This window comes from Vibrio sp. Isolate24, from assembly GCF_022398215.1.
Taxonomy (GTDB): Bacteria; Pseudomonadota; Gammaproteobacteria; order Enterobacterales; family Vibrionaceae; genus Vibrio; species Vibrio coralliilyticus_A.
The window spans coordinates 519,043-576,713 of the sequence record NZ_JAKEUU010000001.1 but is presented as its reverse complement, the minus strand read 5'-3'; the positions used below and the strand labels follow the sequence as shown (position 1 = coordinate 576,713).

Annotated in this window: 55 protein-coding genes (2 of these 55 only partly in view); 29 read left to right on the top strand and 26 right to left on the bottom strand. The window is 43.5% G+C overall.

Annotated features, from left to right (window positions below; all coding sequences use genetic code 11):
- Positions 1-1,830, top strand: partial view of a DUF294 nucleotidyltransferase-like domain-containing protein gene (locus L1D23_RS02520; protein WP_239864023.1) — the 3' portion only. The gene continues 60 nt to the left of window position 1, outside the view; the window shows 1,830 of its 1,890 coding nt (coding positions 61-1,890); its start codon lies beyond the left edge, outside the window; it ends in the stop codon at positions 1,828-1,830.
- Between the two features lie 7 nt (positions 1,831-1,837).
- Complete coding sequence (locus L1D23_RS02515) at positions 1,838-2,557, top strand: 3'-5' exonuclease (protein WP_239865361.1); 720 nt, start codon at positions 1,838-1,840, stop codon at positions 2,555-2,557.
- A 451-nt stretch (positions 2,558-3,008) separates the two neighbouring features.
- Here the strand turns inward: L1D23_RS02515 and L1D23_RS02510 are convergent, their stop codons facing one another.
- The 4 genes from L1D23_RS02510 to L1D23_RS02495 all read right to left on the bottom strand — a co-directional run bounded on the left by L1D23_RS02510 (position 3,009) and on the right by L1D23_RS02495 (position 5,732).
- Positions 3,009-3,260 carry a hypothetical protein gene (locus L1D23_RS02510; protein WP_239836293.1) on the bottom strand — a complete coding sequence of 84 codons (252 nt, stop codon included), beginning with the start codon at positions 3,258-3,260 and terminating at the stop codon, positions 3,009-3,011.
- A complete protein-coding gene (locus L1D23_RS02505) occupies positions 3,244-4,971 on the bottom strand; it encodes an SgrR family transcriptional regulator (RefSeq protein ID WP_239864021.1) in 1,728 nt (575 codons plus the stop codon). The genes L1D23_RS02510 and L1D23_RS02505 overlap by 17 nt, the downstream gene beginning before the upstream one ends.
- 75 nt (positions 4,972-5,046) lie before the next feature.
- Complete coding sequence (locus L1D23_RS02500; protein ID WP_239864019.1) at positions 5,047-5,280, bottom strand: DUF3389 domain-containing protein; 234 nt, start codon at positions 5,278-5,280, stop codon at positions 5,047-5,049.
- Entirely contained in the window at positions 5,280-5,732 is a 453-nt protein-coding gene (locus tag L1D23_RS02495) for a hotdog fold thioesterase (protein ID WP_239864018.1), read from the bottom strand. Before L1D23_RS02495 ends, L1D23_RS02500 begins: the two co-directional genes overlap by 1 nt.
- Positions 5,733-5,816: 84 nt before the next feature.
- Between L1D23_RS02495 and L1D23_RS02490 the strand changes: the two genes are divergently transcribed.
- Complete coding sequence (locus L1D23_RS02490; protein ID WP_239864016.1) at positions 5,817-6,605, top strand: M48 family metallopeptidase; 789 nt, start codon at positions 5,817-5,819, stop codon at positions 6,603-6,605.
- A 28-nt stretch (positions 6,606-6,633) separates the two neighbouring features.
- Here L1D23_RS02490 and L1D23_RS02485 read toward each other — a convergent pair whose 3' ends face one another.
- Positions 6,634-7,716 (bottom strand): site-2 protease family protein, encoded by a 1,083-nt coding sequence (locus L1D23_RS02485; RefSeq protein ID WP_239864015.1) that lies wholly within the window; start codon positions 7,714-7,716, stop codon positions 6,634-6,636.
- Positions 7,717-7,950: 234 nt separating this feature from the next.
- Here L1D23_RS02485 and L1D23_RS02480 point away from each other — a divergent pair, with 234 nt between their 5' ends.
- A complete protein-coding gene (locus L1D23_RS02480) occupies positions 7,951-8,508 on the top strand; it encodes a PhnA domain-containing protein (RefSeq protein WP_239836287.1) in 558 nt (185 codons plus the stop codon).
- Positions 8,509-8,600: 92 nt separating this feature from the next.
- On the opposite strand, the gene L1D23_RS02475 is transcribed toward L1D23_RS02480, so the two are convergent.
- The 5 genes from L1D23_RS02475 to L1D23_RS02455 all read right to left on the bottom strand — a co-directional run bounded on the left by L1D23_RS02475 (position 8,601) and on the right by L1D23_RS02455 (position 13,931).
- On the bottom strand, positions 8,601-9,386 hold the full coding sequence (locus tag L1D23_RS02475) for a transporter substrate-binding domain-containing protein (protein ID WP_239864014.1): 786 nt from the start codon (positions 9,384-9,386) through the stop codon (positions 8,601-8,603).
- 90 nt (positions 9,387-9,476) lie between these two features.
- Complete coding sequence (locus L1D23_RS02470; RefSeq protein WP_239864013.1) at positions 9,477-10,175, bottom strand: DUF1223 domain-containing protein; 699 nt, start codon at positions 10,173-10,175, stop codon at positions 9,477-9,479.
- 123 nt (positions 10,176-10,298) lie between these two features.
- Positions 10,299-10,487: a hypothetical protein gene (locus tag L1D23_RS02465; RefSeq protein ID WP_239836284.1), complete on the bottom strand. Its 189-nt coding sequence runs from the start codon at positions 10,485-10,487 to the stop codon at positions 10,299-10,301.
- 286 nt (positions 10,488-10,773) lie between these two features.
- The gene (locus tag L1D23_RS02460; protein ID WP_239864012.1) at positions 10,774-11,733 is read right to left on the bottom strand and encodes a TerC/Alx family metal homeostasis membrane protein; all 960 of its coding nucleotides are present in this window, start codon (positions 11,731-11,733) and stop codon (positions 10,774-10,776) included.
- Between the two features lie 452 nt (positions 11,734-12,185).
- Positions 12,186-13,931, bottom strand: coding sequence for a bifunctional UDP-sugar hydrolase/5'-nucleotidase (locus tag L1D23_RS02455; RefSeq protein WP_239864011.1), 1,746 nt, complete (start codon positions 13,929-13,931; stop codon positions 12,186-12,188).
- Between the two features lie 233 nt (positions 13,932-14,164).
- Here L1D23_RS02455 and L1D23_RS02450 point away from each other — a divergent pair, with 233 nt between their 5' ends.
- Positions 14,165-15,796 carry an ATP-dependent endonuclease gene (locus L1D23_RS02450; protein ID WP_239836281.1) on the top strand — a complete coding sequence of 544 codons (1,632 nt, stop codon included), beginning with the start codon at positions 14,165-14,167 and terminating at the stop codon, positions 15,794-15,796.
- Between the two features lie 78 nt (positions 15,797-15,874).
- On the opposite strand, the gene L1D23_RS02445 is transcribed toward L1D23_RS02450, so the two are convergent.
- Together L1D23_RS02445 and L1D23_RS02440 are read right to left on the bottom strand one after the other, a co-directional pair.
- Positions 15,875-16,360, bottom strand: a complete 486-nt coding sequence (locus tag L1D23_RS02445; RefSeq protein ID WP_239864010.1) for a DUF1097 domain-containing protein — start codon at positions 16,358-16,360, stop codon at positions 15,875-15,877.
- A 163-nt stretch (positions 16,361-16,523) separates the two neighbouring features.
- Positions 16,524-17,429: a LysR substrate-binding domain-containing protein gene (locus L1D23_RS02440; RefSeq protein WP_239836279.1), complete on the bottom strand. Its 906-nt coding sequence runs from the start codon at positions 17,427-17,429 to the stop codon at positions 16,524-16,526.
- Positions 17,430-17,652: 223 nt separating this feature from the next.
- Here L1D23_RS02440 and focA point away from each other — a divergent pair, with 223 nt between their 5' ends.
- A complete protein-coding gene (gene focA, locus L1D23_RS02435) occupies positions 17,653-19,104 on the top strand; it encodes a formate transporter FocA (protein WP_239864008.1) in 1,452 nt (483 codons plus the stop codon).
- Positions 19,105-19,182: 78 nt separating this feature from the next.
- On the opposite strand, the gene L1D23_RS02430 is transcribed toward focA, so the two are convergent.
- From L1D23_RS02430 to L1D23_RS02420, 3 genes are all read right to left on the bottom strand, one after another.
- Positions 19,183-19,752, bottom strand: coding sequence for a YceI family protein (locus L1D23_RS02430; protein ID WP_239864007.1), 570 nt, complete (start codon positions 19,750-19,752; stop codon positions 19,183-19,185).
- The gene (locus tag L1D23_RS02425) at positions 19,749-20,288 is read right to left on the bottom strand and encodes a cytochrome b (protein ID WP_239864006.1); all 540 of its coding nucleotides are present in this window, start codon (positions 20,286-20,288) and stop codon (positions 19,749-19,751) included. Before L1D23_RS02425 ends, L1D23_RS02430 begins: the two co-directional genes overlap by 4 nt.
- A gap of 160 nt (positions 20,289-20,448) precedes the next feature.
- Positions 20,449-20,697, bottom strand: coding sequence for a DUF2164 domain-containing protein (locus L1D23_RS02420; protein WP_239836275.1), 249 nt, complete (start codon positions 20,695-20,697; stop codon positions 20,449-20,451).
- 102 nt (positions 20,698-20,799) lie between these two features.
- Between L1D23_RS02420 and L1D23_RS02415 the strand changes: the two genes are divergently transcribed.
- The 3 genes from L1D23_RS02415 (at position 20,800) to dcuC (ending at position 24,068) form a co-directional block, all read left to right on the top strand.
- Entirely contained in the window at positions 20,800-21,435 is a 636-nt protein-coding gene (locus L1D23_RS02415) for a hypothetical protein (RefSeq protein ID WP_239836274.1), read from the top strand.
- A gap of 82 nt (positions 21,436-21,517) precedes the next feature.
- On the top strand, positions 21,518-22,306 hold the full coding sequence (locus tag L1D23_RS02410) for a lipase (RefSeq protein WP_239836273.1): 789 nt from the start codon (positions 21,518-21,520) through the stop codon (positions 22,304-22,306).
- A 394-nt stretch (positions 22,307-22,700) separates the two neighbouring features.
- The gene (gene dcuC / locus L1D23_RS02405) at positions 22,701-24,068 is read left to right on the top strand and encodes an anaerobic C4-dicarboxylate transporter DcuC (RefSeq protein ID WP_239864005.1); all 1,368 of its coding nucleotides are present in this window, start codon (positions 22,701-22,703) and stop codon (positions 24,066-24,068) included.
- A gap of 58 nt (positions 24,069-24,126) precedes the next feature.
- Here dcuC and L1D23_RS02400 read toward each other — a convergent pair whose 3' ends face one another.
- Both L1D23_RS02400 and narQ read right to left on the bottom strand, forming a co-directional pair.
- Positions 24,127-24,759: a response regulator gene (locus L1D23_RS02400; RefSeq protein ID WP_239836271.1), complete on the bottom strand. Its 633-nt coding sequence runs from the start codon at positions 24,757-24,759 to the stop codon at positions 24,127-24,129.
- The gene (gene narQ, locus L1D23_RS02395) at positions 24,746-26,479 is read right to left on the bottom strand and encodes a nitrate/nitrite two-component system sensor histidine kinase NarQ (RefSeq protein ID WP_239864004.1); all 1,734 of its coding nucleotides are present in this window, start codon (positions 26,477-26,479) and stop codon (positions 24,746-24,748) included. The genes L1D23_RS02400 and narQ overlap by 14 nt, the downstream gene beginning before the upstream one ends.
- A 247-nt stretch (positions 26,480-26,726) precedes the next feature.
- On the opposite strand from narQ, the gene napF reads away from it, so the two are divergent.
- From napF to L1D23_RS02365, 6 genes are all read left to right on the top strand, one after another.
- Positions 26,727-27,206: a ferredoxin-type protein NapF gene (gene napF / locus L1D23_RS02390; protein ID WP_239864003.1), complete on the top strand. Its 480-nt coding sequence runs from the start codon at positions 26,727-26,729 to the stop codon at positions 27,204-27,206.
- A gap of 18 nt (positions 27,207-27,224) precedes the next feature.
- Positions 27,225-27,539 carry a chaperone NapD gene (locus tag L1D23_RS02385; RefSeq protein WP_239836268.1) on the top strand — a complete coding sequence of 105 codons (315 nt, stop codon included), beginning with the start codon at positions 27,225-27,227 and terminating at the stop codon, positions 27,537-27,539.
- Positions 27,536-30,025 carry a periplasmic nitrate reductase subunit alpha gene (napA, locus tag L1D23_RS02380; RefSeq protein WP_239864002.1) on the top strand — a complete coding sequence of 830 codons (2,490 nt, stop codon included), beginning with the start codon at positions 27,536-27,538 and terminating at the stop codon, positions 30,023-30,025. Before L1D23_RS02385 ends, napA begins: the two co-directional genes overlap by 4 nt.
- Before the next feature lie 69 nt (positions 30,026-30,094).
- Entirely contained in the window at positions 30,095-30,550 is a 456-nt protein-coding gene (locus L1D23_RS02375; RefSeq protein WP_239836266.1) for a nitrate reductase cytochrome c-type subunit, read from the top strand.
- Between the two features lie 29 nt (positions 30,551-30,579).
- Positions 30,580-31,158, top strand: a complete 579-nt coding sequence (locus L1D23_RS02370; RefSeq protein WP_239836265.1) for a NapC/NirT family cytochrome c — start codon at positions 30,580-30,582, stop codon at positions 31,156-31,158.
- Positions 31,159-31,170: 12 nt separating this feature from the next.
- Positions 31,171-31,308, top strand: coding sequence for a TIGR02808 family protein (locus L1D23_RS02365; RefSeq protein ID WP_005473113.1), 138 nt, complete (start codon positions 31,171-31,173; stop codon positions 31,306-31,308).
- A 90-nt stretch (positions 31,309-31,398) separates the two neighbouring features.
- On the opposite strand, the gene galE is transcribed toward L1D23_RS02365, so the two are convergent.
- Positions 31,399-32,415: a UDP-glucose 4-epimerase GalE gene (gene galE, locus L1D23_RS02360; RefSeq protein ID WP_239864001.1), complete on the bottom strand. Its 1,017-nt coding sequence runs from the start codon at positions 32,413-32,415 to the stop codon at positions 31,399-31,401.
- A 242-nt stretch (positions 32,416-32,657) separates the two neighbouring features.
- Between galE and L1D23_RS02355 the strand changes: the two genes are divergently transcribed.
- Genes L1D23_RS02355 through L1D23_RS02345 form a run of 3 tightly spaced genes read left to right on the top strand, consistent with a single transcriptional unit; the run spans position 32,658 to position 35,046 of the window.
- Complete coding sequence (locus L1D23_RS02355) at positions 32,658-33,392, top strand: 5-oxoprolinase subunit PxpA (RefSeq protein WP_239865359.1); 735 nt, start codon at positions 32,658-32,660, stop codon at positions 33,390-33,392.
- Between the two features lie 17 nt (positions 33,393-33,409).
- The gene (locus tag L1D23_RS02350) at positions 33,410-34,117 is read left to right on the top strand and encodes a carboxyltransferase domain-containing protein (protein ID WP_239863999.1); all 708 of its coding nucleotides are present in this window, start codon (positions 33,410-33,412) and stop codon (positions 34,115-34,117) included.
- Positions 34,114-35,046: a biotin-dependent carboxyltransferase family protein gene (locus tag L1D23_RS02345; RefSeq protein ID WP_239836262.1), complete on the top strand. Its 933-nt coding sequence runs from the start codon at positions 34,114-34,116 to the stop codon at positions 35,044-35,046. Before L1D23_RS02350 ends, L1D23_RS02345 begins: the two co-directional genes overlap by 4 nt.
- A gap of 48 nt (positions 35,047-35,094) precedes the next feature.
- Here the strand turns inward: L1D23_RS02345 and L1D23_RS02340 are convergent, their stop codons facing one another.
- The 3 genes from L1D23_RS02340 to L1D23_RS02330 all read right to left on the bottom strand — a co-directional run bounded on the left by L1D23_RS02340 (position 35,095) and on the right by L1D23_RS02330 (position 39,939).
- A complete protein-coding gene (locus L1D23_RS02340; RefSeq protein WP_239863997.1) occupies positions 35,095-36,534 on the bottom strand; it encodes an FAD-dependent oxidoreductase in 1,440 nt (479 codons plus the stop codon).
- Between the two features lie 289 nt (positions 36,535-36,823).
- On the bottom strand, positions 36,824-39,265 hold the full coding sequence (locus L1D23_RS02335) for an ABC transporter permease (protein ID WP_239863996.1): 2,442 nt from the start codon (positions 39,263-39,265) through the stop codon (positions 36,824-36,826).
- Positions 39,265-39,939, bottom strand: coding sequence for an ABC transporter ATP-binding protein (locus tag L1D23_RS02330; RefSeq protein ID WP_239863995.1), 675 nt, complete (start codon positions 39,937-39,939; stop codon positions 39,265-39,267). The genes L1D23_RS02335 and L1D23_RS02330 overlap by 1 nt, the downstream gene beginning before the upstream one ends.
- Here L1D23_RS02330 and tesA point away from each other — a divergent pair.
- The 4 genes from tesA to L1D23_RS02310 all read left to right on the top strand — a co-directional run bounded on the left by tesA (position 39,938) and on the right by L1D23_RS02310 (position 45,671).
- Positions 39,938-40,537, top strand: coding sequence for a multifunctional acyl-CoA thioesterase I/protease I/lysophospholipase L1 (gene tesA / locus L1D23_RS02325; RefSeq protein WP_239836258.1), 600 nt, complete (start codon positions 39,938-39,940; stop codon positions 40,535-40,537). The genes L1D23_RS02330 and tesA overlap by 2 nt on opposite strands.
- Positions 40,538-40,609: 72 nt before the next feature.
- Positions 40,610-41,800 carry an enoyl-ACP reductase FabV gene (gene fabV / locus L1D23_RS02320; protein WP_239863994.1) on the top strand — a complete coding sequence of 397 codons (1,191 nt, stop codon included), beginning with the start codon at positions 40,610-40,612 and terminating at the stop codon, positions 41,798-41,800.
- Positions 41,801-42,029: 229 nt separating this feature from the next.
- Complete coding sequence (locus L1D23_RS02315; RefSeq protein WP_239863993.1) at positions 42,030-43,943, top strand: EAL domain-containing protein; 1,914 nt, start codon at positions 42,030-42,032, stop codon at positions 43,941-43,943.
- A gap of 72 nt (positions 43,944-44,015) precedes the next feature.
- The gene (locus tag L1D23_RS02310) at positions 44,016-45,671 is read left to right on the top strand and encodes an ABC-ATPase domain-containing protein (protein ID WP_239863992.1); all 1,656 of its coding nucleotides are present in this window, start codon (positions 44,016-44,018) and stop codon (positions 45,669-45,671) included.
- 55 nt (positions 45,672-45,726) lie between these two features.
- Here the strand turns inward: L1D23_RS02310 and L1D23_RS02305 are convergent, their stop codons facing one another.
- Positions 45,727-46,341 (bottom strand): DNA-J related domain-containing protein, encoded by a 615-nt coding sequence (locus tag L1D23_RS02305; protein WP_239836254.1) that lies wholly within the window; start codon positions 46,339-46,341, stop codon positions 45,727-45,729.
- A gap of 131 nt (positions 46,342-46,472) precedes the next feature.
- A complete protein-coding gene (locus L1D23_RS02300) occupies positions 46,473-47,312 on the bottom strand; it encodes a 2OG-Fe(II) oxygenase family protein (protein ID WP_239836253.1) in 840 nt (279 codons plus the stop codon).
- A 231-nt stretch (positions 47,313-47,543) separates the two neighbouring features.
- On the opposite strand from L1D23_RS02300, the gene L1D23_RS02295 reads away from it, so the two are divergent.
- Positions 47,544-48,161: a DUF2238 domain-containing protein gene (locus L1D23_RS02295; RefSeq protein WP_239863990.1), complete on the top strand. Its 618-nt coding sequence runs from the start codon at positions 47,544-47,546 to the stop codon at positions 48,159-48,161.
- On the opposite strand, the gene cutA is transcribed toward L1D23_RS02295, so the two are convergent.
- Together cutA and helD are read right to left on the bottom strand one after the other, a co-directional pair.
- Positions 48,125-48,445, bottom strand: a complete 321-nt coding sequence (cutA, locus tag L1D23_RS02290) for a divalent-cation tolerance protein CutA (RefSeq protein WP_239863989.1) — start codon at positions 48,443-48,445, stop codon at positions 48,125-48,127. The two genes, L1D23_RS02295 and cutA, sit on opposite strands and share 37 nt — an antisense overlap.
- Before the next feature lie 13 nt (positions 48,446-48,458).
- Positions 48,459-50,525, bottom strand: coding sequence for a DNA helicase IV (gene helD, locus L1D23_RS02285; RefSeq protein ID WP_239863988.1), 2,067 nt, complete (start codon positions 50,523-50,525; stop codon positions 48,459-48,461).
- Positions 50,526-50,724: 199 nt separating this feature from the next.
- Here helD and yccS point away from each other — a divergent pair, with 199 nt between their 5' ends.
- The 6 genes from yccS (at position 50,725) to L1D23_RS02255 (ending at position 57,437) form a co-directional block, all read left to right on the top strand.
- Positions 50,725-52,905, top strand: coding sequence for a YccS family putative transporter (yccS, locus tag L1D23_RS02280; RefSeq protein ID WP_239863987.1), 2,181 nt, complete (start codon positions 50,725-50,727; stop codon positions 52,903-52,905).
- Between the two features lie 183 nt (positions 52,906-53,088).
- Complete coding sequence (locus L1D23_RS02275) at positions 53,089-53,250, top strand: hypothetical protein (protein WP_239863986.1); 162 nt, start codon at positions 53,089-53,091, stop codon at positions 53,248-53,250.
- Positions 53,251-53,305: 55 nt separating this feature from the next.
- Positions 53,306-53,584, top strand: a complete 279-nt coding sequence (locus L1D23_RS02270) for a hypothetical protein (RefSeq protein ID WP_239836247.1) — start codon at positions 53,306-53,308, stop codon at positions 53,582-53,584.
- 78 nt (positions 53,585-53,662) lie between these two features.
- Positions 53,663-54,922, top strand: a complete 1,260-nt coding sequence (locus tag L1D23_RS02265; RefSeq protein ID WP_239863985.1) for a hydroxymethylglutaryl-CoA reductase — start codon at positions 53,663-53,665, stop codon at positions 54,920-54,922.
- A 210-nt stretch (positions 54,923-55,132) separates the two neighbouring features.
- Complete coding sequence (gene glpD / locus L1D23_RS02260) at positions 55,133-56,665, top strand: glycerol-3-phosphate dehydrogenase (protein WP_239863984.1); 1,533 nt, start codon at positions 55,133-55,135, stop codon at positions 56,663-56,665.
- A gap of 106 nt (positions 56,666-56,771) precedes the next feature.
- Positions 56,772-57,437, top strand: a complete 666-nt coding sequence (locus L1D23_RS02255) for a PilZ domain-containing protein (RefSeq protein WP_239836244.1) — start codon at positions 56,772-56,774, stop codon at positions 57,435-57,437.
- Here the strand turns inward: L1D23_RS02255 and luxQ are convergent.
- Positions 57,423-57,671, bottom strand: the 3' portion of a protein-coding gene (luxQ, locus tag L1D23_RS02250; RefSeq protein ID WP_239863983.1) for a quorum-sensing autoinducer 2 sensor kinase/phosphatase LuxQ. The gene runs 2,322 nt beyond the window's last position; only the last 249 of its 2,571 coding nucleotides appear in the window; its start codon lies off the right edge, out of view; the stop codon is at positions 57,423-57,425. The genes L1D23_RS02255 and luxQ overlap by 15 nt on opposite strands.

The following is a 57,671-nucleotide window of genomic DNA, read 5'->3' as shown; positions in this document are numbered from 1 at the left end:
CTAGAAGAGGAAGTCCTTAACTTCATCACCAAACATGTCGAAATTTCTTATTTTCGCGAGGATACGCCCGTCATCCATTTTGGTGATGAAATCCACGATTTATACATGGTTCGGAGTGGCGTCGTTGAAGTCTATCGACGTAAAGGTGAGCTCTATAATCGCCTCGATGAAGGAGCCCTATTTGGTCAAATGGGCCTGTTGACCAACAATAAAGTTCGATTTCCGGTCAAAGCTATAAAAGACACCTTGGTATACTGCATCCCAGAGCCCGTATTTCAGGAGCTCTACGACAACCACGAAGCTTTCGCTGACTTTGTAGAGGTCGAAGATACCGCCCGCTTACGCCAAGCCGTTTCAAGCACCAATGAACAAAACGATCTAACGACGTCCAAAGTGCGCACTTTGCTGACAGGCGAAGCCCCCTTCCTAGAGAAAACAGAAACTATTCAGAATGCCGCGATAAAAATGGCTGAAGAAAACGTTTCATCGCTGTTAATCATTGATCCAGATATCCTCGAGGATAACGAAGAAGATAACTCACCGCTTGTCGGAATCATTACAGACCGAGACCTATGTACCCGAGTACTCGCCGAGGGACTCGATGCCAGTGATGAAGTATCCAGTGTGATGACCACTGAGGTTATTTCGTTAGACCACAATGCCTACGTCTATGAAGCTATGCTCACGATGCTACGCTACAACGTACACCATCTTCCAGTTTTGAAAGACAAAAAGCCCATTGGTATTATTGAAGCCACTGACATTGTTCGTTATGAATCCCAAAACTCTCTACTGCTAGTGAGTAGCATCTTCCAACAGCAATCCATTGAAGAACTCGCTTCCCTATCCGAGCAAGTCAAGGATAGTTTCGTGCGTTTGGTGAACGAAGATGCCAATTCGCACATGGTCGGCAGTGCGATGTCAGTGATAGGCAAAAGCTTTAAACAACGTATTATTGAACTGGCAGAAGAAGAGCTGGGCGAGCCTCCTATTCCCTATTGTTTTCTCGCTTTAGGTTCAATGGGGCGAGATGAACAGATCCTAGTAACCGACCAAGATAACGCCATTATTCTTGATAATTCATACGTTGAAGAAGAGCACAATGAATACTTCGATGCGCTGGCGAAGAAAATCTGTGATGGATTAAACGAATGCGGCTACACCTACTGCACTGGCGATATTATGGCAACCAACCCTGACTGGCGCATGACACGGACAGAGTGGGAAGAATGTTTTGCTGACTGGATTGATGATCCAAATCCAAAAGCACTTTTAAATGCCTCTATCTTCTTTGACTTGGTCGGTGTTTACGGTCGTCTGAAGTGGGCTGAGCAGCTCAATGGTTTCATCGTCAGGCGCGCACGTAGAAACAACCGTTTCTTAGCCTGTTTAGCTCGAAACGCGATGAATCGCACCCCACCACTCGGATTCTTTAAAGATTTTGTCATGGAGAAAGACGGCCAGCATAAGAATTCCATCAACCTCAAACGTCGTGGCACTGCCCCTCTTGCAGATCTGATCCGTGTACATGCTTTGGCGGTTGGCTCGCGTTCAACCAACTCATTTGAGCGTCTTGATGACATTCACGAAGCCGGCATTCTCCCCAAAGGGAAAGCACGAGATTTACGAGATGCCTTAGAGTTCATCTCCATGGTGCGTATTCGCCACCAAGCTTTTGATGTCGAAAATCAAATCGAGCCAGATAACAATATTGAACCAGAGAACTTGTCCGACTTTGAGCGTCGCAACTTAAAAGATGCGTTTCAAATTCTCAGTAATGCACAAAATTTTCTTAAGTTCCGCTACCAAGCCAGCAATAACTTTAAGTAGGTAAATGATGATCAGAAAAATGATGCACACACCTGCCATTGACTGGGAAAACAAGTTTGCAGCAAAGCAACAAACAAGTCGAGATGCTTCACTCAAGGACTATTACAATACTGGTATCCCTAGTGCTGAAACCAACCTCGAAGATGTAACCTTTTTGGCGATGGATTTTGAAACAACAGGTTTGGATTCCGACAAAGACGACATTATCACGATTGGTACGGTGCCGTTTAATCTCAATAGAATCTTCATTAACCAAGCCCATCACTGGACAGTACGACCGCGCCAGCAATTGGCTGAGGAATCTGTCATTATTCACGGCATCACACACAGTGATATTCTTGACGCCCCTGATTTATCAAATATTTACGATCAGGTGTTGCAGCAGATGTCAGGTAGAATCATGGTGGTGCATTATCAAAGAATAGAGCGAGAGTTTCTTGATCGAGCACTGAAAGACCGCATCAATGAAGGTATCGAGTTTCCTGTTGTCGATACGATGCACCTTGAAACACTCCATCAACAGCGCCTACGTGGTGGGATTCTCAATAAAGTTCTGGGCAAGAAACCTGCCTCGGTCAGATTAGGCGCAAGCCGTGAACGTTACGGCCTTCCACCTTACACACCACACCACGCTTTAACTGATGCAGTCGCTACTGCCGAATTACTGCAGGCACAAATCGCTCATCATTACGAACGGACGACAAAACTCAATCAAGTGTGGATTTAAAAATAATATAGAGCCGGTGCAGAAACCACCTTATAAGAAGGTGGTTCTACCAACAAACTTTACAAACGATGAATGGGTTTAAAAAACAAAAAAGCCCCCGAATCTGGGAGCTTCCATCGTTCATTCAAAAAGGAAAACAAAAATGTTATGAATGAAACAGCAATTATTTTGAGCTTGTCATCTCTTTCTTAACCATTACAGCTGACGTGACGATGAAAGCGATGATGAGACCTAGCTCCATTGATAACCCCTATTGTTTGCAAAGTTGATAGACTGGACTGATTTTTAAACAGCGCCATTCTAACACTTTTAAAGATCAATGATAGTTATTAACGAGATTTTTACGATTTTTGTCGACTCAGATCAAGATCGGTGCGCCTAGCCTCATTTTCAACAAATTTGTTCATCAAAATTACTGTTATTTTTGTTAAAAGATTATGCTAAATACATCCTACTTCATGGTAACTTTTCCGCCAATAATTTTATAAGCTGGCGTTCCTCTTATTAAAGTTTCTCTCGCAAACTCTCTATCGCACTCAGGGCAATAGCATGTCTTTTTTGTATAGTCCTCAACGATCCGTTCTTTAAAGCACTTCACTAAAGCCCCTTTACCACCTTTGCGATACTTGAACAGTTTGGATTGACACTTAGAGCAATAAATATCGACCGTTTTGTTCGGTTGCTTCTTATTCGGTTTGGCCATTTAACATCTCTGAACTTTGAATAAGCTTCTCTGGTTTTAACCAGACCTGACTGAAATCAAACCAACCCAACGCGTTACATTTAGCATTCTGTAATGAGCCACATTGGTCTTTGCTAATACCCAACCAACAATGAAACATAGGGATAATCTGCATTCGTTCAACTAGAGATTTACCTAAGTCTTTTGCTGGGAATGCACTATTTTCTTCTGCCTGCCACACCTCAACCAAGCCAGACCAATATTTGAAATCTTCGGGTTTGCTTAATTGTTCAATATCGCTGTAGTTAAGCAACCATCCCGCAAGTCCATCTTCTCGGTTGTTGGCGATCCCCATAGGCTTAACCCAGATATCAACATCATCAGCATCCGGTAAAGAAATGTCATACTTAATTAGCTCAACTTCAAGGTTGTCTTGCTTCAACAATGATTCGATGCATTTCACTAAGGTTGGAAACATAGGGTGCTGACCATGGTAAGCAATGGTCACCTTTCGATAAGAAGGTGGTGACGTGTAATGCCCTTGCCTAGTGTGGTGATACCAGCCTGGCTTTAGGCCATGTGCAGGCAATACACCAAGCTCCACAATCTTTTCTTGAGGAAGCTCCTGATAGAGATTTAGCGAACCAAGCCTATGACTAAAGTAATTGGCCCAATCGTCAGATTTCGCAAGGCCACTTCGCCTATTCAACAGCAAATAGGTGCACCCCGGGTCCAATTCAACCTCATCACTGTAGGTCCCTGTTTCTGGCTTAATCGGATTAGTCATACTTGGGAACACCATTGACGAGTGAATATCATCAATAACCCAAACTTCTACACGATCCATTAAAGGTCTGAAGCCAAAATAACCATCAAAAGCCTGTAAAACAAGGCGTTTATCATCATTTTGAATTACCTTATAAGGGCCTGTCCCAATTGGGTTTAAATCATAATCTTCAGCCCTAGACTTTTTAGGTAACAAGACTTTTGCATCCGACTCGGACAATAATAGCGGTAAATGATAGTTATCTTTACTTAATAACACGTCAATCACAAAACGGCCTGGGCTTACCACGTCATGGATATGTGAATACAGATTTTTCTCTTTAAGCTCCAACAATGAGTCCACAACAATATTGGTGGTAAGCAAATCGCCATTGTGAAAACGGACATTCGGCCTCAGATAAAAGCGCCAATGCCTTGGTGACAGCATTTCCCATGTGTGGGCAAGGTCTGGACAAAGTTTTTCGCTTTCATCTAAGCGTGTCAGGCCACTAAATATCTGACGTGCAATGTGCTGTTCTGAACGACGGACAGGTTTGGTAGGATTGAGCATTGACAGTGGACGATAATACGGTAAACGCAGAACTTGCTGCCCTTCAAGTTGCTGGACACCTAAATAGCTCTCAACTACCTGCGCAAGTTTAGCTGAGTCTTGGTCAAGCACTTTCAGCGCCTGACCGATCTTACCTTCCTCTAAATATCGACGAGCAAGATTTTCACTGACATCGGTTCGGCTTCGCTTGAAGTTGAGCTGAGAAAGCTTTCCGCGGCCTGGTGAGGGGTGCCATTCTATCCAGCCCTCTTCTTCCATTTTATTTAGCACGATACGTGCATTACGGCGGGTACAAAAAAGGATGTCGGTAATATCTTCAAGTTGAACACCACAATCTTTGCCATTGTAATGCTCAAACAAGGTCTCGAACTGAACACGCAGTCTAGGGCTACTCATAAAGAGGAAATCTCATAGATTTATAACTAGATTAAGTTTCCTTATTTAATTTAAAGAAGCAAGTGAGTTTTAGTGTTATTGAATGTCGATCCCGATTTCACTCGCGATTTCGGACAGTTGTTGTGCGTTATCCAATTTAATCGACCACTTTGTCTCCGAGCCATTTGCAGCAATAACATTGGCACCTCGGCCTATGAGTTGAATCGCGTCGATTTGGGCAGAAAGAGTGATCATATGTTCCGAAGCAACTTTCACAACAATTTCATGCACCGTCACGATGATTTTTCCGCTTTTAAACTCAATGACCATTACTGGTTTACCTTAAGAGATTGCTTAACGTTGCGTTTTTTCTTAACCGCAATAGTCAATCGGCTAGTACATACAAGCCTTTGGCGTTCATCAGTAATGTTAATTTGCCAAACTTGCGTCGATATACCGAGGTGAATCGGCTCTGCCCGGCCAATCACATAGCCTTCACGCATCGATCGAATATGGTTGGCATTAATATCCAAACCAACACAATACGCATCCTCATCAACACAGAAATTGGCAGCAACAGAACCCAGAGTTTCCGCCAAAACCACTGAAGCCCCACCGTGAAGCATACCTAAAGGCTGGTGAGTGAAGTGACAGACAGGCATTGTCGCTTCAATGAAATCTTTTCCAACGTTGCTATAAATAATCTTGAGGTGATCTATCAAAGTGTTTTCAGACGTCGCATTGAGACGCTCAAGATCAATGGGTCGTTTCCAGATAGTCATATAGATTCTCGTAATGATTCGTTACAACGCATTGTAACCTAATGGTATGATTAGCAAAATAATAAGAGTGAAACGGAGTAATCCATGCAAACATGGTTGAAACACACAACCCTAGCCGCCATCATAGGATTGGCCGCTTGTACCTCTTCACCCACAGGGCGCAATCAGTTACTGCTCTTCTCTGATAATGACATGAGTACGTTGGGCACCCAGTCTTTCGAGCAAATGAAGCAGCAACAGAAGATAAGTCAAGACTCAAAAATAAATGCCTACGTGCAATGTGTGGCTAAAGCCGTCACGAAGCAAGTACCGCAACAACCTGAGTTTAAGGAGTGGGAAGTGGTCGTATTTGACAGTGACCAAGTCAATGCTTTCGCTCTTCCTGGTGGCAAAATTGGCGTCTACACTGGCTTACTCAAAGTGGCAAAAAATGAAGACCAACTTGCCACTGTGATTGGTCACGAAATCGCTCATGTTCTCGCGGATCATAGTAATGAGCGTTTGTCCCAATCTCAGTTAGCAAATGCAGGATTACAAATCACCAGTATAGCTTTGGGCTCATCCGAATATGCCCAATACCAAAGTGCAACAATGGCAGCGTTAGGGCTCGGTCTGCAATACGGTGTGTTACTCCCTTACGGTCGAACGCAAGAATCAGAAGCAGACTTGGTAGGGTTGGAAATCATGGCTAAAGCAGGTTTTGACCCTAACCAAAGCATCAGTTTGTGGCAGAACATGGCGAAAGCTTCCGGTGGCAGTCAGCCACCTGAGTTATTGTCTACTCACCCTTCACATGGAACTCGGATCCACGACTTGTCAGAAAAAATAAAAACACTACCAAACTACAACGTGAAAAAACCGAATTGCTCTTAAAGTAATGGGGAGCTCGTACTCCCCATTCTTATGTTCCAAGAATCATCAGTGGTAAACGCAGTAATTGGTCACCAGTACTCGCGAAATACCAAATAATCCCAATTAATCCAGTCACTAACGCCAAGTACCATACCGCAGCGACGACTTGACCGTAACGATCGAGCGGCAGCAAGTGACTGTGATGCCGACTACGCCACTCAATCACGATTTCAAAAGTCCCTAAGGCAAGCAATAAGCCGAACAATGTCAGCCCTAGTGAATAACTCAGTGCAACCCCACCCAGTGCTGCAGCGGTACAGAGGAGAATCCCCATTAAGCTATTCATAGAAAAGCTAATGCTTTTTAAAATATGCCCACCATCAAGAGGTAATATTGGCAATAGGTTAAACAGGTTTAGAAATGCGTTAAATACAGCTAAACCGGCAAAGAACATCTCTCCCGTCACCCAATATAGTACTACCAGGATCAACGAGAGAACAAAGCCAAACATAGGCCCCATTATTGAAATGACTACATCTTGCCAACGTGTGTTTATCTTCTCATCACTGAGCGCCAAACCTCCTAGAAAAGGAACTAAATAGATACCTTTAGTCCTCATTCCAAAGTATTTCATCGCTTTAACGTGCCCATATTCATGGAAAATCAAGCAAGCAATTAACGCCAGTGCAAACTGGAAAGAAAACAGCCATGAGTATGCCGCGAGACTGGCTGATGCAAGCGCTACCTTAATGAGTTTTGCGCTCTTAAAAGCTTTTACACCAAGTGACAATAGACCCAACAGGCTCCATTTTTTCTCTGGTTGTAGCGGAGTGAATGGTGTCTGCTTTTCAATATCCTTCGTATCTCGGCTTCCTTGAACGACAAGCTGGTCATTCAATATCGCTTTATATTCGATCAGGAACGGTTGCCATTCCAAAGAGGTTTCAAGTCGACAAATCAGTTCTTCTTCACCATTAAGCAATTTAAACTCGTGTGCAGACTTTTTACCACGCTCTGAATCTGCGTCCAGTTGAGAGACCAATTGATTGTCCCAAAAAAGTTGTTGCCAGCCAGCGAGGGAACCTTCTAAGCGCAAAGGCTTTCCCAAAAAATCAATAGAAAGCAGTTCCAATGTTTGTCCTAGTAATTTGTTATATAAGCGGCGCCAATTATGCCAATTGTTAGACAAATGGCAAAGAAAACTCGCAGATAATAGTGACACCGTCACACCTGACATTCAGTTAAGATTAAAAAGTAACTCAATGACACCTTCTCTATACTCCTCTGTTCAATATCCCTTTATTTTCGATGGATAAAGTGGATAATAGCGACCTTAATTAAGTCCCTATTAATATGTGAGTTCAATATGTCTTCTGAAGCGACCATGCTAGAGCGTTGTCAATCCAAATGTGAATTGTGCAGCGGTGATTCTCCACTGACAGCCTACGCTGTACCACCACATAGCCATGTTACTGTGGATCACGCCATTATGGTTTGCGAGAAATGTCTTGGCGAAATCGATGACCCGAAAGACATCAACCACTGGCGCTGTTTGAATGACAGTATGTGGAGTCAAGTTCCAGGTGTACAAGTCACTGCATGGCGTCAGTTGACGCGCTTGAACAGTGAAAGCTGGGCACAAGATGCGCTAGATATGATGTACATGGAAGAAGAGCAAATGAACTGGGCCATGATTGGTATGTCTGCCGATGACAAGCCTCTTGACTGTAACGGCGTTGAGCTTAAAAAAGGTGACGACGTAACGGTTATCAAAGACCTACCTGTTAAAGGCACTAATCAAGTCATCAAGCAAGGCACCGTTATTCGAGGTATCAGCATCGGCGACGATCCTAAGCTAGTTTCTGGTAAGGCAAACGGCGGCCAATCCATGTACGTTATCGCTGAATACTGCCGTAAAAAGTAATTGTTACTTCATGATTACTCGGGGCGCTATTCAGCGCCCTTTTTAGTCCATCTCAGTTTGAGATGCTCTCTCTGCATCACTAAGGACACCACTTAGTTTGGTATCGCATAGTTTAACTTGCCTTCACGCTTTAGCATCTCGTGATACTTTCCGGAATCTATCATTTGCTGGAACCCTGATTCACATTGGGCAAGGATTTCTTTGGCATTAGGAAAAGAGCGGGAAACCATCAAATGGAGTGAAGTTCCAGGGAAAGGTTCCGGTAAGACATCGAAGAGGTGCTGCGAATCAGGGAAAAGTTTCGCGATCCACTTCCATCCAGATTCAGGATCAGCAGGCAAATAGTCTATGCGACCTTTTTGAAGCAATCTAAACGCCCTCTCTTCTGTTTGAGCTAAAACGTATTTCTGCCCCTGTTCATCAAACTGTTCTTTTATGTAATAACCAAGATAAGTACCTATGCGGTAGGTCATTAACTTCTCAAGGCTAATAGGTTTAGTCTGAGGTACAGAAGGCCGGTAATAAAATATTCGTGGTGGGTTCGCAGATTGAGTTAAAGCAATCGAAAAATCTGCAAATTGTTTTCTCGCTTGAGTGACTGCATAAGGGAATGCCGCAAAGGCTGATCCATGTTTGACCATGGTCTCTGCCCTTAGCCAAGGGACATAAGTAATGTTTATTTTCGTTCCTTCACTTTCACACATCTCGATCACTAGATCGACAAAAAACCCTTTTCCCTGATTCTTTGATGCGTCAAGTACATAAGGGGGCCAAATATCAGTAACAAATGTAACTGTTTTTGCGTAAACTTCTTGGAGAGAAGAGACCAGCAGTAACAATAAAAATGGCAGTTTTGCTAAACGGCTAAAATCGCCCATATTAATGTCCTACTAATAAGCTCAACCTTTATACTTCTAGTACAAAAGTAGCAATACCTCAATCATGACACTGTAACATATAAATACGCGCTACTTTATTTCTCCCCCAACAGTCTGGATTCTCTCGAAGCTGCCTGGTTTTGTGACCCATGCAACAACAGCATCAATATCACGTAATTCATTAGTCAACTCAAAGCGCCATATTCCTGTATTTGAACGACTCTGCTGACGCTCTTTAGCGATGAAGTCATGCTCGAGTGATTTACCCTTATTCTCACCGGCTTTCACAAGCGTTGTTCTGTTATTCGCTAAAAAGATGATGGTCGCATCAAGGTAACCGGACTTATCGAAGCTTAGAGTAAACTGACTGCCCTTTCGGCTAAGTGTTAGCCTTTCAGCATTTCTTGGCTCTAGTGCTGGTAATTCTCGATTCAACCAGTTGAAAAAACCACGCCATTCTTTACCATCAACGATGAAGCCTGGCGTGTAAACACTGCCAACCACATCGTACGCTCGATACAACCTTTGCAATTGCGAATATTCAGGCTTAGCAAAATCATCTTGCCAACCTAAGTAATCCCAATAATCAACGTGATAAGCAACGGGAATAATGTCTTTCCACAGACGGTCGTCTTCTTCAAATTCCGACAAATATTTGTCCGCAGGTGGGCAGCTGGAGCAGCCCTCAGATGTAAATAACTCTATTACCTGCGCAGGTTGACCTTCGTGTGACCAGATTTGTCCACTAGATAGACTCGATACAAAAGATATTGCTAGTAATGGGTTCATAGACAGATCCTTTATTGTTCTACTGACTATGACCGATGTTTCGCACACTCTATTTCATGAGGGAAAACAAAAAAAAGCGCTAGCATTTCTGCTAGCGCTTAATCTCTTTTACGACTTGGTCAATTAACGAGTTAGACCAATATCCTTTTGCATGTGGCCAGACATATCGCTCGCGTAGTAAGCGCGTGGCGTATCGTCTGTGAAAAGAATATCTAATAGGTGTGCAATCAATCCTTTGAAAGTAACCGAGTAGGTTTTTTTGTCCATAGAGATTGGAGCTTCGATAGTTCCGATGTGCATTGCCTGTGCCATGATTGCCTCTCTATAAATCGTGTAATTCGTTTCGATGGGGGAATATTAAGCAATTATTTATTGTTCAAAAAATGACAAATTTTATTATTTGAGATTAGTTTTTCTAATAAAACAACCTCTTAACATGAAAATTCAAATAAAATGCAAAACAATATCCAAATAGTGCATTTTTATCCAAAAAAATCTGCATTTTTTATTTTTAAAGCAATCATAAACATGCTTTAAGTCACAAATAATTTACAAGAAATACGTATAAAAAGGAGCAATTCGTCTCCGTTGAATTAGTTTATTTATCAATACTTATTTCGAGGGAAGGAGCCGTTTTTCTTTGTTTATGTACAGAAGCAACTATCGCCACCAGCATGGTGATCAATAATACAGCTAAGGATAATGGTGTCGGAATTTCCCACGGAGAACCCACCAACATCATCTTGATCCCGATGAAGATCATGATGAATGACAGAGCAGGTTTTAAGTAGATAAACTTATCCATCATCCCTTGCAGTACAAAATACAGCGAACGCAACCCCAACAAAGCAAACACATTGGCCGCTAGCACTAAGAAAGGCTCCTGAGTAACTGCAAAAATGGCTGGTATCGAATCAAGTGCAAACATCACATCCATAAACGCAATCACGCCGATAACAATCGCCATTGGCGTCAATACACGTTTACCCTGCTCCACAACACTCAATGCATTATCACGAAAATCCGGCGTCACACTTGCCCACTTTCTAATTAGCTTTTCAGGCAGGGGATTAATGCCCTCTTCAGCTTTATCCCTAGCAAGCTGAATACCAGTCCAAATCAGAAATAACGCAAATATGTACAAGACCCAATGGTACTGTGCGAGCAATTGTGCACCAACTGCAATCATAATGGCACGTAATACAAGCGCCCCGATCACCCCCCATAGCAGTGCTCTTGGACGTAAATGTTCCGGAACCATGTACTGATGAAAAATAATGGCAAAAACGAACAGGTTATCAACACTCAAAGACTTCTCTAATAAATAACCAGTGATAAATGATATGGTGGCTTTCTCTGCGCTATATTGGCTTCCCGGGGCGTATATATCCCAGAAGAAATAAATACTAACGGCAAAGGCAAACGCAAGCAGAAACCAAAATACGCTCCATACTGCCGCTTTTTTAATACTGATATTACCGCCACGAGTCTGCCAAATATCCAATGCCACCATCGACAGTGTCAGCAAACCAAAACCAAGATAAATTGATAGGGTCATTATACCTCCAGAGCGGAGGGTTCAGAATTGTGCATGACTCTCCCACCGCAAACAAAACCAATCCAATGTATGGCTACATTGGATACTTGATTGCGTTGGTCTCGTCGAAAAGCGCACTAAATGAATAGAGCGGCATTTATACTTACCGGATAGAACGACGTCTAACGAGATGACGATAAGTAAACCAGAGGCGACTACTCCCCAAACAGTGCGGATTGTATTCTGACGTTTAGGCTCCGTCTATAGCTAGAAACGAAAAAGGAGCCGATTTGACTCCTTTTTTACATTACGCAATAACTCTTACTAAGTTATACTCCCCCAATAGGGAGAAAGTATACCAATGCAGACCAAACGCCTATCCAGCTAACCACGACAGCTACGTCGATCCAGTCTCTACTCCACATAGATTCCTCCGAGTAACATTTACTTACTCAATTAACTCAAAGGATTAATTAGCAACCTTTATGCCACCATATTTGCACTTTCTCTTGCGGTCTATTCAGTGTTTCAGGAAAGTCCGTTAACAACTCAATAAAACAGTCCGCCATCGATCTTGTCGTCACCACACCGTCATCAAGCATATTTAACAAAGCTTCATAACCTTCTTTACCTTTCATCGTATAGGCTGAAGAGGTTCCGGTGTAGTACCGCTCTTCTTCAATCTTTTGCCAGCCTAGCTGATCACTATAGATTTCTAGACCAACGATCCGGTTTCCTTTTTCCGCTTCCGGAAGGTATTGAAAGTTCAGGTTGTAGGTATATGGATAGGATCCGTCGCCAGTACCTTCTACACCATTATTTGTGGCGTTATTGATTGCCCCTTCAAGTGCTGCGGCAATGTCCTTCCCTTTAAGTCGATAGACACCAATTGGTACGGCAAACGGTAGTAACTTGCCAGCAATATCGGCGACTGACACATTGCCAACATTCAACGAATTACGAACACCACCTGCATTGTGAATAGCAAATTCTGCATTATGTCCAATTTTGTTCATAGAGTGAACAAAAGACTCAGCGACCAAAGGTGCCAGCTCGCTCGCACCTACTTCATCAGGAATTCTGATATGACGTAGTGGTTTATCTGCATGAGCAATAACATTGCGCTGTAGCGCTCTAACCCGAGTCACATACTTTTCATTCAACAACCCCTGCAATTGTTGATCTTTTTTGCACACCAATACATTGGGGTGCTCATCAATAAATCGTCGAGCAAGGTTATAAGGCAATTCTTCGGTGCTCTCATTCATACTGGCATCAAGGAATAATCGACGCCCTAGTAACAGCTCATTTTGCCCTTTAAACCTGATGATCTCGCCGTGTTCATTAAAATCAATATCACAGTGCCCCATGCTGAGGGCGTGGTAGCCAGCTTGAACAACATGAGTACCGTTAATTTTAATGCCGTATTCATCATCTTTTTGCAGGCCGAGTGAACTGAAATCACCTTGTAAGCGATGGCTATGCCCCCCCACAATAATGCTAATTCCTTCCACCTGCTCTGCCATATCTTGATCAGCTTCATAACCCATATGGCTTAAGAGGATGATCTTATTAATGCCATGATTTCGAATGTCCTCAACAGTGCGCTTTGCGGTTTCAATCGAGCTCACAAATGGGGTATCTGGATCAGGGTTAGAAATGTCTGCCATTTTTTCGAGAGCTAGGGAGAAAATAGCAATAGGCTCTCCATTTACCTCTTTCACAATCCATTGAGCTGATTGGCTTTCCGGTAAGAACGAATATACCCATGCTTTGTCTCTCAGCGTCGACTCTTTATGTGAGTGTTCATTCGACAGATCCCAATTGCCAGCAAGTAGGGGAAACTCAATTTGCTCAGCAAATTTGGCAACCGGTAAATTACCCATATCCAGCTCATGATTACCTAACGCCATTGCATCAATATTTAGAGCATTGAGCATAGTCGCATTCGCTTCCCCTTTAAATAGCGAGAAATATAATGTCCCTTGAAAGCAGTCTCCAGCGTGTAGGAATAGCATTTCACGCTGATCTGACAAAGACTCTTCAAGTTGCTTCTTACGTGTTGCAATACGAGCAAAGCCCCCTGCGCTAACGTAAGGTGTCAGGGTTTCCCCTTCAACATTGATCGTTAACTGCAACGACGTTGGTTCAAAGTACGAGTGGGTATCATTGATGTGCGCAAGCCTTATCTTGGTTGCTTTATTGTTTTTATATTTCATATTTTCTTCTCTCATAATCCACTACATCGTATCCCATCCTCTATGACAAATTCATTAACTTTCACATTTTTCTTGTATGCCTGATTCTCTATACATAAATAAAAGTGAGTTTAATCGCCTAACTCTATTCATCTTTTACACCAAGAAAGCACAAACTTTGTGAGTTAAGCTTCTGCTTATACGAGGTTTTTCTATTATGCTTTAAGTAACAGTAGCTCAAACGGAGTCAGTACATGCTGCTAGAGCGGATTGAAATTTCTGGCTTTCGTGGGATCAAACGACTATCTATTGCGTTTGATGAACTCACGACCCTTATTGGCGAAAATACTTGGGGTAAGTCTTCATTACTTGATGCCCTGTCTGTCGCGTTGCCACCTGAAGGCGTGCCATACCAATTCGAAATGACGGATTTTCACGTCGACTATTCGATTGCTCACCCACAAACTCAACATCTACAAATTGTTATTAGCCTAATATCCAACGATAAAAATGAAATCAACTCAGGCCGTTATCGAAAAATCAAGCCCGTTTGGATTCAAGATGCACAAGGCGCGAATAAAATCATCTATCGGTTAAGCGCTAGCCGTGATGGGTATGATGTTACTACTCGCTATGCCTTTCTTGATCGTGAGGGGAACCCTCTCCCACTTCACCACTCTGAAAAGCTAGCGCAGGAGTTAATGACACTACATCCCGTAATTCGTTTAAAAGACTCCCGACGCTTTGAACGCCCAATAGGCAACTTGGGTGATACCAATGATCGAATAGAAAAACGCATTAACAACACATGCCGCCGTCTTATGGCAATACCCGGGCATGTAAATAAAGGAGAAATGAAAAGCAGCCTAAGCTCAATGAGCCTTCTCGTTGATCATTACTTTTCCTTTAAATCCAGTACACGTAAGAACCTACGTAAGCAAAGAGACGGTATTTTCTTTAGTGGTTCATCCAACAATAAAAGTATTTCACAAGTTGTTGAAGAAACAAAAAGTAAACAGACCAGACTTCTATTTATGGGCTTACTCAATGCCTACCTACAAGCCAAAGGGCCGAACAAGCTTCGGCGCTGTGCAAGGCCATTGTTAATTCTTGAAGATCCAGAAGGTCGGTTGCACCCTACCCACTTAGCCAGAGCCTGGAGTCTGTTACAACTTCTTCCCATGCAAAAAATTCTCACTACCAACAGTGGGGATCTGTTAGGGCAAGTTCCACTTTACAGTATCCGGCGTTTGGTTCGACAGTCAGACCGCACTATTACCACCTATCTACCATCTCAAGGCTTTAGCAAAGATGAGCTCAGACGCATCGGCTTCCATATTCGTTTTCATCGCTCAGGCGCATTGTTTGCGAGGTGTTGGCTTTTGGTTGAAGGGGAAACTGAAGTCTGGTTGTTCAATGAATTAGCCAACCAATGCGGTTATAATTTGGCGGCTGAAGGTGTGCAAATCATAGAATTCGCTCAATCAGGGCTAAAATCCTTAGTCAAGATCGCCAAAGCTTTCGGTATTGATTGGCATGTTGTCACCGACGGCGATGCAGCTGGTAAAAAGTATGCTGCCGCAGTGCGGGCTCAATTAGGCAACGATCAAGAACGTCATCGTCTGACAGAGTTACCAGATAGAGATATTGAGCACTATCTCTATAACAATGGCTTCGAACCCTTCTTTAAAGGTATGGTCCGAATTCCCCTTGATCATCCAATTCCGGCCAAGAAAGTAGTCACTAGAGTACTCAAGAAATTTGCGAAGCCTGACCTTGCTCTTGCGATTGTTTCTCACTGTGAGAGTCAAGGCATGGAATGCATCCCACTGCTGCTTAGGTGGACGTTAAAACGCGTTGTTACCATGGCAAACGGCAACACATAAAAAAGCGGCCCTGATTGCTTTCAGCAACCAAGGCCGCGTATCAAATATCAGCGATACGAATCAATCGGGGGTTCACAATCATGAGCGAGTTGGCAACTCGCTGGCAGATTGTGTTTGAGAAGACTTCTGATGCAGCCATAAGCCACTTGCTTTCATTAAGTAACCAAACACTCCACCTAAGATCAACGAAGGAATAACAAGCTGCCAGTTACCATCTGCTGCGAAAGTTGCGCAAGAACCGATAAAAGTACCTGGTATATACCCAAGCCAATTTTGCTTTGCTTGAATACACATCATGAATGCCACGATAGCAGTGATCACATAACCAAGAATTTCTAGCGAAGCATACTGGGAAGCATGGATAATCACCATTGCCCAAAATACACCTGTCATGTTGGTCACCAAGCTCTCAGCCAGGCCCTTAAGCCCACTGGTTGGAGAAGCAAAGTAACTGGTACAACCTAAGAAACCAGCCCATGACAATAGGCCAAGTGAGATAGCAATCCACCCCCAAAGCCCAGAAAGAATACCTGTAGTTAATGAAATCGCGACAAGTGTGCTCATACCGCCTCGCTAAGTGTGCTTTCCACACATCAAAAGTACAAGACGGCATGTTAAGGGTTAAACAAGCGAAACAAAACGATCTGAATCACAATAAAAAGGCAATGAAATGAAATATTAAAAATATTTTGTGACGCAAACGCTATCTCAACAGATAGTGAAAATATCAAAGGACTGACGGTTTACCTTTCATCATCCGTAAGCCTTCTCGCTTAATACACTCGACAAGTGGGTTTTCCAACATATCTGCACGCCATATAAAAGACAATGTCCTCTCCATATTCAGTTCCGGCACATTCAACGCCACCAGTTGACCATTTTCAATAAAGCGCTCAACATCCAAATAAGGTAAGCAAGTGAGGTATTGTCCATTTTCAACCATGCTACGTAGGACAGGTACATGCTCATACTCACGCCAAACGTCTAAATCTTCAATTAAATGATGAATGGAGCTATCAAATATTTTGCGAGTACCACTACCATGCTCCCTCAATACCCACCTAGCTTGCTCTAACTGCGCCAAGCTAACCGTGTTATGTTTCGCAAATGGGTGATGAGCAGCTGCGACCACGGTCAAATGATCACGACACCATACCTCTTGGTGGAGACGGTTATCATCACAACGCCCTTCAATGATACCCAGATCGTACTTATAGTCTAAAACGCCCTGCATGACGCTATCCGTACTTTTTACTTTCAGTGAGATTCGCATCTCTGGGAATGAGTTATCAATAATACTGATAAGGTCCGGAACCAAGTGTTCCGCAGGTGTTTGACTCGCACCTAATTTGATGTGACCACTGAGCAAATGTTGCTCGTAAAAGCCCATTTCAATCTGCTGCGCATCTTGTAATAAGCGCTTCGCTTTCGGTCTGAGCCACATCCCCCAATGGGTCAGTGCCATTTGTTTACCTTGTCGTTCAAACAATGGTCGGCCAAGCATTTTTTCGAGTTGAGCGAGCGACATGCTGGTTGCAGACTGAGTTAACGCTAGCTTATCAGCCGCCATGCTGACACTCCCCATATCTGCGACTGCGTCAAATACGGCGAGTTGTTTAAGAGAGTATCTCATTAAGCTTTGATCCTTTGCTTAGAGAGTGTGAGTACACAACTGCTTATAAATAAGCAAGTTGTTTCATTCTATCCTTCTCACTTCCTATATCAACATTTTTGATGAGGTTTTTAAATATTATCAATTTTACGTGTATTGCCGAACACCATAACCTGAATTGGCAGTGAGATGCTTTTACTGTATTAACAGGAGGTAATCATGACTAATCAATTCGGGAGCCGATATGACACAAGCTCAAGCGAATAATCTCTACTTTTCTCCTAGTGAGATGATGGCTGAGGCGGAAAAGTTTGCCCTTAGTAAGGCCAAAAAAACCAGCAGTATGACGTTAGGGCTCGCTGTAATGGCAGGAGCTTTTATTGGGCTCGCTTTTCTGTTCTACATAACCGTCACTACTGGCAACACAGAATCAGGTTGGGGGATCAGCCGACTCGCTGGAGGTCTAGCGTTCAGCATGGGGCTGATTCTGATTGTTATTTGCGGCGGAGAGCTATTTACCAGCTCCGTTTTATCCAGTATTTCGTGGGCCAATAAACAAATTAGCCTTGGAAAAATGTTGTCTATATGGGGAAAAGTTTATGTGGGTAACTTTTTAGGAGCCATGTTGCTGCTAATTATTGTTACTGCTGCAGGCCTCTATCAAATGGATAACGGTCAATGGGGCCTCAATGCACTCAATATTGCACAGCATAAACTCCATCACTCTACAATAGAAGCCTTCGCATTAGGGGTACTGTGTAACCTATTGGTATGTCTCGCTATTTGGCTAACATTTAGCAGTGCAAATGCCATGACAAAAGCAGCAATGACCATCATGCCTGTAGCCATGTTTGTTTCAAGTGGGTTCGAGCACTGCGTTGCCAATATGTTTATGGTGCCGCTTGGTATCGTGATCCAAAGTTTTGCACCAGAAACCTTTTGGACCCAAGTGAGCGCAAGCCCTGCTCAATACAGCGACCTTAATATTTATCAATTTATTACCGCTAACCTCATCCCTGTCACTTTAGGGAATATTCTTGGCGGAGCGGTGTTAGTGGGTCTTGCCAATTGGAGTATATATCGCAGACCTCAACTTAAAGCCGCATCTATTTCAAGTATTACAACAACCACTAACATTACGTCAGTCAAGGAAAACACCATGAACAACACACTCATCGTAAAAGACTTTATGAACCCAAATCCCATTACTCTGAGCCCTGAGATGCCTACTGCTAGCGCAATAGATACGTTACTAAAGCACCATTTGGTCAGCTCTCCTGTTGTTGACTCTCAAGGTCGATTAATTGGTTTCTACTCTGTGCATGATGTGATGGTGGATTTATGGTGTCAGGATTACATCCCAGTTGAAGGACAAAAAGTGGTGGATTTGATGTCTAGGGATATCATTGCCATCAGCTCTCAAGATACGTTAGTTGATGTCGCTGAGTTTCTCTGCATCGATAAAGAACAGCTTTATCCAACAACCAGTATGGGGATAGCAACACAGCTTAGTTCTCTGTCTCTTGAAGAACGAGCGAAGAGTATCAAGGTACATAAACCACACGTATTGCCTGTTCTGGAAAAAGGTGAGTTTGTGGGCGTGGTAACCAGAGAAGATGTACTGCGGGCTATGCGTTCAATTTATAGTGATACCGTCACATTAGTCACAGAAGCAAATCAACGAGAGACTGCATAACCAATTTTGGTCAGGAAATAAGTCGCTTGATCAAAAAAGTCCCCAACATTAGTTGGGGACGCTTTACTTTGACTGTATTTACTTCTTGATACCTTCGACATGCAACTCCATGTCGACGTAGCTTGAAGCTCCCATCACAGGAATGTCGAAATCCTCCAGTTCGAGACGTGTAGTGCCATAAAAGCCCGCACGTTCACCACCCCACGGATCTTTACCCGCACCAACAAATTCAGCATCGATGGTAATCTCTTTGGTGACGCCATGAAGGTTAAGGTTGCCCGTCACTTCAAGTTTGCCGTTACCTTTGTCCTTTACACTCGTACTTTCAAACGTTGCGGTGGAGTACTTAGAGGCATCAATGAAGTCTGAGCTGCGAATGTGCTTGTCACGTTCTGCATGGTTCGAGTCTAAACTTGTTGTATCAACGATGACCGATACTTTTGAGGCATCAATATTTGCAGGGTCGTAAGAAAAGTCACCTTCAAATGTGTTAAAACGCCCCTTGATAAAGCTGTAACCTAAGTGGCTAACTTTAAAGTTAACCGATGCGTGAGCACCTTTATTGTCAATTACGTAGTCCGCTGCGCTTGCACCAAATGGCAATGCCATGGTCATAGCCAATCCGGTTGCAAATAACATCTTTTTCATTTCGAAGCTCCTATCATCTTGCGTAGCGTGTTGTCTTTGTTAATCACGTGGTGTTTTATAGCAGCGAGTGCGTGAGCCGCTGCCATTAGAATGAGTGCCCAGGCTGCATAGAAATGTATTTCGCCTGAAAGATCGGCTTGATTTTCAAACAGTGCCCCTAACCCAGGGACTGTAAACCAGTTGAAAACGTCAATACCTCTGCCATCTTCTGTTGAAATAAGGTATCCGGAAGCAAAAAGCATAAGCAGCACAAGGTACATTGCAGCATGAATCAATTTAGCGCCCAATCTTTCATAGGCTTTGCCTTCCACTTCAGGAGAAGGTGTTACGTGTTTCCAAACAAAACGGAATAGTGTTAGACCGGCAAGCAAAATACCTATCGATTTATGCCAGTGAGGTGCCGTTTTATACCATTCGCTGTAATACGTTAGGTCAACCATCCATAGGCCTACAGCAAACATACCAATGATGACTATCGCTGATACCCAGTGAATACCCCGAGCGATAGGGTTATAGTTTTTAACTTGTGACTTCATTGCACTCAATCCAAATATTGAATAGTTCTCTTTTTCATTGAGACTATCGCCTCTTTTGTTTCTATAACAGAGTATTTACTATTATTTACATTCGGGAAACGGAGTGAATTTGATTAAGTCATTCAAAAAATTTGAAGGAACTTTTTACTTCATAGGTTAATCAAAAATCGCTAACCTGCTCTATCTCATAAAGTTCATCAGCAATGTCTAGCATTTTCTTCTGCATGACCGCCTGTGCATCGGCTAAACCTTTATTATAAAAAGCGGGCCCAAACGTCTCTGTTATAAAGTCGATAAAAAAGTCAGCATCGAACTGACCAATCTCTATATCTAGCTCATCTTCCAGATATCGCAATAAAGCAGATGACATTGCTTGTTTTTGTTGTGACGTGAATTCAATCTTAGACATAAACCCTTAACTCTGCTCAATATTTTTCTTGGTAAGTGTAACTAAATAAAACCATCACATGCTAATCTTGTTTGGGTAAATATCGACTCATGGAGAGAAGTCTTGTTACTTGATGTGCTAATTCAAAGTGTCAATGAATTTCAGGCAGATTGTATGAAGCTGTGTGAAAAACATTATCCGACGATCCATAATAAGGGAATGAGTGAGCACCACTTGAGCTTGGCCTTTTCTCGCCGTTTATCAAGGACATTAATTGAGTTCGGCCATCACTGTGAATATGTCGCTTTAGAATCGTATGCAAATAATGAACAACCTCATCACTATCGAGTCACTTCGGATGTGGGGACTGTTTGGATTCTCTCATCGCATTTATTCAGCGCAGGAAGCAACTGTCGGCAAAAGTTGTTTAAAGCGATTACTCAATGGCAAGAAGAATACGCCTTTGCGATTCAACCCAACGATTTATTACTTCTACTCAGCGATCACTGGATTTCTCGAAATAAACAAAGCAGGGAGTTACTCCATTGGTGGACAGGTCAACTGCCAGATGAAATCGACCAATACAAGCTACAAGGTATTAGTCTGTTTGAAAGTGACTCTCAATTAGCCAATTCGCTGGAGCAACACTTCGGCCTGAGCCCCTACTTTGTTAAATGCACTCATCCACTCAGGCGCTCGACGGATAAGCAATTAGTTCGCAAATACATTCAGCTTTACTCCGTTGTTCAACTTAGTTAGTGAGACACTCACTTTATCCTTGTCATCGCACTTTCACGTTATTCAGCCATACTCACAAAGTTAACCCTTTGATGAGTTCAGCGTGAAAAAACTAAAACGTTACCAATATGAGCGTTATGCTGTCCTATGTAACTTAGCGTATTCCAGAGTCCTCAAACAAACTCGATATGGATTCGCGCCTAATGGCCAAAGAGTGATAGCGAATCGGTTTGGAAAACCCATGATTCGTGTGCTCTGGGCCAATGACAATGAAGAAGTGATTGTCGTTATCAAGGGATCCCATAACCCTTGGGACTGGCTACTCAATCTGGCTCTGTGGAAACGACATTGTAAAGCGCTTGGCCTTAACTACGCTATTCACGCGGGCTACTACTACCTGATTTTTCAAGAAAGCCTCCCTTTGCATAAAAATGACAGACTCGGCGCCTCTGTCTATGAACAGCTAACTTCAATCATCGTCCCCTTAATAGAACAAGGAAAAAAGATCACTTTCACAGGACACTCTTCAGGAGGTGCTATTGGCTGTGTACTCGCGGATGCACTCGAAAAGCAATTTCCTAAATCAATCAAACGTGTTGTCACATTTGGGCAACCTTCGATCGGAGGGTATGGGTTTAAGAATCGTTATACACTCGGACATAAAACCTATCGTATTTGCTGCGATCTCGACATAGTGACTTTCCTTCCCCCTTTACCACTTTTTTACTGGCATGTGGGTAAAATGCTGTGGTTGTATAATGGGAGAATATACGAAAATACCCCAACTTTAATGCGCTTAGGTCGCTCCATAGGATCTTGGCTAATTCGGCCTTTTTCCTATCATCTAATGACCAAATATATTCGTAACAAAGACTTCTTTGATGAACGTTAGACCGAGTAGATCTTGAAATCACACCGATAAACTTTCAAGACAGAACTTAAGTTTCTAAATAACTGCCAAACTTCATGGTAAACATGTTTAAAGTCACCGCTGATAAAGGCTCAAACCTGAGATGTTCATTAAACCGATGTGCCGGCTCTGTCAAACGCCATATGTAACATTTTTATCATTTACAAACATCTTTATCTGTCTTACAAACTATTAATAACATCTACAACACTCTGACATTACAACATCATTTGCCACTTTTAATAAGTTAATCAATTTATTGTTCTAGATCATCAGATACTTAACTAGCACTCGTGCTACAACCTCATTTTATGTACATTCTCTGTCATAGTTTGAAACAGTTTTTATATAATTTTCATATCTTAAGGTGATATCTATGCTGGAACTCTTAATAGGGTTAGTCGTCACTGTTGCTGTCGGCTACTTCATTATTAAAGGATATAAGCCTGCAGGCGTTCTTTTAACTGCAGGTATTTTGTTACTCATTCTAACTGGCCTCATTGGCCACACGGTACTACCATCAAAAATTGCCTCTACGGGTAATATGTTTACCGACTCTCTTGAGTACGTAAAATACATGCTCCAATACCGTGGTGGTGGCTTAGGCATGCAAATCATGCTGCTTTGTGGCTTTGCTTCCTACATGACCCATATCGGTGCAAACAATGTCGTCGTTAAGCAGTTTTCCAAACCCCTTTCCGTTATAAAGTCACCTTATGTTTTACTAGTGGCTGCCTACATCGTGGCATGTTTGATGTCACTTGCCGTTAGCTCTGCAACTGGTTTAGGCGTACTACTAATGGCAACGCTTTTCCCTATGATGACTGCAATGGGGATCTCCAGACCCGCAGCGGTAGCCGTGTGTGCCTCACCAGCAGCAATCATTCTCTCTCCAACATCAGGTGACGTTGTTATCGCGGCTGAAAAATCTGGGCTAGATTTGGATGTTTTCGCCGTCCAAACAGTTTTACCTGTCTCTATTTGCGCCATTATTGTTATGGCTGCGGCTGCGTTTTTCTGGAACAAGTATTTAGATAAGAAAGATAACTCACCAATGGAACGCGTCGACGTATCTGAAATAGAGGTGAAAGCTCCAGCATATTATGCAGTGCTTCCGTTTCTACCTATCATTGGTGTGTTTCTTTTCAATGGACGAACGCTTCCGGGTTTAAAACTGGATATCTACACCATTGTAGTTCTATCAATTTTCATTGGTGCTCTTATCGACTTTGTGACTAAAAGGTTCAAAGGTAAAGAAACACTGGAAGACTTAGAATCCTGTTATGAGGGAATGGCCGATGCGTTTAAAGGCGTAGTAATGCTATTGGTCGCGGCCGGTGTTTTTGCTCAAGGTCTGATGTCAATTGGCGCGATTGATAATCTACTGCATCTTGCAGAAACAGCAGGTGCAGGTGGTATCGCATTGATGTTGATTCTTACTGGTCTTACGGTTGCAGCCGCAATTGCAACGGGTTCAGGAAATGCTCCTTTCTATGCTTTTGTTGAATTAGCGCCTGCATTAGCGGCAAAAATGGGATTAAACCCAGCATTCTTAATCATCCCGATGTTACAAGCATCTAACTTAGGTCGCACGGTTTCACCTGTATCCGGTGTAGTTGTCGCAACGTCTGGTATGGGTAAAATAAGCCCGTTTGAAGTAGTGAAGCGTACATCCGTACCCGTTCTGTGTGGGCTTATTACGGTGATCCTCGGTACCCTTGTATTGGTTCCGATGAACGCATAATATAAACCCAAAAGTAAGGGCGCTCGATGAGCGCCCTTTTTATTTGAATTCGAACTAACTATTTAATCTCGCCATAACGTTCTAGATACAATACTGTTGCCGCTGTACGGGACGGTACTTTTAACTTTTTGAGTAAACTCTTCATATGTACCTTTACAGTCGACTCAGAGATAAATAGGTTGTCAGCGATTTGTTTATTCCTATATCCCTTGGCTACTTCTCTTAAGATTTGCATTTCTCGGTCGGTCAATTCATCAAAAACATTCGTCATGTTTTCTCTATCAACAAGGTACTTCGCTACTTCTTTGCTGTAGGCCTTGTTACCCTGTAATGAATATTTAAGTAACTCCACCAATTCATCCGGCTCTGTATCTTTCAATAAATAGCCATCAGCCCCTGCCTTTACAATCGCTTCAATATCTGCAGGACTATCCGAGACCGTAAGAATCACGACTGTGGCATCACAGTCATCCGCACGCAGAGCATTAAGAGTATCAAGTCCAGACATACCTTTCATGTTGAGATCCAATAGGATCAGGTCCGGCTTGTGCTCATGGTTTTGCGCAACTGCGTCAGTACCGTTACTTGCTTCAGCAACAACAGTGAACTCATCTTCAAAGCTTAATAGCTGATGAATACCTCGTCTCATTAGTGGGTGGTCATCCACCAGCAATACTCTACACTCTGTCAATGTTTTGTTCCTTAGTCTTTGGATATTCTAATAAAATTTCACAGCCAGCGTTATTTTCTGTAATAATTTCAAGCTGGCCATTCAAGCGTGAAGCACGCTCTTGCATAATGCTCAAACCATAATGGTTGACCTTCTCTACCGATTTATCAAACCCAACGCCATCATCTTTGATCGACACAATCACCGTAGTCGCACTTTCACAGCATCGGATTACAATTTCGGAAGCTTTAGCATGTTTAATAGCATTAATTGTTGCTTCACGTATCAACTGTAATAAATGCACTTGTTGGTTGGCATCCATCTCAATCGAAGACAGCTCGTTACTCAACACAATAGCCGATTCTGTCTGTTCACCAAGTTGCTCGGTCATTTCTTGCAAAGCTACACCAAAGCTACCTTCTTTAATCGTCAGCCTGAAAGTTGTTAAGAGTTCTCTCAACTGAGTATAAGCCGAAGAAAGCCCTGTATCGAGTTCCAGTAAAATTGGCTGTGTTTTTTCCAGCTGTGGTGACTCTGGCAATTTACCCATACTTCGCTTGAGCAATGAGACCTGAATCTTCAGATACGAAAGCGCTTGAGCCAGTGAATCATGAAGCTCACGTGCGATTGTTGCCCGTTCTTCCATTAATAGAAGTTGCTCGGCCTGACGCTGAGCTTGGTTATAGTAAATCGCTCGGGAAATGATCTGGACAAAGTTATCAATCAAAGCTGGGTCTGGGCAAGGTAGTGCCACTTTCCAATACAGAGTCCCTAGTTCTTGCCCATCAAGAGACAGAGTCTTTTGCTGGCATTCCGAGTCACAGCCAGAGCACTCTTCACCTTCATTCAAAATCAACGCTTTCTCACCCGCTTCTCGGATTTCTAAGCGCACAGCTCGAATACCTTCAAGGCTTGTTAGGTGCTTCAATATAGCTTCAAAGTTCTCTTGAGTAATTCGTGAAGCTGTCAGCTCCTGTGATGAGCTATAAAGTACTTCAAGTGAGTCATTAGCATGCTGAAGCTTTTGAGTCTTTTCATTAACAGCATGCTCCAAACCCCGATATAACTTACCTAGATCGGCCGCCATGTTATTAAAGGTTCGGGTGAGGATACCCATTTCATTATCACTCGAAACATTCAGAGAGACATCAAATGAACGGGACTGAATTTGTTCACTAGCAGTCACTAAAGCGTTAAGTGGCTTCACGATCTGCTTACGAATGTAATGGACAACAAAAATACTGACGATCAGGATCCCGCCTAAGCCCATTCCCCCAGCCCAAGCCAGTTTAATCAACTTTTGCTCAGAGAAGTTCTGCAACTTAAAAACAAACTCATCAATTTGATTTACGAATCCAGCAACCAAAATGAGATAACGTTCTCTATCGTGGCTACTCAGTACTTCTTTTAACTCATGCCAGCGTATGATTAACCTGTAGTAATCGTGAGTAATATCTTCCGGCACTGTCCAGCTTTGGAGTGCTTTCATAGAGGGGGAATAAATCGAGCGCTCAAACATGTCGATGTGCGCCGCATAATCCACTGACATGATCTGAATGTCGTGTGCCAGACGATAACTCTGCATGCGCATCGAACCCGCAACATTCACGGCCTCTGCATCATTTAGGCTCGATGCTAGAGTGATGATAGCGAAGCTTGTTGTTGCTATCGACAACGACAGAATGAGCACCATCGCTTTTGCAATCGTACTCGTTACTGATTTCTTCACACTTGTAAACACTCACTCTCCTACACTCAAAGTCAACAGTGCGACATCACTATTTATAGATTTGTATGTTGACGCAGACAATATCTGATCAAATGTGGTGGAATTTATTGATCTAAAACAAGAACCCCCTCCATTTACCACCTAAGGGTTATTTATACAAATATGTCAAAAACTACAATCTGTGTGAGGATAAATGACAATTTATTAAAAGAAATGTGAACTATGATTAGTTTAGATTTCATCAACTTTAGGTAGCGTAGTGGTCGACCTTTCAAAACGACGTTTCTTCTCAAGGAAGAAGCTAGAAAATAATGAGTTGCACCTACCATGGTTATCACAGCCAGGCTTTTTCACCGACCAGTGCACACGATGTGGCAAATGCAGTGACGCTTGTGAAACCCAAATTATTGTCAAAGGGGATGGCGGTTTTCCTCAAGTTGATTTTTCCGTGGATGAATGCACCTTCTGTTATCAATGTGCAGAAGTCTGCCCTGAACCTTTATTCAGCTCAAAAAATGAGCAACCATGGAACGTAAAAGCTACTATTAATGAAAGCTGTTTAGCGAAACAAAATGTTGATTGCCGTAGCTGCAGCGATATGTGTGAACCTATGGCAATCACATTCAAATTAGAAGTTGGCAAAGTAGCACAACCCAATATAAATCTTGATGAATGTAACGGCTGTGGCGCCTGTGTTTCTGTGTGTCCTACTTCATCCATCAATGTGAGCAATTTGTAATAAAAACGGAAGATATCTATGTCACTTAACGAAGTGCATATTTCTAGCTTAGTGGTTCATGTTTCTCCTGAACACCTGACCGAGATTAAGTCTCAGATCGAAGCATACGACAATGCAGAGATCTATGGTGACAGTCCAGAAGGCAAAATTGTTGTTGTTTTGGAAACCGAAAATCAGGGATTCATTACTGACACTATCGAAGCTATTAACAACTTACCGAACGTTTTAAGCACAGTACTGGTCTACCACCAAATTGAAACTGAGCTAGAAGAAGACGAATCAAAAAATAAAAACACTGGAACTCAATATTCCCAAACCGAGGGTGAAGTATGAAGATGACAAGACGTGCGTTTGTGAAAGCAAACGCAGCAGCATCAGCAGCAGCGGTCGCAGGTATTACTCTACCAGCGTCAGCGACTAACCTGATTGCTAGCTCAGACCAAACAAAAATCACATGGGACAAAGCGCCTTGTCGTTTCTGTGGTACTGGTTGTTCTGTCCTTGTAGGTACACAAAATGGCAAAGTCGTAGCTACGCAAGGTGACCCAGAAGCACCTGTAAACAAAGGCCTGAACTGTATCAAGGGCTACTTCCTCTCTAAGATCATGTATGGACAAGACCGTCTAACGCAGCCACTACTGCGTATGAAAGATGGTAAGTATCATAAAGATGGTGACTTCACTCCTGTTTCTTGGGACGTCGCATTTGACACTATGGCAGAGAAATGGAAACAAGCCCTTAAAGACAAAGGTCCTACTAGCGTAGGTATGTTCGGTTCTGGCCAGTGGACTGTCATGGAAGGATATGCGGCAGCCAAAATGATGAAAGCCGGCTTCCGTTCAAACAACATTGATCCAAATGCACGTCACTGTATGGCTTCTGCTGTTGGCGCTTTCATGCGTACTTTCGGTATTGATGAGCCTATGGGCTGTTACGATGACTTCGAAAACGCTGACTCTTTCGTGCTTTGGGGCTCAAACATGGCCGAAATGCACCCTGTTTTGTGGACTCGTATTACTGACCGCCGTCTAAGCCACCCACACGTTAAGGTGAATGTACTGTCTACGTACTACCACCGTTCTTTTGAGCTTGCAGACAAAGGTTATATTTTCGAACCTCAGTCAGACTTAGCTATCGCTAACTTCATTGCCAACTACATCATTGAAAATGATGCAGTGAATTGGGATTTCGTTAACAAGCACACTAACTTCAAGCAAGCAACTACAGATATCGGTTACGGTCTTCGCGACGACGATCCAATCCAAATGGCAGCGGCGAATCCTAACTCTGGCGCTATGTCTTCTATCTCTTTTGAGGAATACAAAAAATCGGTTGCGCCATACACGCTAGAGAAAACAGCCGAACTTTCTGGTGTTTCTGGAGAGAAACTCGTTGAGCTAGCCAAGCAATACGCAGATCCAGATACGAAGGTAATGTCTCTTTGGACTATGGGTATGAACCAACATACTCGTGGTGTGTGGATGAATAGCTTGATTTACAACATCCACCTTCTTACAGGTAAGATTGCAACTCCGGGTAACAGCCCATTCTCACTCACTGGTCAGCCATCTGCATGTGGTACAGCACGTGAAGTTGGGACCTTTGCACACCGCCTACCAGCGGACATGGTCGTTGCTAACCCTAAACACCGTAAGATTGCAGAAGGCATCTGGAATATTCCTGATGGCGTCATTCCTCCAAAACCTGGCTTCCACGCTGTGCTTCAAGATCGCATGCTTCGCGACGGTAAGCTGAATGCATATTGGGTAATGTGTAACAACAATATGCAAGCCGGTCCAAACATTAACGGCGAGCGTTTGCCAGGTTATCGTAACCCAGAAAACTTCATCGTATGTTCTGATCCTTACCCAACTGCAACAGCCCAAGCTGCTGACTTAGTCCTTCCAACTGCAATGTGGATTGAAAAAGAAGGCGCCTATGGTAACGCTGAACGTCGTACTCAGGCTTGGTACCAGCAGGTAGATACCGTTGGCGAAGCAAAATCTGACTTATGGCAAGTGATGGAGTTCTCTAAACGCTTCAAGATGGAAGAAGTGTGGACAGAAGAACAACTGGCTAAAGCACCTCAGTACCGTGGTAAAACCATGTACGACATGCTATTTGCAAATGGTGTCGTAAACAAATTCCCTATCGAAGAAGCACGTGAACTTAATGATGATGCTCATCACTTTGGTTACTACGTACAAAAAGGCTTATTCGAAGAGTATGCAGCCTTTGGTCGTGGGCATGGTCATGATTTGGCACCTTACGATGTTTACCACCAAGTTCGCGGTCTACGCTGGCCTGTTGTGGATGGTAAAGAAACCCTATGGCGTTACAAAGAAGGTTCTGATCCTTATGCAAAAGCAGGCAGTGGTTGGGACTTTTATGGCAAACCAGATGGCAAGGCACTGATTATCTCTGCGCCATATGAAGCGCCACCGGAAGTGCCTGATTCAGAGTTTGATCTCTGGCTATGTACAGGTCGAGTATTAGAGCACTGGCATACTGGCACAATGACGCGCCGTGTACCTGAACTTTACAAAGCAGTACCTGATGCCGTGTGTTACATGCATCCAGAAGATGCTAAAGCTCGTGGTGTTCGCCGTGGAGAAGAAGTACTAATTGCCAACAAACGTGGTGAAGTGCGTGTTCGTGTTGAAACACGTGGCCGTAACCGCCCACCTAAAGGCTTGGTATTCGTACCATTCTTTGATGCACGCATCCTGATCAACAAACTGATCCTTGACGCGACTGACCCTCTGTCCAAGCAGACAGACTTTAAGAAGTGTCCAGTCAAGATCACTAAAGTTGCATAAACCAGAATGTGTTGGTCGCCCATAGGGCGACCACAGATAAGAATTAAGCCATAAGGCGGAGAATGTAAGATGAAAAAATTACTTATTGCACTGTTATCTGTTGGTGCTTTAATCAGTGGCGCTGCCGTTGCCGAGTTAGAAAACCCGGGTGGTATTGGCGGCTTGGAATCACTACGTGGTGCCAGTGAGCTAGAAACCACTCGCCCTGCTGACGATTTCAAAAAATACCCTCGTGAACAGGCACTAGATAGCAGCTATGTTTATCAGCCACCGCTGATCCCACATAACATCCGTGGTTACGAAGTCTCTTTGAATGCAAACAAATGTCTTTCTTGCCACAGTTGGAAAAATGCAAAAGAGATGGGCGCAACTAAGATCAGTGTCACGCACTACATAAACCGCGAAGATGCTGTGTTAGCAGATATGTCTCCTCGCCGTTATTTCTGTCTTCAGTGTCACGTTCCGCAAGCAAACGCTCAGCCGCTTGTTGAAAATGAGTTCAAGAGTGTTGATTCACTTAAATAAGTGATACGCGAGTAAGTAAGAGGCTATCTATGAAATTATTGAAAGCGTTTTGGAAGAGATTAGCATCCCCTAGTAAAACTGCCGTCGGTGTAGTTTTATTCATGGGCTTTGCTGGTGGTCTTCTATTTTGGGGCGCATTTAACACAGGCATGGAAGCAACCAATACAGAAGAATTCTGTTCCGGTTGTCACGCGCCTATCGTCGCTGAAATTCAAGAGACTATTCACTACTCCAACCGTTCTGGAGTAAGGGCTATCTGTTCAGACTGTCACGTGCCACACGAATGGACGGATAAAATCGTACGAAAAGTTCAAGCTTCAAAAGAGCTATTCGCTCACTTTGTGACAAAGACTATCGATACACCTGAAAAGTTCCAAGAACGGCGCGCTCACCTAGCCGAACGTGAGTGGGCTAGATTTAAGAAAAATGACTCCTTGGAGTGTCGAAACTGTCACGAATTTGAGTTCATGGATTTTTCAGAGCAAGGCGAACGTAGTGCGAAGCAACACTCAACCGCGCTAGCATCAGGAGAGAAAACATGTGTCGATTGCCACAAAGGTATCGCACATAAACTTCCTGACATGCACGGCGTTGAAGGCTGGCAATAGGAGCACTGAGATATGAGTACTTTAGAATCCGTTATCTGGCATATTCTTGGCTATGGCGCTATGCCATTCATTATTTTGTCTGGATTTGCTGTCGTCGCTGCCATCTCGATTTGGCTACTATCGCTTGGTAAAGACAAAGAGGTCGATTAACCTCACTCGCATTTTCAATTTTGCCTATTTTGTATAATGCGTAAAAAAGCCACCGGAAACGGTGGCTTTGTTTTTTAGCGAGCGATAAAACTAAACGTCTGGGTAGCCCTGTGGGTTATTGGACTGCCAACGCCAAGTATCCGTTGTCATTTCTTCCAATGTTCTCTCTGCTTTCCAATCCAACTCTTTTATTGCTTTTGCAGGATCAGCCCAGCACTCTGCAATATCCCCGGGACGGCGTGCAACGATTTGGTAAGGCACTTGCTTACCTGATGCGATTTCGAACGCTTTGACCATTTCTAGCACGCTGTAACCATTACCCGTTCCTAGGTTATAGATATGCAAACCATCCTTTTGACCAACTTTCCTAAGCGCAGCAACATGACCATCAGCGAGATCCATGACATGAATATAATCACGAACGCCAGTACCATCTTTAGTCGGATAGTCACCACCGAAAACAGACAAACATTCACGTCTTCCAACCGCGACCTGTGAAACAAATGGCATCAGATTGTTGGGAATACCTTGCGGATCCTCGCCTAAGTTTCCAGAGGGATGTGAGCCTACCGGATTAAAATAGCGAAGTAATGTAATACTCCAATCTGGATTCGCTTTTTGAAAATCAGTCAGGCACTCTTCAACCATTAGTTTGCTGCGGCCGTAAGGATTGGTCGCACTGGTAGGAAAATCTTCAGTAATAGGCACACTAGCAGGATCACCATAGACAGTAGCAGAAGAAGAGAAGACGATTGATTTCACGCCGGCTTCGCGCATAGCATCAACCAGTACTAATGTACCGTTTACATTGTTATCGTAATATTCGAGCGGTTTTTCTACGGATTCCCCCACCGCCTTCAAACCTGCAAAGTGGATGACGGCTCTAATTTGGTGTTCTTTTAAAACCGACACCAACTTTTTTTTATCCCGAATGTCACCTTCGATAAAAGACGGTACTGTCCCTGTTACCTGCTTGATTCTGTCTAAAACAGATCTTTTACTGTTGTACAGATTATCAAAAAGAACAGGTGTCATTCCTGCTTCAATCATTTGAATACATGTGTGGCTGCCTATGTACCCCATGCCACCTGTAACCAAGACATTCATATTACTAACCTTCTGATTAATTTGGCCAAATATTAACGAATATGAGAATTAAAATATAGCTTATTAATGAGAATCAAGCTTGTCTAACTGTCTTCCCTCCCACTAAGCGATACATGAGCATCAAATGATCTGTATTAAAACACGATAAACTGTTTTTTGTTCCTGAAATAATGAAATGGATCATTGATTGTTTGTTATTTTTATAAGATGTTGAAAGGATAAGAAATAGCGGAATGGAAGCAATGACAAAGCGCTCGATGACTCTTAATTGCGATATGGGTGAAAGCTTTGGCTCATGGAAAATGGGGAACGACAAAGCTGTGATGCCCTGGATCGACATGGTAAATATCGCCTGCGGCTTTCATGCCTCTGACCCACAGATCATGTCACAAACCATTAAGTTGGCTATTGAGCATGATGTCCAGATCGGTGCCCACCCAAGTTACCCTGATTTGCAAGGCTTTGGTCGACGTTCAATACCGATGGCAACGGACGAAATCACCAACATGCTAATCTATCAAGTGGGAGCGCTGAAATCCTTAGCGGAAAGCCAAAATGTCCAACTGAACTACGTCAAACCTCATGGTGCGCTCTACAATGACATGATGCGCGATATGTCGATTTTTGATGCTATCGCTGACGCAGTCTCTTGCTTTGACGTACCTTTAATGATGCTTGCGTTCAATGATAACGAAAGGCATTTGGAGATCGCTGATAAGTATGAACTTCCTATCCTGTTTGAAGCTTTTTCGGATAGAGCTTACTTATCAAATGGTTCACTTTCTCCACGCTCGATGACCGGTTCAGTGTTACATAGAGAGGAAGACATACTCGATCAGGTCCGCCAAATCGTCCACTACGGAAAAGTACGCACAATTGACGGCTTTCTCATCCCCATTGAAGCCGACACGATTTGTGTCCATGGCGATAATCAACAAGCCATCACTATGATTCAAAAAATACGAAACATCCTTTAACGCAAGGAGACTGTCGAGTGAATATAGAGACATCTGTCGATCCTGTTGCTGAGTGCTCAATACTCATCCACTTTGAAGCAGAACCTAGCCATAAACTGTCACTCCTCATTGGTGAAATAAGTCACTATCTCACCAATCAATTGGGAGCGATGATTATGAATGTCACCCCTTCCTTTGATTCAATCTTAATTGATTACTTACCGCATAGGGTCTCAATTTTCGAATTTGTCCCTTACCTAGAAAAACTGGTGACTGAGGCAATCAAAGCCCTTCCTGATGATGTTGAGTCACAGCATATTGAGCTCCCGATCTACTACCATGATGATGTGGGTCCTGACTTACAGAGTTACTATGCAAAAGGCTTAAGTTTAGAAGAAATCATAGATCTGCACACGACCCATGAATATACAGTAGGTGCGATTGGTTTTGCCCCCGGCTTCGCCTTTTTAACTTCCGTCGCAGACTCCCTTCGTTTACCGAGGAAGCCTTCTCCAAGGGTGAAGTTACCAAAAGGCAGCGTAGGGATTGCCAATTCCAATACCGCTGTTTATCCTGCTGAATCTCCGGGGGGATGGAACATCATAGGTAATTGTCCACTTGACCTTTATACTCCCCAAAACTCACCCATTTTGCCCTTTTCAATAGGCACTAAAGTACGTTTTAGACCGATTTCGGAAAAAGAGTTTCTCCGCCTAGGTGGAGAGATCACTAAGGGGTGGCAATGATGATCAACCACGCAATCACCGTCGTAAAGCCAGGGCAACAAACACTCATTCAGGATTTCGGTAGATTTGGTCTGGCGCATTTGGGGATTACTCAAGGTGGCCCAGTAGACGACTACGCATATAGTTGGGCTAATCATCTGCTTGGTAACACCACTAATTGCGCTTCTCTTGAAATCACACTAGGTCAGGCGGAGTTTCTTATTCACTCTAAATGCGAAATGTCCATAGCAGGCGGAGACCTTAATGCTCGACTTGATGGTAAGCCTCTCGAAAATTGGTCAACATTCGTTGCTCGCCAAGGGCAAACTCTGACCTTTTCCTTACCAAAAAACGGGCTAAGGGCTTACCTCGCAATCAAAGGAGGCTTTACTGTCACACCTCAACTTGGAAGCTGCGCTACCGTCACTCGAGATCAGCTAGGTGGCAGTCAGTCAGGGAACCCCGTACAAGCAGGAGAAGTCATTGGCTTTAAGCCCCATGATGTTAGAGCGAAGCCTCTACAAATGACGTTTCGGTACAAACCTGACTATAACCTTCCCCTTGAACTAAGAGTCATAGAAGGATATCAAATCAATGACTTTTCCAAGGATGCCGTTAGCTCACTGTACAATCAAGAATTCACAGTCAGCCAATTGGTAGATCGCATGGGGTATCGACTATGCGATAGCAAAGTCATTCCACCAGACAAAGAATATCTTAGTGAAGGCATTGCTTTAGGAGCAATCCAAATCCCGCCGAATGGTGAGCCCATCGTGCTGCTCAATGACAGACAGACTATCGGCGGATACCCGAAAATTGGCTGTGTCGCTCGGATTGATCTACCTCGCCTTGCACAAGCGAAGCCTGGGCAGAAGGTTAGATTCGTCAGGGGTGACCTATTAGGCTTACAGGACGTATGGTGCCAATGGGCAAAGTTCTTTGGCTACTAGTCGATCTTCAAGACAACGTCAAAGCTCCCAATCTCGGGAGCTTTCTGATTATTGACCGTACACGTTAGCCAATTCCTTTGGGTAATTCCGCAGGGTCGCTAACTGTTCCGCTTTTGATTCGATATCCTCAGGTTTGAGCGCCATGCTGACAGGGTGCAACGCTTCGATCGCCATTCCTTGATAGTCAAACAACTTCCACTCTTCAACCAGTTTATTAGCCGCTTCAAGTGCAGAAGAACCTTTAACAACTTCGATCCTCGCGTAGTTCCGCCCTTCAAAAGTCACGTCAGCAGCGCGCAGTGTTTCATCAGAACCTGGGATTTGTTGGGCCCCAAAAAGAGGCGTACCAAACTCATGAGCCTTCTCGTAACTAGGCACAAATTTCGCCATGTGTTCAATGGCTCGGCGTGTTCTTGATAGAACCACCTCTTCATCCCAGCCCTGTTGAATCTTACGCCGGAGCCTGAGTGGTAATGTAGGCTGCGACGACTCTTCTCCTGAGGCCACCAAGCCATCATCAAACAAGGTAATATCTTTCGTCATTCCGTGGAGTTGGAAAATGCCGTTAGGGTAAGGAGTCAGTTGAGCCATTCCATTTGGAGTTCCCCTTGGGCCGTGGAAAATCACCTCAGGCCACAGCTCACAGCAATCATCCCAGCGCGTTACATAAGCAGCTTTGAATTCAACGAGTCGATTGCGCGGAGTTTGAGCAAGATCATCGATGCTTCCCGTCTCATAACCGCATGCGTTGACTAAATAGTCGACTTCCAAAACGCTGGTTACACCATTAGCGCTGATGTATTCCAGTTTCCAGCCACGGTTTGTGTTTTCAAGGCCTATAACTTGTGATTCTGTCAGCAACTGGCAGTTGGGGATCGACTCCAGTGCTAATGTTGCAGATGCAGCGATTCGAAATACACTCCAACCATGTTCCTGCACTGCAACGACTGGAAACTTGAGCGAGTCTAAATCAGCAGATTTAGCAAACGGTATCATCCAATCATCCACATTGCTTGGCTGGCTCGGTTGCTTAAGTGTTGCTAACGCTTCTAGTTCTTCTCGACCATAAAACTTGTAATAGTCTGATGGGGCACCGAGCACTTCATTCGCCGGATCTAAATCGACCAACTCCTGATAGCATCGCTGTATCGTGATTAACCGCTCATACAATTCTTCTGGGCTACCACCATCACTGTATGGCACAGCAATGACGGTTGGGCGACGATTGATAGTATGTGGATAAAGACGTACGGATTCGATGGACTGTTCCAACAGCTCAATGCATTGTGAGGTGGAAATTTCTCTGTACAAATTTCCACCAGCATGCAAATGACAAATAGGTGGCCCACTGATTAAAGTTTTGCCTTTTTCCAGCAACACAACATTTATACCGATTTCTGCCAGATGCAAGGCAGCGGTCGAACCCGCTATGCCCCCACCGATCACAGCGACAGAAGGCGTATCCACTTTCGTTTTTTCAGACTGCATTTATGTTGCTAATTTATTCATTCTCAGCACATTTTACTGAGTTTGCGCGCCCAATAAAATCACATTTTTTGAAGGGGATAAATATGACAATTTCAAGTAAAAAAAATGAAAAAAAACGCTTGACTCATATCTTGTGGAAAGAAGAAAAATTGTCACTGTGAATAACAAGAATCCTCTAAACATTATGCTTATTGGCTTTGGAGGAAATGGGGAGTTATCTACAGGCTAAGTTATCCCAAACTTTATCCACTGTTTTTGTGGATAACTGGATAACTTAGCCACTGATGAGTTAGCTAAACTCTTTATTTATAGGGACTAGCAGCCGTTTTATTAGGCTGTTCACAACCAATGCAAGTGTGCAAAAAGTCACCAAAGGAAGTGCAAACCAGAGTGAGAAATGCAAGTTGGGAGAAAGATCAAAACCAAATGACATAATACCCCCTACCACTGCCTCCGCACCGATTGTTGCGATCAAACCTGCCACAAGAGCCATTAATCCATATTCAGCCCAAATGGTTCGAGTAACCCGCTTTTTACTTGCTCCTAACGTTCGATACAACTGTATTTCCGATTGTCTCTGACCCAAACTGAGACGTAGCAAAGTGAAGATTAACAGCACACCAGCAATAACACCTAACGCGGCTAACACAGTAATTGACCAAACGATTTGTGTAAGTAGCTCCTGAATTTTCGCACCCATACTGCGAATATCCATTAGACTCACTGTTGGGTGACTTCTTGATAGCTCATTAAGGACACCATTGTGCTGTTCCTCCACTCTGAAACTCACCAAATACGTTGCAGGAATATTCTTTAAAACGTCTGGAGTGAATATAAAATAGAAGTTAGGCTTCATATCTCTCCATTCAACATGACGAATACTGTTGACGTTCGCCTTCACAACTTGACTATTGATCACAAACGTAAGTTGATCCCCAATTTGAAGTCCAAAGTCTTCTGCGACATCCAATTCGACTGAAACGCCATTGCGGTCAGTCCATTCACCTTGCAAGATGATGTTATGCTCAGGGTTTTCTTTGCCGAAGGTAAAATTAATTTCTCGTCGTAGTACATCACTGCCTTCTTCGCCTTGCGCCTTATCTTTAGCATCTTCACCATTTATTTCCGTTAAACGGCCTCTTATGATCGGATAAGCTTTTGAACGCTCAATTTGATGATCGTCTAACGCGCTTATGTAGGCTTCTTTCTCATATGGAGCAATATTTAACGCAAAAGCATTCGGCGCATTCTCAGGAATCGTTTTTTGCCAATCTGACAACAAGTCCGTACGAACCAACCACATCACCGCCAATAACATCAGAGAAAGAGCTAACGCACCGAACTGAATGCCCGTAGCTAATGAAGATCGATTAATACGGCTAAGCGCTAATTTGAAAGATGTTGATAACGGAAGTCGTCCAAGCATTCTGGTCACTACCAAGCTCACCACTGCTAGTGTCACAAACAAAGCGAGCATCCCTCCCAGTACAATCCATACCAAAGTATTCTCTCTGTAAACGAATAACATTGGCACAATGGGAGCCAAGATCAGCCAACCCGTTTTGCGGCTTCTTTGTGCCGTTGCTTGTGATTGCATGACATCCATTGCACTAACATTCAGCAAACTGAGTAAAGGAATACCGAGTGCTGGTACTGCGATCAGAATACTGGTGATGATGGAAAGAAACGCTGGTTGAAGACCATAACTCGGCAAGGGGTTTGGTAATAAATCCACAAGTGGAATACGCAGTAAGTACTCAAGTGCAATACCAATTATCACTCCAATCACAGAAGCGCTGCTAAGTAAGATAGTGACCTGAATACCTAACCAACGCCCTATCCAACGTTTACTTGCCCCGAGACTTTTAAGCATCGATATTGTTTTACGGCGAGTGGCAACATAATGCTGGCAGGTCAACACTAGCGTTGTCGCAGCCATGATAACAACAATCACCACCGTGAGTGACAGGTACTGCTCAGTACGCTGGAATACTTCATTGGTTCGGCTAGCACTATTTTGGTCGCGCCAACGATCACTTGGAGTTAAGTCGATAGCTTGCTTTACCTGCTCTATGTCAGACTCGTCCCCATTGATATACAAGCTGTATCGGACACGGCTACCTAGCTGAACAGCCCCAGTTTTTTCTAAATCTGTATTGTGAATGAATGCCGACGGCATCTGCTGAAATGGATTAAAGCTAAGTCCCGGCTCTTCAACAATACGCCCCGTAACCGTGAAATCAGCATCACCAACAGTGACACTGTCACCAATATTAACCTCAAGTTGAGAAAACAGTCGCTCATCTAACCACAATTCACCGGGGCTAACCGCCTTGTACTTTTGATTGTCATCCGATAGCACCATTTCCCCTCTAAGAGGATATGCGCTGTCTACCGATTTCACGGTAATCAACTTCATGCTTTGATCACTAAATGCCATAGTGGCAAAGCGAGTTTGAGTGGAAGTGGTCAACCCTGCCTCATTGGTTGCTTGATAGAGCACATCCGGGATTGGATTTGCGGTTGCGAACACAGTATCTGCTGTCAACGCCTCTTTACCTTGTTTCACCACAACCTGCTCCATTCGTTCAGCAAGCGCTGTCAAAGCAAAAATACAGGCGATAATTAGTGTTAAAGCAATCGAAACTGGCCATAGCTGCCCATGACGTATCTCACTCAAACTCCATGAAAACAGCCTACGATTTAAGGTTGGAGAATAACTCGAGCTCATTATGATTCCTCCACATGCCCTGCTTGAATATGGATGCGGCGATCACACTGCTCAGCTAACTTCATATCGTGGGTAACCAAAACTAGAGTCGTACCGTGCTGTTTATTCAGCTCAAACAGTAGCTCAATGACTTTAGTAGCCGTTTGCTGGTCCAAGTTCCCTGTTGGCTCGTCTGCAAACAACACTTTTGGCTGCACCATAAATGCTCGAGCCAACGCCACACGCTGTTGCTCACCGCCAGATAGCTGAGACGGAGAATGATGGATACGGTGCTCCAAGCCCACAGAGGTCAACAAAGCTTTGGCTCTGTCTACATCTTCATTCTCTCCCTTCAGCAAACAAGGCAGAGTAACATTCTCCAAGGCACTCAAGCTCGGAATAAGCAAAAAGCTTTGGAAAACAAAACCGACCGACTTACTGCGAATCGCAGCTCTCTCCTCATCATTGAGAGTATTGAGGGTTCGTCCTAGTAAATGCACATCACCTGACGTTGGTGTATCTAGACCAGCCAACAGAGTCATCAACGTAGACTTACCTGCGCCGGATGTGCCAACAATAGCGACGCTTTCAGCTTCCTTAATGTCAATATTTACATTTTCTAGGATTGTTAATTGCTCTTGATTAGTAGAGACTACTTTGGACAGTGATTCAGCTTTAATTACGGATGCATGCATGTTTCGACTACTTTCCTTTGTATTTGTGCTTTTCTTCGTTAACCCAGCAAGTGCGACTAAACTCTTGATTTTAGGTGACAGTCTTAGTGCAGGCTATCAGATGCCAATCGAAAAAGCATGGCCTACATTGTTACCCGACATCATGTCTAAAAAAGGGAAAAATCTGACCGTTATTAATGGCAGTATTTCCGGTGACACTACAGGTAACGGCTTAGCTCGACTGCCCAAACTACTCAAAGAACACCAGCCAGACTCTGTTTTGATAGAGCTTGGTGCTAACGATGGTTTGCGAGGCTTCCCACCAAGCCTGATTCAAAATAATTTAACTCAGCTCATCAATATGGTACGTGATGCAGGTTCTGAACCTCTATTGATGCAAATTCACGTACTCCCTAATTATGGTAAGCGCTATACGCAGGCGTTCTCAGCGCTTTACCCTGCAACGGCTGAGCGACTTGACGTTCCCTTACTTCCTTTCTTTTTGGAAGGAGTAATTACAAAACCGGAATGGATGATGGACGATGGCCTACACCCTAAGGACATCGCTCAACCATGGATTGCGGAATTTGTCGCCAATGAATTACTAAATCACCTCTAATTGGTCTAGCTCAATAAACTTTACCTAGCTTTACGTTAATGTGACGAAACTCCGTTTAAAAAGGAAGTTTCCATGATCATAGAACCCATGATTGAAGGCGTTGTTGCTCGTACCGCTCATCCAACCGGATGCGAGCATTCAGTAATAAAACAAATCGAATATTCACAACAAGCCACTCCAATAAAATGCGGGCCAAAACGCGTTCTTATCATTGGTGGTTCTTCTGGCCTTGGTTTAGCAGCGCGCATAGCACTCACCTTCGGTGGCGCAAACGCAGACACCATTTCCGTTTCATACGAACGAGGGCCCTCCAGTAGATCAGTAGGCTCTGCTGGTTATTTCAATGACATATTCTTCCAAAAACACGCACAAAAGTCTGGCCGTGTTGCGATCAATATCCAAGGTGACGCTTTTTTACCTCAAACTAAAGCTGAAGTGATTGAAGCCATTGAGACCTATTTTGAAGGTGAAGTGGATTTAATTATTTATAGTTTGGCAAGTGGTGTTCGCCCAAAGCCCAATAGTGACGATATGTGGCGTTCGACCATAAAACCGATTGGGCAGGATGTTTCAGGGTCGTCTGTATCTTTGGAGACCGATCAATGGGTAGAAACATCACTTCACTCAGCCAGTGAAGAAGAAACAGAAGCCACACTAAAAGTGATGGGGGGAGAAGATTGGGAAAACTGGATTGATGCCTTGATCAATGCGGAGTCCATCGCTGAAGGCTGTAAAACTATTGCATTTTCTTACATTGGCCCAGAGTCGACACATGCAATCTATCTCGATGGAACGCTCGGGCGAGCAAAAATCGATTTGCACCAAACCAGTCACGCTTTGAATCTTAAAATGGCAAACTTCAGTGGCGGTGCCTATGCCACTGTGTGTAAAGCACTGGTAACCAAAGCAAGTGTGTTTATTCCCGGCCTCACCCCGTATATTCTCGCCCTTTATCGGGTAATGAAACAGGAAGGGACTCATGAAGGCTGTATTGAACAAATGCAGCGCCTTTTCAGAGAGAAACTCTACTCAGGCTCCCCTATTCCTTTGGATAGTGAGCGATTGATCAGAATGGATGACTGGGAGCTGAGCCCAGCTATTCAGAGCCAAGTGAGTGTGTTGCTTGAAAAAATGAACAGTCAGAACTTCAAAGAGCTTGGTGACTATGCTGGCTTTAAGCAAGAGTTTTTGAACATTAACGGATTCGGATTCAGCGAAATAGACTATACCAAACCCGTTGACTTAAGTGATTTTACGCGCTGATTATTCGCCTACCAAGTATGTCTTATTTTTGAAACACACATACAACAAGCGCCCTGCCTTACTGACAGGGCGTTTTTTTAAACGTAGCATCTGCCTTTCTTAATAATAAGAACGAAGGTTGTCTCCCAAGCACGCCTCTTCTCCTGCTTCCTACTAAATAGCGACTATTATTAACATAAGGGCTAGGATTGCCCGGTTAGAAGGCTAAGCTGCCAGGGATAAAAAATGTATGTCAAAAATCAATACTACAAACTTGGTCATTCCTGACGAAATGACCAGTGGTTGGCAAAATATTGTCGACTTGCTCGCAGAGATTGTGTCAGTACCCACCGCATTGATCATGCGTATTTACCCACAACATATTGAAGTTTTTTCGTCGAATAACAACGGAAACCACCCCTATCGTGTGGGTGATTCAGAAACGCTGGGGCAAGGCCTGTACTGTGAAACCGTTGTCAATGAACAAAGTCAGCTTATTGTACCAAACGCTGAGATAGACCCTGCATGGCAAGACAATCCAGACATCAAGTTTGGCCTGCTGGCTTACTGTGGTGTTCCTATTAAGTGGCCGAATGGCGATACTTTTGGCACCATCTGTGTACTCGACAATAAAGAAAACCACTTTTCTGAGACCTATCAGCAATTGATAGAAAGTTTTCGTGACTCTATCGAATCACAACTAAAAACACTCTATCAGCATGAAAAGCTAAAACACCTCAACTTAGAGCTCAAATCAAGAGTACATACTCGCACTCAGGATCTTGTAGATCTCAACTACTCTCTGAATCAAGAGATAGATAAACGGCGCGCCGCTGAACAAAAAATTCGCTACCAGCAAAGACATGACTTGGGTACTGGCTTTTTAAACCGTTCCGCACTTGAGCATGAAGCGGAACACTTTATTAAAGATGTGGGAATCAGCCCTTCGTTACAGGCGGCAGCTATCCATATTGGTTTTACCAATGGTCGCAGAATCCAGTCAAAATATGGCTACAGTTCATGGGAAGATGTATTAATTCAATACCGAGAAAGGCTGGGTGATTTAAGCCAGTATCAGATTCTAACCGCTCGCCCCACTTCCACCAATTTAGTATTACTGATTGAATCATCTCAGCTCGACGTTGACTTAAACATTCTCAGCCATCTACTAGTCGAAGTTAGTCAATCTGAATTTGATATTGATGGCGATATTCTTCACCTTAATGCGTATATTGGAATCAGCACAACCAACGACACACTTTGCCCAAAGAACTTACTAAAGTACGCTTCTGAAGCTATGCAATCGTGTAAAGATTCAGGGCATAAATTCAGTTACTACTCACAAGCGATCGCTGATATTCAGAAGCACATAAATCAGATGGAAAGCTATTTATTGCAAGCAGTACGTAATGATGATTTGTTGCTCTACTTCCAACCGAAAGTGTCACCGACGACACATAAATGGACAGGCGCTGAAGCTCTACTGAGGTGGCGTCACCCTATTCTGGGTGATATTTCCAATGAAACTCTTATCCATATGGCCGAGCAAAACGGGCTGATCTTCGAAGTTGGCAGTTTCGTACTTCGAGCCGCTATTCAAAAAGCCGCTGATTGGATGGAACATGTGGACGATTTTAAAATCGCCGTTAATATTTCAGCGATACAGCTTAAAAACCCGCATTTTATCGAGCAAGTTGAAGATCTGCTCAACGCTTACCAGCTTCCAGCTAAGTTTCTAGAACTTGAGATCACTGAGAGTGGCTTAATTGATGATGAAGTCACTGCGCGAAATACTTTACTTGCTCTGAATAATCTAGGTGTAACGCTGTCGCTCGATGATTTTGGAACTGGTTATTCTTCCTTTAATTATTTGAAAAAGTTTCCATTTGACGCGATTAAAGTTGATAGAAGCTTTGTTCAGCAATTGGACGACAGTGAGGAAGATAAAGAAATTGTCAGGTCAATCATTCATGTTGCCAAAAAGCTCAACTTAACCGTCACCGTTGAAGGTATAGAGAGCGAAAGTCAAGAGAGCTTTATCATTAAAGAAGGCTGTGAATATGGGCAAGGTTACTTCTATGGCAAACCTATGCCATGCGATGAGTTTGAAACCAGCTTGCTCAGCCAAAATTACCCCAGTCATACCAACATGACTTATCAGTAGCTTAACCCTTTACTCTGTGGCGAGCGATTCTTATAATCCTCGCCTTCATTTTATCTCGCTTGAGAACGTCTTATGGACCAGCTAACTGCTACGCTAAAAAAAATCGAAAAACAGAATTATCGCGCTTACCAGCAAATCAAAGGTCAGTACGACTTTAGCGATTACACATTCTATATCGACTATGTTCAGGCTGACCCTTATGCATCAGCTTCTCGCGTACGTGCTATCCGCCCTTGGTCAGTTACTGGATTACAGTGGTTACGTGATAAGTCTCAAACGTATCAAATGGCTGCTCGCGACTTTATTGCACGAAGCTTTGCCGAGTTTGCTAAGCATGAAAACAGCATCAGTATCGCTTTAACCGGACAAACCGTTTTGGATAGCACCGCTGTGTTGTTTACTGAAGCTGGCATCGAGCTCAGATTCCGCGTTAATCTTCCGGCAGAAGGCCGTTCAGTGCTGGGCAAAAAAGCCAACAATATTCTGACATTCCATCTTCCAAAGTTTATTCGACGTGCAACCCTAGAACGTGAGTTAGATAAAGAAGCCCTAATCCATCATTGCGAAATCGTTGAAGATCAGGAATTTATTCGTAGCAAGCTTGATGAGCTTAACCTACTTGCTTTTGTGGGTAACGGCTCTGTATTACCTCGTGTCGCTGGCAACTGTGATTTGCCGATGAAAGACGCCGTTACCCTTAAAGCTCCTGAATCTTTGCAAGTTAGCTTTACAACTCCAAACCAAGGCATTGTCCAAGGCTTGGGTATTAAAAAAGGCATTACCTTGATCGTCGGTGGCGGATTCCATGGTAAATCCACTCTTCTTAACGCCATTGAGCGCTCAATTTACAACCACATCCCTGGTGATGGACGTGAACTTGTAGTGACAAACCTGAACGCAATGAAGATACGTGCGGAAGACGGTCGCTGCGTGCACAATCTCAATCTTTCCAACTATATTAATCACCTTCCGATGGGCCGTGATACCAAAGACTTCTCCACTCAGGATGCATCAGGTTCAACCTCTCAAGCGGCCTGGCTGCAAGAGTCTATTGAAGCAGGTGTGCAAGGCATTCTAATTGATGAAGATACGTCTGCAACCAACTTTATGATTCGCGATGAACGTATGCAGGCTCTGGTTAGCAAAGGGGATGAACCAATCACCCCTTTAGTTGATCGTATTGGGCAGCTTCGCGATGAGCTAGATATATCGACTGTTATCGTCATGGGGGGATCTGGTGATTACTTGGATGTCGCTGATACCGTGATTCAAATGCACGATTACCAAGCCGTAGATGTCACCGAGAAAGCCCAACAAGTGGTAGAGCAACATCCAACAGAGCGACATAATGAGTCAGAAAATGCTCTAAGGACATTCCGACCAAGAGCGCTCAACAGAGCAGCATTGCAAAAAATACTGGCTGATGGGAAATTCCGTGTGTCAGCAAAGGGCATAGATTCTCTGCGTTTTGGTAAAGAATTTACTGACCTCAGTGCGTTGGAGCAGATTGAGTCCAGCTCGGAGATCAACGCCATCGGTTGGCTGTGGTTCCAATTAGCACAATTGCCTGGTTGGTCTGAAAACCCTGCAAAAGAAGTCCAACAGATTTTACAGGGCGACTGGTGTCAAAACATGCCGAATCAAGGCGACCTTGCTAAGCCAAGAACTCTTGATGTGATGGCCGCGCTAAACCGGATGAGAAAGTCGCATTTTAAAGCGACATCGTAATGAGATAGTCTAGAAAGACTCCACGTAAAAAGCGCCTTGATTGGCGCTTTTTTTGTTAGTGTCTGAGTACATGCCATGCTTCACAAAGCACTCGAAAACGCTCACTATTGCCGTTTTCTCTGTCTGGGTGCCACTTAAGCGCGAGTTTACGCCATGTTTTACGTATTTCCGTTTGGCTAGCGTCGCGCGGTAACTTGAATAAGGACAGTGCTTTAGCACGGTCCATATCATCATTTGTACTGCCTACAAACTCTCGGTATCGAGTCCAGAATTCATTCAGTAGGCGTTTAACCTCACCCTCTTCTGCTTCATAGTTGTGCCAATCTAGATAATAATCCCGCAGCGGATCCTCATGATCCACTTCATGACCAAACACTCGTGACTGAGGCATTAAGACAATGTCCATCGCCTGCACCTGTAACCAATTATCTGGATATAAGGTTTCCTGAAGCTGATACAGAGCATTCATGATTAAGAAATTGCGCTTGAAGAGATCTTTTTCCGGTGAACCATCAAGTACAGGTAACAGTTCGAGCTCACTGAGGTGGGAAGATAATGTATGAACTTTCCATCCTGAAGGCTGCTTTCTGAGGATTTCCATGATAGGCCACAGCAGAGGATTCTCCATATACTGCTGGAACTGGGCCGCGACTTCCTGATGCTCGTTCATATCCACTCACTAGGGGTTTATTTTTAATAAAAATCCAAAATGGCCCGTTTGTCGAGCGAATATCTTAGATTTAAGGATCGTGACCCAAAAAAAGAGCCAGCGGTTGCTGGCTCTTTCTAATAAACTGGCTGTTAGATAACACCTAACTCACGTAGTCGTTCCATCAAGTAACTGTCGGCTGTATGACGTTCAGACAATACCACTTCTGGTTTAGGATGCAAAAACAAAGGCAATGAAATGCGCGACGTTTCCTGACGTTCACCAGTAGGGTTAATCACTCTATGCGTCGTCGATGGAAAGTAACCACCAGAAGCTTCTTGGAGCATGTCGCCAATATTGATGATTAAATTACCAAAATCACACGGCACATCAATCCAAGCGCCATCTTTACCTTTCACTTGCAGGCCTGGTTCATTTGCCGCTGGAAGAACGGTTAACAGGTTAATATCTTCATGAGCTGCAGCGCGGATTGCCCCAGGCTCTTCATCACCTGTCATTGGTGGGTAATGAAGGACACGAAGCAGCGTCTTATCACTATCCTTGATCATTTCAGAAAGCGCTACAGAAAATTTTTCTTGTACCTCTTTCGGTGCATATGCTTCAACCCAGCCTAGTAATTCTTGAGCAAATTGATTCGCACGATCATAGTAATCCATGATCTGCTCTTTAAGCTCTTCTGGCATCTGCCCCCAAGGGTAGATATGGAAATACTCCTTGATATCTTTAACTGTGTGGCCTTTTGCAACTTCTGAAACGGAAGGTGGGAAGTAACCATCTTGAGTTTCAACATTGTAGGTAAACTCGTTCTTACGCTCCGTCATGAAGAACTGATACCAGTTCTCATAGATAGATTCCACAAGCTCTTTTGGAATCGGGTGATTTTTTAGTACACCGAATCCAGTCTCACGAAGTGAGGTGACAAATTGCTGAGCAGCATCTTCAGCTAAATAATCGACAGTTTCCAGTTTCATGGCTTTACTTTTATTGTTTATGTAATAAGTGAGTTTGCGATTTTAAGTGTGACATATAGGTAAATCAAACTTTGATGAAATGAAAACGTTTGTTTGAGCTCTAACTGTGCGATATTTATGTCTTTCAACATAAATCGTTAAACACTTTTACCGGAAACATCTCAACCCACAATTGAACAATGTTTTATTGAGTGGCATGATTACGTTACGAACTGAATTAGGGAAAGTCTAATGAATCCGAATAAAGCTTCATTTTCAATATTACATTGGTTAACAGCAGCCTACACTTTAGTTTTCTTATTTTCTGCTATCTCCCCTTCTTCGTACCCAGTATGGATAGCAGAGATCATTCCTGCATTAGGAATCCTTGCCGTTATTTGGTGGGTCTCTAGACGCTTTCAGTTTTCCAACACTGCCTATTGTCTAATGTTTATTTGGCTAACCCTGCATACCATTGGTGCGAAGTACACCTTTGCTGAAGTACCATTCGACTGGTTTAACAACTTAATCGGTTCCGAAAGAAACCATTTCGATCGTGTCGCACACTTCTCTATCGGCTTATACGCCTACCCAATTGCTGAATACCTAATCAAAAAACAGCTGATGAGCATAAAACTAGCCATGGCTTTCGCTCTTTTCGCAATAATGTCTCTTGCTGCAGGGTATGAAATTATCGAATGGTGGTATGCTGCCCTCGCAGGCGGGGATGAGGGCATTGCTTTTTTAGGCTCTCAAGGCGACATATGGGATGCACAAAAAGATATGTTAATGGATACGCTTGGTGCATTACTTTCATTAACCTTGCTTGCGTCTCAACAGCGGGTGCTCTCTTCTATCCAAGTGAGGTAAGGGTTAAACCCTTCTGTAAACGGGACTTGAACAACCTGAGGTACCTCATAATTGTGATTAGAAACAATTACTTGTTCAAGTTCCGCATAGCACGCTTTCTTGGTTTTCATGATAAGTAGCGTTTCTTTATCGTTGCAGATTTTTCCTTCCCAAATGTAATGACTTCGAATCGGCATTGTCTGAATGCAGGCTGCTAAGCCTTTCTTAAGCGCAGACTCAATAATTTGCTGAGTAATGCTGTCACTATTTGATGTAGTCAGAGTAATACAGAATTGCCCACTCATAATTCGTATATCCTTATTTCTTAACAATGACTGGATAGTCATTCTCCACCAGCTCTTTGACAAAGCTTGAGCCAGATCCAGTGTAAGTCACCCATACTTTTTTCTTGGCACGCGTCAAAGCTACATAAAACAGACGCCTCTCCTCGGCATAGGGGAAGGTCTCACCAGTTTGGGTTAAAGCACCGTCAATGTGCAAGGCTTTAACACGAGCTGGAAACTGCCCTTCATCTACAGAGAGAACAATAACAAAGTCTGCCTCTTTACCTTTACTAGCATGGCAAGTCATAAACTCAATAGACAGCAAGGCGAATTGTTTTTGCCACTCAGAAAGCAGTTCAGGTTTATGATAATGATTTCTGCCAAGCATCAATACGGTCTGAGTACTTTTCGCTTTCCGATTAAGCTCATCTAAGATTTTTTCAACAGAGTTACTTGGCGCTAGTGTCACCGCTTTTGATTTCTGCTCTTTGTGACTTTTCAGCTCTTTTTCCAACTGAGCAGGGTTTTGCTGTATAAATTGATTCGCAACTTGCCCTATCTGATTATTAAACCGATAGGTCGTATCAAGATAATGAACGGTTGAGTGTGGGAAGCGCTCAGAAAAACCCGTCGTCAGGTCAACATCGGCCCCAGCAAATTCATAAATCGACTGCCAATCATCGCCAACGGCAAACAACACACAGTGTTGATCGTTCACGTGCTGACATAATGCTTCTACCAAGGCCAAGCGTTGTGGTGATATGTCCTGATACTCATCAATCATGATGTACTTCCAAGGTGCTTTGAGCTTACCTTTCGTAACATATTGGGTCGCTTTGGTGATCATGATATTAAAGTCGATATGTCCTTCGGCCTTCAACATCTCCAACCACGCCTGATAACAAGGCCAGACAAGCGAGAGTTCGCTGTTCAATCTGGTGTAATCGTTGTGATCCACTAATTTCTGTTGTATCTCTTTCTTAGTGCATCCCATTGATGACAATTGATTCAGCTGCTTATTTAACCAAGCAATCAGTTTCGGGTTCTCTACATGACTGCCGAGCTCATCATCACCTGCTAAATAAGCAATAGGCCATTTTTGAAGATGCTTTTGCCAGCGTTTAAATGCCGTTGGTGTCATCCAATGTTTCTTGAGCCAGTCGATGCACCAAGCATTTTTAAGATTGTCGTCTAAAGCAATAGGAGAAATGATAACAGCTTCATTCTCTACTTGATTTAGAATTTTTAAGCCCAGTTGGTGGAACGTATTTACCGTGACGTTTTCAGCACTGAGCCCTATCTTGGTCTCAAGACGCTGTTTCATCTCCTCAGCGGCATCGCGGCCAAACGCCAACATCAGTATGTCTTCAGCCTGCGCAAGGTGGCTTTGTAGTAGGTAAGCAACCCGTGCAGTTAAAACACTGGTTTTACCTGAGCCCGCACCTGCAAGAACAAGGTTGTTGTCGTCATTAAGCAAAACCGCTTGTTGCTGGGAAAGATTCAGTGGAGAAGACTCTATCTGTGAAAACAGTACTTTCCAATTGTCTAACTCAGTCACCATCCAGTTTTGATTACGTTCGGCCATTACCTCATCGGTTTGCTCTATCCACGGAATAATACTGGACATCCTTTCTGGCATCCTGAGAACGGCATCTTCTAGGGTCATTTCCATAGAAGAGAAGTCTTGATTCAGCTTATCAAGCCAACTATTCACGGTTGAATGTGTCAGAAATGCGGGCTGACGTTCAAAACCTCGAATCTCCATTTCCCACTCGGGTAAGAATTTATTGAGCTGAACACATTGATGCTGGTGCCACTTTTGATACGCCGCGACAGCGAATCTAGCGAAATCTCGACAGCGTTCCCAGGGAAGCCCTTGGATTAGCCAAGAACGCTGAACCCCACCTTCAGAATGAGCGAAAAACTGTAAGCCCCCCCAAAATAATCCTCGCTTAAGCTTCACTTTACCATTCCAAACATTAAACGGAATTCTCTCTTCGCAAGCTTTGGAACTGAGTACGAGGAAATCAGGCTCGAGGGAAACCTGATGATATTCATTTTGAATTAAATATTGTGCAGTCTTGTTGGCAATTAGCTGCATTCTTGCTTGTCCTTAAATTCAATTGCCGACATCATAACTCAACCGGATTGAAGAATGAAAAGATCCTGTCAATATCTATTGTTATGCTCACGATGTAGAAAAGGTAATCAAACAGACCCGTTTCTTTACCTGTATCAGAAGTTTACCATTGACTATTAGTTACAATAGTCAATACAAAGCCACACAAAGAATCGATAACGTGCAATTTATCAGTCAACTCCGCCTTTACTGGGTTAATAAGACCATAAACTACAGCCTGCTTATTTTGGTGACCTTATTGGGTGTTGTCATCCCAAGTTGGTATTACCCGATGGACGCTTACATTATTCCTCTCATTCTAGGCGTAATTGCGGCAGCACTTGCAGAAAGTGATGATAAATTTACCGGCCGACTCATCTCTATCACCTTAACATTGGCATGTTTCGCTATAGCGTCGTTCTCGATTGAGCTGCTATTTGATACACCGACTCTGTTTGCGGTTGGCCTGTTTGTATCCAGCTTTGGTTTTATTATGCTGGGCGCTATCGGCCCCCGATATGCCAGTATCGCATTTGGCTCTTTGCTCATCGCTGTCTACACCATGCTTGGAGCTCATGAAAGTACAAGTGTTTGGCTTCAGCCTTTGATGTTACTCGCTGGGGCATCTTGGTATTTTTTCATGTCGATACTCTGGTCCTCACTTTGGCCAATGCAGCCTGTCCAACAAAGTTTAGCGGCTGTATTTTTACAGTTAGCCAATTACTTAGACTCTCGCAGTCAGTTATTTCACCCAGTGACCAACTTGGATCCTCAGCCTTATCGTCTAAAAGAAGCCACACTCAATGCCGCAACCGTAACCGCCTTAAACCTATGTAAAGCGACATTATTGAGTCGTTCTAATCGCGGACATGTTGATGGGGCTAGCGACCGTTTCCTCAACATCTATTTCCTTGCTCAAGATATTCATGAACGAGTCAGCTCCAGTCATTATCGTTATCAAGAGCTTGCCGAACACTTTGAACGTTCAGATGTTTTATTCCGCTTTAAATACTTGTTAGAAACACAAGCCAAAGCATGTCGAGAGATAGCTCAAGCCATTCGATTAGGCAAGGAATACCAACACAGTGGAGAATCCGTCGTCGCACTGGATGAACTGATGAGTTCATTGAGTCATTTACAAGAGCAAAACAACCCCAAATGGAAATCTCTTCTTAATCAACTTAATTATCTATTCAATAACCTTGCGACAGTAGAAAAGCAGCTGAGTAACATCAGTAATCCAGATGCTGAAGCACTTGAAGAAGATGTACTCGATGATACTGAAGCACATACTCTCAGTGCTATGTGGATGCGTATCACTTCCCACTTCAACAAAGATTCAATGTTATTTCGCCATGCAGTGAGAATGTCTATTGCCCTAACCCTGGGTTACGGCATTATTCAAGCTTTTGATATTGAACGGGGCTACTGGATATTACTGACGACACTATTCGTTTGTCAGCCTAACTACAGCGCCACACGGCAAAAGCTTGTCGCCAGAGTACTCGGCACCCTTGCTGGCTTACTGATTGGGGTCCCGCTGCTGACTTTTTTCCCTTCACAGGAAAGCCAGCTGGTATTCATTGTTATCTCTGGTGTTGCCTTCTTTGCATTCAGGCTAGCAAACTATGGTTATGCTACAGGGTTTATTACCGTATTAGTCCTGTTCTGCTTCCATCAACTTGGTGAGGGGTATGCGGTTGTCCTCCCTCGCTTAGCCGATACGATCATTGGCTGCGCATTAGCGGTGCTCGCTGTCGCCTTTATTCTGCCTGACTGGCAATCTAAACGCTTACATAAAGTTATGGCGGACACTATTCAGGCTAACCGCCACTATCTTGCGCAGATCATTGGCCAATATCGGATTGGTAAAAAGGATAACCTAACCTATCGAATCGCTAGACGCAGCGCCCACAATCATGATGCAAACCTGACTAACGCTATCAGTTCAATGCTGGCAGAGCCTGGACGTTATCGCTCTGCTGTTGATGAAAGCTTCCGTTTTCTTACATTAAGTCATGCTCTGCTGAGTTATATTTCCGCGTTAGGAGCGCACAGAACAAGAATCAGTGACGAGGAGACACACAAGCTGGTGCTGGATGCACACCGTGTCATTCATCAGCATCTAGAGGTGTTATTCACTCAATTGAACGATCACTGCAATAGCTGTGATACCAGTGATATCGATGATCCTGCACTTGAAGCGAGGTTGGCAGAATGGCGTGAAGAGGATGACAACTCAGCCAAAATGGTATTGCAGCAGTTATATTTAATCTATCGAATGCTTCCCGAATTACACTCCTTAGCAAGTAAGTTTGCTGTCCGTGTCAATCAGTTGGATACTATCGATAAAAGCCAGTAATCATAAGGGGCCGCAATGGGTACACCCTCACGTTTCTCTAACACTCCCTGACATTATTCGGACATAATTTGACCTCTTTTTCATAAACTGTATTCAGATAATTCTTACGGGAGTAAGAAGATGGAAAGAAGCAGCTCTTGTTTTTCGAACCGACCATCTAGATTGATTCGAACGCAACATAATATGAATACAAAACAATTTGAACTGTTCAAAGAACAGATAAAAACACTAACCCCTCGTCAACTACGTGCATTGAGAGGTGAAATTACACAAACGTTGGAAGAGTCCAGCCGTGTTCTGGTTACAGATGAAGAGCAAAAACTGATCGCAAGTCTGTTTTCTTAGCACAACTTGCTGAAAACGCAAATGCACCTTAAGCTTAAATATGTAGGGGGTGTTTATGTCCGTCTCATTAGTCCAGCCCAGTTATCAACTGATTGAGCAGTCATCGAAAATGGCTGAGGAGGCTGCGCACGAAATCAACCAAGTTCCGCTTACCAACCCTATCCAAAAAGACGAATCTTACGAATTCAATAAAGTCGAATTTAAACAACCAGAACCTTCCCAAATCGAGCCAATGCTGAAACTGACACAAGCAGAACAGTACAGCCGCATAGGCACGAATATGCTGCAAAGAGATCAGGAGATGATAGGCACACTACTCGATATTCATGTGTAGGTATAAAAAGCAAACAGTTATTGTCTTCCCGCTCAGAGACGTTAGAATCCACTGATAATTTTATATTTTGTTTTCGCCATGCCCAAACTCAACTTGTCTCGCCGTGACAATAATCCTGTTTTCAAACAAGGGCCACAATCCGATCAACTCGAGCAACAACTTAGCCCGCATTTCGAACGCCCAGCCATGCGTTTAACACCAAGCCCGTATATCTCAGAGAGAAATATAGCGAAACGTTGGGAGAAACTCAGCACGTTAACAGCGAAGGAAGTATTACTCGATCCGGTAACGGCTCAACATGCTGACGTTTACAACAAGAACATTGAGCATTTCATTGGAACAGTAAAACTCCCTGTGGGAGTCGCTGGTCCCTTACGTGTCAACGGCCTTTATGCCAACCAAGATTATCATATACCGCTCGCTACAACCGAAGCTGCTCTTGTCGCTTCATATAACCGCGGTGCTCAATTGATTACAGCAGCCGGTGGGGCGAGTGCGATGTTACTCAACGAAGGCGTGACCAGAACGCCTGTGTTCGAATTTCAACATCTTGCCGATGCTGGCCAGTTTGTCGCTTGGGTAGTGACTCAATACGACCACTTTAAGCAAGTGGCAGAATCAACCACATCGCATGGCAAACTACACGATATCAACGTCAATATCGAAGGCAATCACGTTTATCTGATTTTTGAATTCCACACTGGCGATGCATCCGGACAGAATATGGTCACTATCGCAACCAACGAAGTGTACAACTACATATTGGAGCACTCCCCCATAGCGCCTCAGGAATCTTTTCTTGATGGTAACCTGTCAGGAGATAAGAAGCCCAACACACACACTTTACGGCATGTTCGAGGAAAAAAGGTCACGGCTGAAATCCAGCTCACCAAAGGGTTGGTTGAAAAGTTTCTTCATACCACACCCGAAAAAATGGTTAAATTTGGTCAGATGACGTCTACCGGCGCAGCTTTGAGCGGGTCAATCGGCGTGAATGCGCATTACGCGAATGCTCTTGCCGCTTTATACATCGCCTGCGGCCAGGATGCAGCATGCGTTTCTGAATCAGCAATAGGCATCACACGTATGGAGCTCAATAAGCAAGGAGATCTCTATGCGTGTGTGACTTTACCCAACATTATGGTGGGTACGATTGGCGGAGGTACCAGCCTTCCTAGCCAAAAGGCCTGTTTAGAACTTCTCGGGTTACATGGCACTGGTAAAGCGAAAGCACTGGCTGAAGTCGCCGCTGCACTTTGTCTTGCTGGTGAACTTTCAATTGTCGGTGCATTCTGTGCTGGTCATTTTTCGAGAGCACATCAAAAACTCGCACGATAACTTTAACCTCTTTTTACGTAGCCCTCGCTTTGTCGAGGGCTTTTTTGTTTCTACATTTTCTTTTCACCAAAAAACATTCGTTTTACTTTCGAAATTCGCTCCTTTGAATGATCCAGATCATATTTATTTGCGTAAAGACTAACATCACCGACTACAATATGGTTATATTGCAGAAATTAAATGCTCGTTCGAACATTAGGGAACAAAAAGATGACCGTTAGTTACTTAAAAGAACAAAAAGAACAAGAATTGCTAGACTTAATAGTCGTCGGAGGTGGCATCAATGGTGCTGGTATCGCAGTAGACGCTGCTGGCCGAGGCTTGAAAGTCGGTCTCTATGAAGCACAGGATTTTGCCGGAGCTACTTCATCAGCTAGCTCAAAGTTGATACATGGTGGATTAAGGTATCTTGAACATTATGAATTTCGTTTGGTGGGTGAAGCACTCGCTGAGCGAGAAGTATTGCTCGCCAAAGCTCCACACATCGCTTTTCCGATGCGTTTTAGACTGCCTCACCGCCCTTTCCTAAGACCTGCATGGATGATCCGTGCAGGCTTGTTCCTTTACGATCATTTAGGTCAGAGGACTTCTCTACCTAGTAGTAAAAAAATCAAACTGGACAACCAGAATGTGACCTTACCCGAGTTAAATGTTGGCTTTGAATATTCTGATTGTTGGGTTGATGATGCGCGCTTAGTAATTCTTAATGTAATCCAAGCTCAAGAACTTGGGGCAGAGGTCAGCAACTATTGTCAGGTAACAAAAGCACAACGTGTCAATGGTATCTGGCACGTTGAGCTTTATGATCAGCGCACGTGCAAAACGTTTTTCAGAAAAGCTAAAGCGTTAGTCAATGCAACAGGGCCGTGGGTTAAAGAGTTCTTAACCGAAAACACTAAACTACCTTCTCCATACGGCATTCGATTAATTAAAGGCTCTCATATCATCGTGCCTAAAATACATGATGAAGAGCAAGCATATATCATGCAAAACGAAGACAACCGCATCGTGTTTGTGATTCCTTATCTTGGTAAATTCTCGATGATCGGTACAACCGATGTCGAGTACAAAGGGGATCCTCGACAAGTTTCGATTAGCCAAGAAGAAAAGCAGTACCTCATTGATGTCACAAACCAGCACTTCCGTAAGCAGATTTCACTGGACGATGTGGTTGCTGATTTCAGTGGTGTTAGACCGCTGTGTGATGATGAGTCCGACTCACCGCAAGCCATCACCCGCGATTACACACTGTCATTAGATCACCAAGAAGGTGAAGCGCCCTTACTCTCCATTTTTGGCGGGAAACTAACAACTTACAGAAAGCTTTCGGAATCTGCTATGCAGCATCTTTCTCCATACTTCAATTTAAAGGAATCTTGGACGAAAGAGGCCCCACTGCCTGGCGGTGAGAACTTCATATGGGACGAAATGGAAGCTCGTTTATCCAAGCAGGTTCCGTTTGTTGATAGTGATACTCGCCTACGTTGGTTACGTGCATACGGTAGTCGTGTCGAACAACTGCTTAATGATGTCATAACTGAACAAGATCTCGGTATCAAGTTTTCTAAAGGCATTTATCAAAAGGAAATAGATTATCTAGTGAAGCAAGAACTCGCCACTAACGCAGAAGATGTTCTTAAACGACGTAGTAAGTTGCACTTATTGTGTGACCCCGAATGCTATCGCGCCATTGAACGCTACCTTGAAAAAACGGAATATAGCATTCACGCACAATGTGCATGAGAAATGGGGGCTTAGCCCCCATTTTTAATCTCGAAACTTACACTTGATTTAGAAGGGAGTATATTTAAAAAACACGCTAATATTATAATATGATTTGGTATTGCCCATGCACTCTGTGAATGACACTGCTTCTGAACTTATAAAACTTCTCGCTCCTGGAATGCGCTTATCTGCAACCATCGAATTTGGCCCTGAAGACCTTCAGCCTTTCAGTACTAGTTACATTGGCTGTAAGACCAATCAATTTTTGATCATCGATTTACCACAGAAAGCCAGAGAGTCTCTGGTTATGCGCAAGCTAACCAATGCCGCCATCATTATTCGTGGGATAACCAACACCAAACTCGGCCACATCGTTGCGTTTAAAACTTCGATCATATCTCAAGTCAGTTCTCCAGGTGCGCTAATATTCCTTCGCATACCACAGCACTTTGCCTCCAAAGCTATTCGTGAGCATGAACGTTACGCATTGAATGTTCCTATTGAAGTGAAATCTAATACCGTCAGCTATAACGCGGTCATGGTTGATTTCTCTGTATCTGGCTGTGCGTTTTTTATACCAGGTGAGAGTGAATTGTCGAAAGCAAGCATCATCGAACTCGACACCCCACTTAGTGAATGGCTACCGGACGAGATTAAATACTCAATTGTCGGGATTCAAAAAGAAAACAAAGGGCATCGGTTTGGTATCAAGTTCAATGAGGAAATCGTACTCTCCGACGAATTAAAGCAAGCACTACTAGAACAATCAGCACTTTCAACACTCTTCTAGCTTGGTAAGGTACTGCTCTTTAAAGTGTATAAACGCCTGATTCAGTGCCAACTCTTTGATTGGTTTCACAATTACGTAATCTGCACCAACGCTTAGAAATGCTCGCTTGGTGTCTTGCATACCGTCTGCAGTACAAGCAAATATTGGGATATCGAGCTTCAAATCTTCACGAATTATTTTGGTGGTTTCAATACCGCCTAAGTTAGGCAATTGGTTATCCATGAGAACTAGGTC

Bases quoted from the DNA above. Each gene is read 5' to 3' on its own strand.
- L1D23_RS02515 (WP_239865361.1), top strand. From the start codon at position 1,838: ATGATCAGAAAAATGATGCACACACCTGCCATTGACTGGGAAAACAAG.
- L1D23_RS02510 (WP_239836293.1), bottom strand. From the start codon at position 3,260: ATGGCCAAACCGAATAAGAAGCAACCGAACAAAACGGTCGATATTTAT.
- L1D23_RS02505 (WP_239864021.1), bottom strand. From the start codon at position 4,971: ATGAGTAGCCCTAGACTGCGTGTTCAGTTCGAGACCTTGTTTGAGCAT.
- L1D23_RS02500 (WP_239864019.1), bottom strand. From the start codon at position 5,280: ATGGTCATTGAGTTTAAAAGCGGAAAAATCATCGTGACGGTGCATGAA.
- L1D23_RS02495 (WP_239864018.1), bottom strand. From the start codon at position 5,732: ATGACTATCTGGAAACGACCCATTGATCTTGAGCGTCTCAATGCGACG.
- L1D23_RS02490 (WP_239864016.1), top strand. From the start codon at position 5,817: ATGCAAACATGGTTGAAACACACAACCCTAGCCGCCATCATAGGATTG.
- L1D23_RS02480 (WP_239836287.1), top strand. From the start codon at position 7,951: ATGTCTTCTGAAGCGACCATGCTAGAGCGTTGTCAATCCAAATGTGAA.
- L1D23_RS02475 (WP_239864014.1), bottom strand. From the start codon at position 9,386: ATGGGCGATTTTAGCCGTTTAGCAAAACTGCCATTTTTATTGTTACTG.
- L1D23_RS02470 (WP_239864013.1), bottom strand. From the start codon at position 10,175: ATGAACCCATTACTAGCAATATCTTTTGTATCGAGTCTATCTAGTGGA.
- L1D23_RS02465 (WP_239836284.1), bottom strand. From the start codon at position 10,487: ATGGCACAGGCAATGCACATCGGAACTATCGAAGCTCCAATCTCTATG.
- L1D23_RS02460 (WP_239864012.1), bottom strand. From the start codon at position 11,733: ATGACCCTATCAATTTATCTTGGTTTTGGTTTGCTGACACTGTCGATG.
- L1D23_RS02455 (WP_239864011.1), bottom strand. From the start codon at position 13,931: ATGAAATATAAAAACAATAAAGCAACCAAGATAAGGCTTGCGCACATC.
- L1D23_RS02450 (WP_239836281.1), top strand. From the start codon at position 14,165: ATGCTGCTAGAGCGGATTGAAATTTCTGGCTTTCGTGGGATCAAACGA.
- L1D23_RS02445 (WP_239864010.1), bottom strand. From the start codon at position 16,360: ATGAGCACACTTGTCGCGATTTCATTAACTACAGGTATTCTTTCTGGG.
- L1D23_RS02440 (WP_239836279.1), bottom strand. From the start codon at position 17,429: ATGAGATACTCTCTTAAACAACTCGCCGTATTTGACGCAGTCGCAGAT.
- focA (WP_239864008.1), top strand. From the start codon at position 17,653: ATGACACAAGCTCAAGCGAATAATCTCTACTTTTCTCCTAGTGAGATG.
- L1D23_RS02430 (WP_239864007.1), bottom strand. From the start codon at position 19,752: ATGAAAAAGATGTTATTTGCAACCGGATTGGCTATGACCATGGCATTG.
- L1D23_RS02425 (WP_239864006.1), bottom strand. From the start codon at position 20,288: ATGAAGTCACAAGTTAAAAACTATAACCCTATCGCTCGGGGTATTCAC.
- L1D23_RS02420 (WP_239836275.1), bottom strand. From the start codon at position 20,697: ATGTCTAAGATTGAATTCACGTCACAACAAAAACAAGCAATGTCATCT.
- dcuC (WP_239864005.1), top strand. From the start codon at position 22,701: ATGCTGGAACTCTTAATAGGGTTAGTCGTCACTGTTGCTGTCGGCTAC.
- L1D23_RS02385 (WP_239836268.1), top strand. From the start codon at position 27,225: ATGTCACTTAACGAAGTGCATATTTCTAGCTTAGTGGTTCATGTTTCT.
- napA (WP_239864002.1), top strand. From the start codon at position 27,536: ATGAAGATGACAAGACGTGCGTTTGTGAAAGCAAACGCAGCAGCATCA.
- L1D23_RS02375 (WP_239836266.1), top strand. From the start codon at position 30,095: ATGAAAAAATTACTTATTGCACTGTTATCTGTTGGTGCTTTAATCAGT.
- L1D23_RS02370 (WP_239836265.1), top strand. From the start codon at position 30,580: ATGAAATTATTGAAAGCGTTTTGGAAGAGATTAGCATCCCCTAGTAAA.
- L1D23_RS02365 (WP_005473113.1), top strand. From the start codon at position 31,171: ATGAGTACTTTAGAATCCGTTATCTGGCATATTCTTGGCTATGGCGCT.
- galE (WP_239864001.1), bottom strand. From the start codon at position 32,415: ATGAATGTCTTGGTTACAGGTGGCATGGGGTACATAGGCAGCCACACA.
- L1D23_RS02355 (WP_239865359.1), top strand. From the start codon at position 32,658: ATGACAAAGCGCTCGATGACTCTTAATTGCGATATGGGTGAAAGCTTT.
- L1D23_RS02345 (WP_239836262.1), top strand. From the start codon at position 34,114: ATGATGATCAACCACGCAATCACCGTCGTAAAGCCAGGGCAACAAACA.
- L1D23_RS02340 (WP_239863997.1), bottom strand. From the start codon at position 36,534: ATGCAGTCTGAAAAAACGAAAGTGGATACGCCTTCTGTCGCTGTGATC.
- L1D23_RS02335 (WP_239863996.1), bottom strand. From the start codon at position 39,265: ATGAGCTCGAGTTATTCTCCAACCTTAAATCGTAGGCTGTTTTCATGG.
- tesA (WP_239836258.1), top strand. From the start codon at position 39,938: ATGTTTCGACTACTTTCCTTTGTATTTGTGCTTTTCTTCGTTAACCCA.
- L1D23_RS02330 (WP_239863995.1), bottom strand. From the start codon at position 39,939: ATGCATGCATCCGTAATTAAAGCTGAATCACTGTCCAAAGTAGTCTCT.
- fabV (WP_239863994.1), top strand. From the start codon at position 40,610: ATGATCATAGAACCCATGATTGAAGGCGTTGTTGCTCGTACCGCTCAT.
- L1D23_RS02315 (WP_239863993.1), top strand. From the start codon at position 42,030: ATGTCAAAAATCAATACTACAAACTTGGTCATTCCTGACGAAATGACC.
- L1D23_RS02310 (WP_239863992.1), top strand. From the start codon at position 44,016: ATGGACCAGCTAACTGCTACGCTAAAAAAAATCGAAAAACAGAATTAT.
- L1D23_RS02305 (WP_239836254.1), bottom strand. From the start codon at position 46,341: ATGAACGAGCATCAGGAAGTCGCGGCCCAGTTCCAGCAGTATATGGAG.
- L1D23_RS02300 (WP_239836253.1), bottom strand. From the start codon at position 47,312: ATGAAACTGGAAACTGTCGATTATTTAGCTGAAGATGCTGCTCAGCAA.
- L1D23_RS02295 (WP_239863990.1), top strand. From the start codon at position 47,544: ATGAATCCGAATAAAGCTTCATTTTCAATATTACATTGGTTAACAGCA.
- cutA (WP_239863989.1), bottom strand. From the start codon at position 48,445: ATGAGTGGGCAATTCTGTATTACTCTGACTACATCAAATAGTGACAGC.
- helD (WP_239863988.1), bottom strand. From the start codon at position 50,525: ATGCAGCTAATTGCCAACAAGACTGCACAATATTTAATTCAAAATGAA.
- L1D23_RS02275 (WP_239863986.1), top strand. From the start codon at position 53,089: ATGAATACAAAACAATTTGAACTGTTCAAAGAACAGATAAAAACACTA.
- L1D23_RS02270 (WP_239836247.1), top strand. From the start codon at position 53,306: ATGTCCGTCTCATTAGTCCAGCCCAGTTATCAACTGATTGAGCAGTCA.
- L1D23_RS02265 (WP_239863985.1), top strand. From the start codon at position 53,663: ATGCCCAAACTCAACTTGTCTCGCCGTGACAATAATCCTGTTTTCAAA.
- glpD (WP_239863984.1), top strand. From the start codon at position 55,133: ATGACCGTTAGTTACTTAAAAGAACAAAAAGAACAAGAATTGCTAGAC.
- L1D23_RS02255 (WP_239836244.1), top strand. From the start codon at position 56,772: ATGCACTCTGTGAATGACACTGCTTCTGAACTTATAAAACTTCTCGCT.